Origin of the sequence: Endobacterium panacihumi, assembly GCF_050847465.1 — a bacterium.
Classification (GTDB): Bacteria; Pseudomonadota; Alphaproteobacteria; order Rhizobiales; family Rhizobiaceae; genus Neorhizobium; species Neorhizobium panacihumi.
The window spans coordinates 1-55,711 of sequence record NZ_JBOZRA010000008.1 but is presented as its reverse complement, the minus strand read 5'-3'; the positions used below and the strand labels follow the sequence as shown (position 1 = coordinate 55,711).

Annotated in this window: 59 protein-coding genes and 1 tRNA gene (1 of these 60 cut by a window edge); 26 read left to right on the top strand and 34 right to left on the bottom strand. The window is 60.2% G+C overall.

All coding sequences use genetic code 11. The features are described from left to right. The 5 genes from ACRQ1B_RS25105 to ACRQ1B_RS25085 form a co-directional block, all read left to right on the top strand. Positions 1-1,391: the 3' portion of a DUF2339 domain-containing protein gene (locus tag ACRQ1B_RS25105; RefSeq protein ID WP_432297044.1), read on the top strand. It extends 1,399 nt beyond the left edge of the window; 1,391 of the gene's 2,790 nt are visible here — the last part of the coding sequence; its start codon lies beyond the left edge, outside the window; the stop codon is at positions 1,389-1,391. Next, on the top strand, positions 1,388-2,044 hold the full coding sequence (locus ACRQ1B_RS25100; RefSeq protein WP_432296861.1) for an HD domain-containing protein: 657 nt from the start codon (positions 1,388-1,390) through the stop codon (positions 2,042-2,044). The genes ACRQ1B_RS25105 and ACRQ1B_RS25100 overlap by 4 nt, the downstream gene beginning before the upstream one ends. 3 nt (positions 2,045-2,047) lie before the next feature. Further along, entirely contained in the window at positions 2,048-2,905 is an 858-nt protein-coding gene (locus ACRQ1B_RS25095; RefSeq protein ID WP_432296859.1) for an MOSC domain-containing protein, read from the top strand. A gap of 209 nt (positions 2,906-3,114) precedes the next feature. Continuing rightward, on the top strand, positions 3,115-4,011 hold the full coding sequence (locus tag ACRQ1B_RS25090) for a DMT family transporter (RefSeq protein ID WP_432296858.1): 897 nt from the start codon (positions 3,115-3,117) through the stop codon (positions 4,009-4,011). 212 nt (positions 4,012-4,223) lie between these two features. Beyond that, a complete protein-coding gene (locus tag ACRQ1B_RS25085; RefSeq protein ID WP_432296857.1) occupies positions 4,224-5,201 on the top strand; it encodes a flagellin N-terminal helical domain-containing protein in 978 nt (325 codons plus the stop codon). Here ACRQ1B_RS25085 and ACRQ1B_RS25080 read toward each other — a convergent pair. After that, entirely contained in the window at positions 5,166-5,318 is a 153-nt protein-coding gene (locus tag ACRQ1B_RS25080) for a hypothetical protein (RefSeq protein ID WP_432296856.1), read from the bottom strand. The genes ACRQ1B_RS25085 and ACRQ1B_RS25080 overlap by 36 nt on opposite strands. On the opposite strand from ACRQ1B_RS25080, the gene ACRQ1B_RS25075 reads away from it, so the two are divergent. Continuing rightward, positions 5,317-6,543, top strand: coding sequence for an MFS transporter (locus ACRQ1B_RS25075; protein WP_432296855.1), 1,227 nt, complete (start codon positions 5,317-5,319; stop codon positions 6,541-6,543). The two genes, ACRQ1B_RS25080 and ACRQ1B_RS25075, sit on opposite strands and share 2 nt — an antisense overlap. Here ACRQ1B_RS25075 and recO read toward each other — a convergent pair. Further along, positions 6,531-7,292, bottom strand: coding sequence for a DNA repair protein RecO (gene recO / locus ACRQ1B_RS25070; protein ID WP_432296854.1), 762 nt, complete (start codon positions 7,290-7,292; stop codon positions 6,531-6,533). The two genes, ACRQ1B_RS25075 and recO, sit on opposite strands and share 13 nt — an antisense overlap. A 195-nt stretch (positions 7,293-7,487) precedes the next feature. Here recO and ACRQ1B_RS25065 point away from each other — a divergent pair, with 195 nt between their 5' ends. Next, entirely contained in the window at positions 7,488-7,874 is a 387-nt protein-coding gene (locus ACRQ1B_RS25065) for a hypothetical protein (RefSeq protein ID WP_432296853.1), read from the top strand. A gap of 248 nt (positions 7,875-8,122) precedes the next feature. Here the strand turns inward: ACRQ1B_RS25065 and era are convergent, their stop codons facing one another. From era to rpoZ, 8 genes are all read right to left on the bottom strand, one after another. Then, a complete protein-coding gene (era, locus tag ACRQ1B_RS25060; RefSeq protein ID WP_432296852.1) occupies positions 8,123-9,091 on the bottom strand; it encodes a GTPase Era in 969 nt (322 codons plus the stop codon). 6 nt (positions 9,092-9,097) lie between these two features. Then, positions 9,098-9,817 (bottom strand): ribonuclease III, encoded by a 720-nt coding sequence (gene rnc / locus ACRQ1B_RS25055; RefSeq protein WP_432297043.1) that lies wholly within the window; start codon positions 9,815-9,817, stop codon positions 9,098-9,100. Beyond that, positions 9,814-10,563, bottom strand: coding sequence for a signal peptidase I (gene lepB / locus ACRQ1B_RS25050; RefSeq protein WP_432296851.1), 750 nt, complete (start codon positions 10,561-10,563; stop codon positions 9,814-9,816). The genes rnc and lepB overlap by 4 nt, the downstream gene beginning before the upstream one ends. Before the next feature lie 98 nt (positions 10,564-10,661). Next, complete coding sequence (gene acpS / locus ACRQ1B_RS25045) at positions 10,662-11,066, bottom strand: holo-ACP synthase (RefSeq protein WP_432296850.1); 405 nt, start codon at positions 11,064-11,066, stop codon at positions 10,662-10,664. A gap of 30 nt (positions 11,067-11,096) precedes the next feature. Beyond that, on the bottom strand, positions 11,097-11,678 hold the full coding sequence (locus ACRQ1B_RS25040) for a DUF2062 domain-containing protein (RefSeq protein ID WP_432296849.1): 582 nt from the start codon (positions 11,676-11,678) through the stop codon (positions 11,097-11,099). 71 nt (positions 11,679-11,749) lie between these two features. Further along, the gene (locus ACRQ1B_RS25035; RefSeq protein ID WP_432296848.1) at positions 11,750-11,902 is read right to left on the bottom strand and encodes a DUF3563 family protein; all 153 of its coding nucleotides are present in this window, start codon (positions 11,900-11,902) and stop codon (positions 11,750-11,752) included. A gap of 181 nt (positions 11,903-12,083) precedes the next feature. Further along, positions 12,084-14,324, bottom strand: a complete 2,241-nt coding sequence (locus ACRQ1B_RS25030; protein WP_432296847.1) for a RelA/SpoT family protein — start codon at positions 14,322-14,324, stop codon at positions 12,084-12,086. A gap of 150 nt (positions 14,325-14,474) precedes the next feature. Further along, complete coding sequence (gene rpoZ / locus ACRQ1B_RS25025) at positions 14,475-14,873, bottom strand: DNA-directed RNA polymerase subunit omega (protein ID WP_432296846.1); 399 nt, start codon at positions 14,871-14,873, stop codon at positions 14,475-14,477. A 285-nt stretch (positions 14,874-15,158) separates the two neighbouring features. Between rpoZ and ACRQ1B_RS25020 the strand changes: the two genes are divergently transcribed. Then, positions 15,159-15,734, top strand: coding sequence for a LabA-like NYN domain-containing protein (locus tag ACRQ1B_RS25020; protein WP_432296845.1), 576 nt, complete (start codon positions 15,159-15,161; stop codon positions 15,732-15,734). A 61-nt stretch (positions 15,735-15,795) separates the two neighbouring features. On the opposite strand, the gene smpB is transcribed toward ACRQ1B_RS25020, so the two are convergent. Both smpB and dapA read right to left on the bottom strand, forming a co-directional pair. After that, positions 15,796-16,272: an SsrA-binding protein SmpB gene (smpB, locus tag ACRQ1B_RS25015; protein WP_432296844.1), complete on the bottom strand. Its 477-nt coding sequence runs from the start codon at positions 16,270-16,272 to the stop codon at positions 15,796-15,798. Between the two features lie 131 nt (positions 16,273-16,403). Continuing rightward, a complete protein-coding gene (dapA, locus tag ACRQ1B_RS25010) occupies positions 16,404-17,288 on the bottom strand; it encodes a 4-hydroxy-tetrahydrodipicolinate synthase (protein WP_432296843.1) in 885 nt (294 codons plus the stop codon). A gap of 327 nt (positions 17,289-17,615) precedes the next feature. On the opposite strand from dapA, the gene ACRQ1B_RS25005 reads away from it, so the two are divergent. After that, complete coding sequence (locus tag ACRQ1B_RS25005) at positions 17,616-19,727, top strand: lytic transglycosylase domain-containing protein (RefSeq protein WP_432296842.1); 2,112 nt, start codon at positions 17,616-17,618, stop codon at positions 19,725-19,727. 295 nt (positions 19,728-20,022) lie between these two features. On the opposite strand, the gene ACRQ1B_RS25000 is transcribed toward ACRQ1B_RS25005, so the two are convergent. From ACRQ1B_RS25000 to ACRQ1B_RS24985, 4 genes are all read right to left on the bottom strand, one after another. Continuing rightward, a complete protein-coding gene (locus ACRQ1B_RS25000) occupies positions 20,023-21,156 on the bottom strand; it encodes a porin (RefSeq protein WP_432296841.1) in 1,134 nt (377 codons plus the stop codon). A 272-nt stretch (positions 21,157-21,428) separates the two neighbouring features. Continuing rightward, positions 21,429-22,520, bottom strand: a complete 1,092-nt coding sequence (locus ACRQ1B_RS24995; RefSeq protein ID WP_432296840.1) for a porin — start codon at positions 22,518-22,520, stop codon at positions 21,429-21,431. 499 nt (positions 22,521-23,019) lie between these two features. Further along, positions 23,020-23,109: transfer RNA gene (locus tag ACRQ1B_RS24990), tRNA-Ser, on the bottom strand. Positions 23,110-23,214: 105 nt separating this feature from the next. Then, the gene (locus tag ACRQ1B_RS24985; protein ID WP_432296839.1) at positions 23,215-24,435 is read right to left on the bottom strand and encodes an NAD(P)/FAD-dependent oxidoreductase; all 1,221 of its coding nucleotides are present in this window, start codon (positions 24,433-24,435) and stop codon (positions 23,215-23,217) included. Positions 24,436-24,661: 226 nt separating this feature from the next. On the opposite strand from ACRQ1B_RS24985, the gene ACRQ1B_RS24980 reads away from it, so the two are divergent. Next, entirely contained in the window at positions 24,662-25,012 is a 351-nt protein-coding gene (locus tag ACRQ1B_RS24980) for a hypothetical protein (RefSeq protein ID WP_432296838.1), read from the top strand. A 99-nt stretch (positions 25,013-25,111) separates the two neighbouring features. Beyond that, on the top strand, positions 25,112-26,233 hold the full coding sequence (locus ACRQ1B_RS24975; protein ID WP_432296837.1) for a pyridoxal phosphate-dependent aminotransferase: 1,122 nt from the start codon (positions 25,112-25,114) through the stop codon (positions 26,231-26,233). 257 nt (positions 26,234-26,490) lie between these two features. Here the strand turns inward: ACRQ1B_RS24975 and ACRQ1B_RS24970 are convergent, their stop codons facing one another. Beyond that, the gene (locus ACRQ1B_RS24970) at positions 26,491-26,766 is read right to left on the bottom strand and encodes an SEL1-like repeat protein (RefSeq protein WP_306835670.1); all 276 of its coding nucleotides are present in this window, start codon (positions 26,764-26,766) and stop codon (positions 26,491-26,493) included. A gap of 525 nt (positions 26,767-27,291) precedes the next feature. Here ACRQ1B_RS24970 and ACRQ1B_RS24965 point away from each other — a divergent pair. Together ACRQ1B_RS24965 and ACRQ1B_RS24960 are read left to right on the top strand one after the other, a co-directional pair. Beyond that, on the top strand, positions 27,292-27,627 hold the full coding sequence (locus tag ACRQ1B_RS24965; RefSeq protein ID WP_432296836.1) for a DUF2147 domain-containing protein: 336 nt from the start codon (positions 27,292-27,294) through the stop codon (positions 27,625-27,627). Between the two features lie 139 nt (positions 27,628-27,766). Then, entirely contained in the window at positions 27,767-27,928 is a 162-nt protein-coding gene (locus tag ACRQ1B_RS24960; protein WP_432296835.1) for a hypothetical protein, read from the top strand. Positions 27,929-27,933: 5 nt separating this feature from the next. On the opposite strand, the gene ACRQ1B_RS24955 is transcribed toward ACRQ1B_RS24960, so the two are convergent. Next, positions 27,934-28,248 carry a hypothetical protein gene (locus ACRQ1B_RS24955; protein WP_432296834.1) on the bottom strand — a complete coding sequence of 105 codons (315 nt, stop codon included), beginning with the start codon at positions 28,246-28,248 and terminating at the stop codon, positions 27,934-27,936. A gap of 223 nt (positions 28,249-28,471) precedes the next feature. On the opposite strand from ACRQ1B_RS24955, the gene amn reads away from it, so the two are divergent. From amn to ACRQ1B_RS24930, 5 genes are read left to right on the top strand one after another with little or no spacing between them, the layout of a single operon-like run. Then, the gene (gene amn, locus ACRQ1B_RS24950) at positions 28,472-29,971 is read left to right on the top strand and encodes an AMP nucleosidase (protein ID WP_432296833.1); all 1,500 of its coding nucleotides are present in this window, start codon (positions 28,472-28,474) and stop codon (positions 29,969-29,971) included. 46 nt (positions 29,972-30,017) lie between these two features. Further along, positions 30,018-30,296: a type II toxin-antitoxin system VapB family antitoxin gene (locus tag ACRQ1B_RS24945; protein WP_432296832.1), complete on the top strand. Its 279-nt coding sequence runs from the start codon at positions 30,018-30,020 to the stop codon at positions 30,294-30,296. Beyond that, the gene (locus tag ACRQ1B_RS24940; RefSeq protein ID WP_432296831.1) at positions 30,293-30,745 is read left to right on the top strand and encodes a type II toxin-antitoxin system VapC family toxin; all 453 of its coding nucleotides are present in this window, start codon (positions 30,293-30,295) and stop codon (positions 30,743-30,745) included. Before ACRQ1B_RS24945 ends, ACRQ1B_RS24940 begins: the two co-directional genes overlap by 4 nt. A gap of 42 nt (positions 30,746-30,787) precedes the next feature. Beyond that, positions 30,788-31,537 (top strand): DUF3667 domain-containing protein, encoded by a 750-nt coding sequence (locus ACRQ1B_RS24935; protein ID WP_432296830.1) that lies wholly within the window; start codon positions 30,788-30,790, stop codon positions 31,535-31,537. Between the two features lie 38 nt (positions 31,538-31,575). Continuing rightward, positions 31,576-33,489, top strand: a complete 1,914-nt coding sequence (locus ACRQ1B_RS24930; RefSeq protein ID WP_432296829.1) for a TPM domain-containing protein — start codon at positions 31,576-31,578, stop codon at positions 33,487-33,489. Here ACRQ1B_RS24930 and ACRQ1B_RS24925 read toward each other — a convergent pair. Continuing rightward, entirely contained in the window at positions 33,467-34,471 is a 1,005-nt protein-coding gene (locus ACRQ1B_RS24925; RefSeq protein ID WP_432296828.1) for a lysylphosphatidylglycerol synthase domain-containing protein, read from the bottom strand. The genes ACRQ1B_RS24930 and ACRQ1B_RS24925 overlap by 23 nt on opposite strands. Positions 34,472-34,551: 80 nt before the next feature. On the opposite strand from ACRQ1B_RS24925, the gene ACRQ1B_RS24920 reads away from it, so the two are divergent. Both ACRQ1B_RS24920 and ACRQ1B_RS24915 read left to right on the top strand, forming a co-directional pair. Then, complete coding sequence (locus ACRQ1B_RS24920) at positions 34,552-35,571, top strand: glycosyltransferase family 2 protein (RefSeq protein ID WP_432296827.1); 1,020 nt, start codon at positions 34,552-34,554, stop codon at positions 35,569-35,571. Continuing rightward, complete coding sequence (locus ACRQ1B_RS24915; RefSeq protein WP_432296826.1) at positions 35,546-37,078, top strand: ArnT family glycosyltransferase; 1,533 nt, start codon at positions 35,546-35,548, stop codon at positions 37,076-37,078. Before ACRQ1B_RS24920 ends, ACRQ1B_RS24915 begins: the two co-directional genes overlap by 26 nt. A 73-nt stretch (positions 37,079-37,151) precedes the next feature. On the opposite strand, the gene ACRQ1B_RS24910 is transcribed toward ACRQ1B_RS24915, so the two are convergent. After that, entirely contained in the window at positions 37,152-38,507 is a 1,356-nt protein-coding gene (locus ACRQ1B_RS24910) for an aspartate aminotransferase family protein (protein WP_432296825.1), read from the bottom strand. An 82-nt stretch (positions 38,508-38,589) separates the two neighbouring features. Between ACRQ1B_RS24910 and ACRQ1B_RS24905 the strand changes: the two genes are divergently transcribed. Beyond that, on the top strand, positions 38,590-39,924 hold the full coding sequence (locus ACRQ1B_RS24905) for a glutamine synthetase family protein (protein WP_432296824.1): 1,335 nt from the start codon (positions 38,590-38,592) through the stop codon (positions 39,922-39,924). A 17-nt stretch (positions 39,925-39,941) separates the two neighbouring features. Continuing rightward, positions 39,942-40,517 (top strand): YdcF family protein, encoded by a 576-nt coding sequence (locus ACRQ1B_RS24900; RefSeq protein ID WP_432296823.1) that lies wholly within the window; start codon positions 39,942-39,944, stop codon positions 40,515-40,517. Positions 40,518-40,524: 7 nt separating this feature from the next. On the opposite strand, the gene ACRQ1B_RS24895 is transcribed toward ACRQ1B_RS24900, so the two are convergent. The 4 genes from ACRQ1B_RS24895 to ACRQ1B_RS24880 all read right to left on the bottom strand — a co-directional run bounded on the left by ACRQ1B_RS24895 (position 40,525) and on the right by ACRQ1B_RS24880 (position 43,465). Beyond that, a complete protein-coding gene (locus ACRQ1B_RS24895; RefSeq protein WP_432296822.1) occupies positions 40,525-40,962 on the bottom strand; it encodes a hypothetical protein in 438 nt (145 codons plus the stop codon). A gap of 74 nt (positions 40,963-41,036) precedes the next feature. Then, on the bottom strand, positions 41,037-41,741 hold the full coding sequence (locus ACRQ1B_RS24890; protein ID WP_432296821.1) for a DUF3592 domain-containing protein: 705 nt from the start codon (positions 41,739-41,741) through the stop codon (positions 41,037-41,039). A gap of 177 nt (positions 41,742-41,918) precedes the next feature. After that, complete coding sequence (locus ACRQ1B_RS24885; protein ID WP_432296820.1) at positions 41,919-42,404, bottom strand: hypothetical protein; 486 nt, start codon at positions 42,402-42,404, stop codon at positions 41,919-41,921. 155 nt (positions 42,405-42,559) lie between these two features. After that, complete coding sequence (locus ACRQ1B_RS24880) at positions 42,560-43,465, bottom strand: diacylglycerol/lipid kinase family protein (protein ID WP_432296819.1); 906 nt, start codon at positions 43,463-43,465, stop codon at positions 42,560-42,562. Between the two features lie 309 nt (positions 43,466-43,774). On the opposite strand from ACRQ1B_RS24880, the gene ACRQ1B_RS24875 reads away from it, so the two are divergent. The 3 genes from ACRQ1B_RS24875 to ACRQ1B_RS24865 all read left to right on the top strand — a co-directional run bounded on the left by ACRQ1B_RS24875 (position 43,775) and on the right by ACRQ1B_RS24865 (position 46,614). Further along, positions 43,775-44,983 (top strand): MFS transporter, encoded by a 1,209-nt coding sequence (locus ACRQ1B_RS24875; protein WP_432296818.1) that lies wholly within the window; start codon positions 43,775-43,777, stop codon positions 44,981-44,983. Positions 44,984-45,084: 101 nt separating this feature from the next. Continuing rightward, positions 45,085-46,101 carry a zinc-binding alcohol dehydrogenase family protein gene (locus ACRQ1B_RS24870; RefSeq protein WP_432296817.1) on the top strand — a complete coding sequence of 339 codons (1,017 nt, stop codon included), beginning with the start codon at positions 45,085-45,087 and terminating at the stop codon, positions 46,099-46,101. 96 nt (positions 46,102-46,197) lie between these two features. Next, the gene (locus ACRQ1B_RS24865; RefSeq protein ID WP_432296816.1) at positions 46,198-46,614 is read left to right on the top strand and encodes a DoxX family protein; all 417 of its coding nucleotides are present in this window, start codon (positions 46,198-46,200) and stop codon (positions 46,612-46,614) included. Positions 46,615-46,672: 58 nt separating this feature from the next. Here the strand turns inward: ACRQ1B_RS24865 and ACRQ1B_RS24860 are convergent, their stop codons facing one another. From ACRQ1B_RS24860 to ACRQ1B_RS24820, 9 genes are all read right to left on the bottom strand, one after another. After that, complete coding sequence (locus ACRQ1B_RS24860; protein WP_432296815.1) at positions 46,673-47,293, bottom strand: L,D-transpeptidase; 621 nt, start codon at positions 47,291-47,293, stop codon at positions 46,673-46,675. A gap of 81 nt (positions 47,294-47,374) precedes the next feature. After that, positions 47,375-48,763 carry a hypothetical protein gene (locus ACRQ1B_RS24855; protein WP_432296814.1) on the bottom strand — a complete coding sequence of 463 codons (1,389 nt, stop codon included), beginning with the start codon at positions 48,761-48,763 and terminating at the stop codon, positions 47,375-47,377. Between the two features lie 39 nt (positions 48,764-48,802). Then, positions 48,803-49,831, bottom strand: coding sequence for a hypothetical protein (locus tag ACRQ1B_RS24850; RefSeq protein WP_432296813.1), 1,029 nt, complete (start codon positions 49,829-49,831; stop codon positions 48,803-48,805). 176 nt (positions 49,832-50,007) lie between these two features. Beyond that, positions 50,008-51,117: a pyrroloquinoline quinone biosynthesis protein PqqE gene (gene pqqE, locus ACRQ1B_RS24845; protein WP_432296812.1), complete on the bottom strand. Its 1,110-nt coding sequence runs from the start codon at positions 51,115-51,117 to the stop codon at positions 50,008-50,010. Beyond that, positions 51,114-51,467 (bottom strand): pyrroloquinoline quinone biosynthesis peptide chaperone PqqD, encoded by a 354-nt coding sequence (gene pqqD / locus ACRQ1B_RS24840; RefSeq protein ID WP_432296811.1) that lies wholly within the window; start codon positions 51,465-51,467, stop codon positions 51,114-51,116. The genes pqqE and pqqD overlap by 4 nt, the downstream gene beginning before the upstream one ends. Continuing rightward, positions 51,464-52,246, bottom strand: a complete 783-nt coding sequence (gene pqqC, locus ACRQ1B_RS24835) for a pyrroloquinoline-quinone synthase PqqC (protein WP_432296810.1) — start codon at positions 52,244-52,246, stop codon at positions 51,464-51,466. The genes pqqD and pqqC overlap by 4 nt, the downstream gene beginning before the upstream one ends. Further along, positions 52,227-53,150: a pyrroloquinoline quinone biosynthesis protein PqqB gene (pqqB, locus tag ACRQ1B_RS24830; protein WP_432296809.1), complete on the bottom strand. Its 924-nt coding sequence runs from the start codon at positions 53,148-53,150 to the stop codon at positions 52,227-52,229. The genes pqqC and pqqB overlap by 20 nt, the downstream gene beginning before the upstream one ends. Before the next feature lie 15 nt (positions 53,151-53,165). After that, the gene (gene pqqA, locus ACRQ1B_RS24825; RefSeq protein WP_132272978.1) at positions 53,166-53,261 is read right to left on the bottom strand and encodes a pyrroloquinoline quinone precursor peptide PqqA; all 96 of its coding nucleotides are present in this window, start codon (positions 53,259-53,261) and stop codon (positions 53,166-53,168) included. Between the two features lie 453 nt (positions 53,262-53,714). Continuing rightward, complete coding sequence (locus tag ACRQ1B_RS24820; RefSeq protein WP_432296808.1) at positions 53,715-54,545, bottom strand: oxidoreductase; 831 nt, start codon at positions 54,543-54,545, stop codon at positions 53,715-53,717. Positions 54,546-54,658: 113 nt separating this feature from the next. On the opposite strand from ACRQ1B_RS24820, the gene ACRQ1B_RS24815 reads away from it, so the two are divergent. Next, positions 54,659-55,543, top strand: coding sequence for a LysR family transcriptional regulator (locus ACRQ1B_RS24815; protein ID WP_432296807.1), 885 nt, complete (start codon positions 54,659-54,661; stop codon positions 55,541-55,543). 39 nt (positions 55,544-55,582) lie between these two features. Here ACRQ1B_RS24815 and ACRQ1B_RS24810 read toward each other — a convergent pair. After that, the coding region (locus tag ACRQ1B_RS24810; RefSeq protein WP_432295780.1) for a 4Fe-4S dicluster domain-containing protein at positions 55,583-55,711 on the bottom strand (129 nt) is incomplete at its 5' end.

Here is a 55,711-nt window from a genome sequence, read left to right as displayed (position 1 = left end):
TCCCGGCTTGCGGCTTTGGTTTCCTTGCCCGTTTCCGCCTGAGCGAGCCTGACTTCTCCAAAATCTGGGCGTTCCTGATGCCGGCTGTACCGGTGACCATTGCCACGATCAGCTTCTTCAATTTCGGCAATCTCACCCGCGACTGGACGCACGGCCTTTACGGCATCGTACTTGGTCTTGCCCTGCTCGCCGGTGCCGACTGGCTGTTCCGCCGCACAGAGAAAACGGAAGAAGGCAGGATCGACTGGCCGGCCAATCTTCTGGTCACCGGTTCATTTGCTGGTTTCACGCTGGCGCTGCACACACTGACAAACGGTATCACCACCACGATTGCGCTGTCTGTCCTCGGCTTCCTTTATGTGCTTGGCATGCGGATCCGCACATGGCCATCTCTACCGTGGATGATGGCGGCCGCCACAATGATCGTTTTTGGCCGTATCGCCTGGGAACCGACCGTGATTGGCGCCAACAGCCTCGGCACCACGCCGTTCTTCAACGCGCTGCTGCCGGGTTACGGCATCCCCACCCTGCTTGCCATCGCTTCCGCATGGATGCTGCGCAACTCGGACGATATCCGCATCCGCAACATCATGCAGGCGCTCGCCTCACTGTCGGCGCTGATCACCATCTCCGTTCTCGTGCGCCACGCCATGAATGGCGGCACGCTGGAAACCACCGTGCCGACGCTTGGCGAACAGTCGATCTATACGCTGATCACCGTCGGATTCTCCGGCATCCTGATGATGCTGGACCTGAAATCGCCAAGCTCGGTCTTCCGCTATGGCTCCATGATCGCGGGCGTGCTTGCCACTGCCAATGTTCTGTCACTGCACCTCATCGGCCTCAATCCCTATATAACAGGCGAAGGCACCGGCCCCTGGCCGTTCTTCAACCTTCTGCTTCTGGGTTACCTGATGCCGGCCCTGGCCTACGCTCTCGTCGCATATCTTGCCCGTGAACGCCGGCCGATGCCTTACGTGCTGATGCTGGCCATCTCCGGCGGTGTGCTCGGTTTTGCCTGGGCCACGCTGTCGGTTCGTCGTTTCTGGCAGGGCGAAAACATCGCCGACTGGAAAGGCTTCATGGCCAGCGAGACCTATACCTATTCGGAGGTCTGGCTGTTGATCGGCATCGTTCTTCTCATTCTCGGTTCGCGTTTCAACCAGCGTTCGCTGCGGCTTGCCTCGGCGGCACTGGTTCTCATTGCGGTGCTGAAAGTGTTCCTGATCGACATGTCGAACCTTGAAGGCATTTTGCGCGCACTCTCCTTCATGGGGCTTGGTGCCGTGCTGATCGGCATCGGGCTTTTCTACCAGCGCATTCTGGTGAAGAAGGACGGCAACAAACGACCCGCCGATTCTGTCGGCGCACCGGAAGGAACCGTTACGTGACCCTCTCTCTGGCGGCTGCCTTTGCGCCGCATGAGGCGCTTGTCGCCCAGCTGATCCCGCATGCGACCGAAGGCGACGATGGTTCGCACGATATCGCCCATATCCTGCGCGTGTTCAAAAACGCCATGCGCATCCAAGCCAAGGAAGGCGGCAATGGCCGCGTTCTGGCCGCAGCCGTGCTGCTGCATGATTGCGTGGCGGTGGAAAAGAACTCGCCACTCAGGGCACAGGCTTCACGGCTTGCGGCGGAAAAGGCGTCAAGAATTCTGGCCGAACTCGGCTGGAGTGGTGATGAGATCGAAGCCGTCGCTCATGCCGTCACCACCCACAGCTTTTCCGCAAATCTCTCTCCGGAGACACTGGAAGCAAAGATCCTGCAGGATGCCGACCGGCTGGACGCGATCGGCATGGTGGGGGCTGCCCGCTGTTTCTATATCGCCGGCCGCATGGCATCCGGGCTTTATGATCCGGTCGATCCGCTGGCGCGCGAGCGCGCGCTCGACGACAAGCTCTATGCAATCGATCATTTCGAGATAAAACTGTTCAAGCTCGCCGATGGTTTTCAGACCGCTGCGGGACGCGAACTGGCAGCAGAACGTCATGAACGGCTGATCAAGATCCGCGACATGTTCATGGATGAAATCGAGGGGTAAGACATGCGTATCACCGAACTCCACCATTACCCCCTGAAAAGCGGCCGGGGCATCGCGCTGACGCAAGCCGAGATCACCGCTACCGGCATTCCCGGCGACCGCGTGATGATGCTGACCGGCCCCGATGGACATTTTTTTACGCAGCGCGAGTTGCAGGCACTGGCACAGGTGAAGGCGGCTCCTGTCGACGCTTCCGGAACGACACGGCTCGCCATGGAAGGCAAGGGCGAGCTCGATATCGTGTTCGACACCACAGATCGCCGCCTTGATGTCGTCGTGTGGAAATCGAATGTTTCGGCGCAACTGGCCGCGGATACCGTCAATGCCACGCTTTCCGAGTGGCTGGAGCGCGACGTACGCCTCGTCTTCTTTGATGATCGCGCCAGCCGCACCGCCACTGCCGAATGGGCAGGCGACAATTCACCCGTCACCTTTGCCGACGGTTACCAGGTTCTCGTCACCACCACCGGGTCGCTTGCCGCCCTCAACGCCAACATGGCGGACAATGGCGAGCAACCGGTCGGCATGGAGCGTTTTCGCCCCAACATCGTCATAGATCATGACGAGCCATGGGCAGAGGACAACTGGGCCGCAATCGAAATCGGCGGCATCCGTTTCGATCTCGTCAAACCCTGCGCCCGCTGCATCATGACCACGCAGGATCAGCAGACCGGTTCGCGCGATGTCCCAAGCCCGATGTCGGCCATGGGCCGCATCCGCATGTCCGGCGACCGCCGTGTGCCCGGCCCGCTGTTCGGCTGGAATGCCGTGCCGCGCAGCACCGGCAAGGTCAACCTCGGCGATACGGTCAAAATCCTCGAGACCCGCGAGGAAGGCTGGGCGATCAAGCGCCGCGCCTGACGCCTGCCCGAAGCGGCAAAACCGCGCAATGTCACAATTTCTGCGCAAAGCCGTACCGTTCTCGGTGCGGCGCCCTTGACCTGTTGCTGCCATTCCTCAAGAACAGCAGCTGCCAGGCGGCTTGATCAACCGGCTGGCGCGGGAGGGACTGATCTTCGCCCTGCCCGCATGCCGGACAAAAAACGTCCCAAGCCAGAGATTTTCGTTTCATGACACCTCGTTCCACCGGCCTGCTTTTCGCCCTTCTGGCGGTCAGCATCTTTGCTGTTCAGGACGGCATTTCGAAACATCTTGGCACGGCCTATCCGCCGATCTTCATCACCATGATCCGCTACTGGGCCTTTGCCGGTTTTGCCCTCTTTCTGGCAAGCCGCGCCACCGGCGGCCTGAAACAGACGACGGTCGCGAACCGCCCTCTCCTGCAGATCACCCGTGGCGTGCTTCTCGTCTCGCAGATCGTCATCTCGGTTTTTGCCTTCTCGCGGGTTGGCCTCGCGCAGAGCCACACGATTTTTGCCGCCGCCCCGCTTGTTGTCGCCTGCCTGTCCGTGCCGATCCTCGGCGAAAAGGTCGGCTGGCGACGCTGGTCGGCCATCGGTGTCGGTTTCATCGGCATTCTTCTCATCATCAATCCGCTGCACGCGAATTTCGATCTGAAGATCGTCGTCCCGATGATCAGCACCACCATGTTCGCACTCTACTCGGTGCTGACGCGGCTTGGCAGCCGGTCGGACACATCCGAGACCGCTTTCTTCTACACCGGTGTTGCCGGTGCCGTGGCGATCACCTTCATCGGCCCGTTCTACTGGACCAACATCACGCTCGGTGACTGGTTCTGGATGATCATCCTCTGCATTACCGGCATGAGCGGCCATTACCTGCTGATCCGCGCCTATTCCATGCTCGACGCAGTGGCTGTGCAGCCGATCTTCTATGTCCAGACGGTGCTCGTGTGCCTGATAGGCGTTTTCATCTTCAATGAAGTCATGACGCTGAACATGATTGCCGGCAGCATGATCGTCATCGGTGCCGGCGGCTTCACGCTCTGGCGCGAAAGCCGGCTCGGCAAGAAGCAGGCCGAAGTCACCCCTCCCGGCACGCCCTAAGCAACGAAGCATTAACCACAAGCAATAATCGAAATTTACATATGGTTACCATGCATTCATCTGCATTAACCATAAGGTTTACTTACGCACTTAAGCGCACGTTAAGGTTAGCGCTCTATAAATCGGATCGTCGGATGCGTTTCTGCCGGTAACCATGTTCGGTCGGCAGATGAACCCGCCGGCGTGATTATCAGTTCCGTGTAGAGCGTAGTATGTACAGTATAATCACCAATTCAGCGGCCATGTCGGCCCTTGGCACCTTGCGTACGATCAGCCAGGATCTGAATCAGACGCAATCCCGTGTCACCACAGGTTACCGCGTCGGCCACGCCTCGGACGATGCCGCCTACTGGTCGATCGCGCGGACGATGAAATCCGACGACAAGGCCTTGTCTGCCGTTCAGGACGCCTTGAACCTTGGCGCCGCGACCATCGACGTTGCCTATACCGGTTTGAGCGCGTCCATCGATGTGGTGGACGAGATCAAGGCCAAGCTCGTCGCCGCCAGCGAGCCGGGTGTCGACAAGGACAAGGTCAACAAGGAGATCACCCAGCTGAAGGATCAGTTGCAGGCGATCGCCAAGTCATCCACCTTCAATGACGTCAACTGGCTGAACATCGGCGACACCACCGATTCCAGCGTGGCAGTGGTGGGTTCGTTCACGCGCGACACCGATCGCATCGTTTCCATGCAGACGATCGATTTCGATATCTATGGCGGCGCCGCTACCGGCAACGTGCTGGGTCTGATCGATGACAGAAGCACCGCCACCGGCGGCGGGGCCGGCATCCTGACCAGCACCTATTATGCGCAGGAAGCTGCCGCCACCAGCAACTGGGTTCTGCATGTCAACGACAGCAACTCAGCCACGGCCGTCGAGATCGAGCTTTCCGACGCAACGACAACGGATGACCTCGACGACATGATCTCCGTCGTCGACAAGATGTTGCTGCAATTGACCAATGCCGGTGCCGATTACGGCGCCCTCAAGATGCGCGTGGACATGCAGACGGAATTCGTCGGTGCTCTTCGTGACTGGACGACCAAGGGCGTCAGCGGGCTGATCGATGCCGATATGGACGAAGAAGCCACACGGTTGAAAGCCTTGCAGGCACGCGAGCAGTTGACGACCCAGGCGCTGTCGATCGCCAACTCAACACCGAGCGCGCTGCTGCAACTCTTCCAGTAAGGTTCCCGCAAAGGACAACGCATCATCAATCACGGTGATGCGTTGCGTCAGCAAAACTTGCTTTTGCAAAATTTCGCGCGGGTTTATGGTCACCTCCTCATCCGGAGGATTTTTCATGGCGCCCGTCGCCCGCCCGCACCTGCCCTATCTCATCATCCTGGCCGGCTCGCTGATTGCCGTGCTGACCTTTGGCCCGCGCTCGGCCATGGGCTTCTTCCAGCTTCCCATGCTGACCGATACCGGCTGGGACCGCACGACCTTCGGCCTTGCCATGGCGCTGCAGAACCTCGCCTGGGGTCTCAGCCAGCCGTTCTTCGGCGCGGCCGCCGATAAATACGGCACCGGCCGCGTGCTGATCCTCTCCGGCCTGCTGTATGCCGCAGGTCTTTTGATGATGTCGCATGCCGCTTCCCCACTCTGGCTGCATGTCGGTGGCGGCGTGCTGGTCGGGCTTGGTGTCGGCGCCGGTTCGTTCGGCACAATCCTGTCCGCCTTTGCCCGCAACGTCACGCCGCAGCAGCGCTCCATGGCCTTCGGCATCGGCACAGCGGCAGGGTCCGCCGGTATGTTCCTGTTTGCGCCACTCAGCCAGGCGCTGATCACCAATTATGGCTGGTCGGACAGTCTCGTCATCATGGCCGCCATGATGCTACTGGTACCGCTGCTCGCCTATCCGCTGCGCGGCAACTCGTCCTCCGGCACCCAGTCACAGACGCAGTTCCAGCAGAGCGCCGGCGAGGCGCTACGCGAAGCCTTTGGCCACAGGAGCTATCTGCTTCTCACCTCCGGCTTTTTCGTCTGCGGTTTTCAGGTGGCCTTCATCACGGCGCATTTTCCGGCCTATCTCGGCGATATCGGCATCGATGCGAGATATGCGGTCATCGCCATGGCGCTGATCGGCTTCTTCAACGTCATCGGCTCGCTCGCCGCCGGCGTCATCGGCCAGCGATATTCGAAGCCGTATTTCCTCGCCTACATCTATATCGGCCGCTCGATTGCCGTGACGGCGTTTCTGCTCCTGCCGCAATCACCGACCTCGGTCATCATCTTCGCGATCGTCATGGGGCTTCTGTGGCTCTCCACCGTGCCGCCGACCAACGGCCTCGTCGCCATCATGTTCGGCACCCGCCATCTCGGCATGCTGGGCGGCATCGTTTTCCTGTCGCACCAGGTCGGCTCGTTCCTCGGCGTGTGGATGGGCGGAGCGCTCTACGACCGCTTTGGCTCCTACGACATCGTCTGGTGGCTGGGCGTGGTGATGGGCCTCGCTGCCGCCGTCGTGCATTGGCCGATCCGCGAAAAGCCGGTGGATCGCCCAAGCGTGGCCGCTCAGCCGGCCTGACGTTCAGCCTCGTCCCGCGCTTTGGCAATTGCCTTCAACGCCGCCTGCACGAAACCGTCGCGGGCGGCGTTTTCCGTTAGCCCTCGCGGCTCATAGACATGGCGGTGCAGGAAGAAGCCGGTCAGGCGAAAAGCATCTGCCATCGTCTCGCGATTGGCGGACTTCTGTACCCCCTGCCCCAGAAAACCCGGCAGCGCCAGCATGCGGTCGGCATAGGGCGCACCGGCGTCGCGAGATACCGCCTTGCCGCTTTTCGGCGACACATAGACCAGTTCGTCACGCCGGCCGGTAGCGGCACATTCTGACAGGTCGAGGCCGTAACCGAGATCGTTCAGCACGGCCAGTTCAAAGCGGACAAAAAGCTCCCCGGCATCGGCCGGGTCGTCCATATGCTCGAGGATAACATCGAGCGCCTCATAGAGATGCGGATGCGGATCGCGTTCCGGCAAGAGACGCAAAAGCGCACCCATGGCCTGAACGCCATAAACGGCAGTGGCCGTTTCCATCAGGCGGGCGGCGCGCAGGCGCACCGGCTCAACCTTGAACTCGCCGAGATGTTCATCCAGCCGCGCCCGCCAGACGACCTCGACGCGATTGCCCGGTTGTAACACCGGCTGCATGGTTCGCGAACGTCCTCCGCGCACCATGCCGAGATGGCGGCCACGGTCGCGCGTCATCACCTCGACGAGCACGCTCGATTCACCGTGCCGCCGCACACCCAGAATGATCGCTTCGCTCTGCCACTGCATGGATTTTTGTAACTTGGTTCCTGATAAGCCGAGTCTATTTTAAGCGATAAGTGCCCCGGAAAGAACTGTTTTCGGCCATCCGGTGTGGCGGTCCTGCCGCACCCCAAAAGTTCTGAGCATCTGACGGAACCAATTGGCCTGCTTGCGTGTTCCAGCGGAAACAGAAATCCCGAATAAAATCTCAAGGGAGATTTCATGAAATACGCTCTCGCCGCCGCCCTCATGCTCGTTCCTTCGGTCACGCTGGTGTCCACACCGGCGGCGGCACAATCGAAGGAACTGGAAAACGCCTGCGTCAACGTCGCCAAGAATTTTCTGATGACGCCGGTTCTGGCCACCGGCACCGTCCAGTCCTTCCCGGAACTCGACCCGCCGGGTGCTCGCCTCACCTATTCGACACGCGACAATCCCAAGCCGAACGATTTCACCAACACGATCGACTGCCAGTTCGACAAGGCGACCGCGCCCTTCGGGCTGACCAAATTCTGCATCTCGACCACGTGTTATTCGGCGGACGAGCAGGACCCGGACAATCGCCGCCGTTATCTGGAAATCAAGGCGTTGATGGACCGGAAGAAATAAATATTGGTGGAGTGGCAGGCCTATATCCTGCGTCATCCCTGTGCTCGTCACAGGGATCCAGTCAGCCCAAGTCCTTGGGCTGAGAAGACTCTTTTGCCGCGCAGACGCGCGTCAGCTGGATTCCTGTGACAAGCACAGGAATGACGTGTATTTGTGATCGGCACCCACCGGCCCGTCGCTTCGGCTCCGGGCGTTCGAAGCTAAAATCGATCCACTGGATCGATTTTCCGGACTTCGTCCGTCGCTTCTCACCCTCTCGGGAATTCCAACCCCATCTCGCGGAACCGTTCCGGGTCATCGCCCCAGTTCTCGCGCACCTTCACGAACAGGAAGAGATGCACCGGCTGTTCGAGGATTTCCGACAGTTCCCGGCGGGAGGCGGTGGAAATCGCCTTGATGGCCTCGCCGTTCTTGCCGAGCGCGATCTTCTTCTGGCTCTCGCGTTCCACATAGATGACCTGTTCGATGCGAACCGAACCGTCCTTCTTTTCTTCCCACTTCTCCGTCTCGACGTGGGAAGCGTAGGGCAGTTCCTGATGCAGGCGCAGGAAGAGCTTTTCGCGGGTGATTTCGGCCGCCAACTGGCGCATCGGCAGGTCGGAAATCTGATCTTCCGGGTAATACCACGGACCTTCCGGCAGCCGCTTGGCGAGGAAATCCATAAGGTCGTCGCAGCCGGAACCGGTCGTTGCCGAGACCATGAAAGTCTGCTCGAAAGCGACGGTTTCGTTGGCCTGTGCCGCGAGCTTCAAAAGATCTTCCGGGCGCACGCGGTCGATCTTGTTCAGCACGAGGATTTTTGGCTGCTGGACATCCTTCAGGCCTTCGAGAATGGCTTCCGCATCACCACGAATGCCGCGCTCGCTATCGACGAGAAGCAGGATCAGGTCGGCATCCTTGGCGCCGCCCCAGGCGGACGTTACCATGGCGCGGTCGAGACGACGACGCGGTTTGAAAATGCCGGGCGTGTCCATGAAGACGATCTGGGCGTTGTCGTGGATGGCGATGCCGCGCACGATGGCGCGCGTCGTCTGCACCTTGTGGCTGACGATCGATACCTTGGCGCCGACAAGACGATTGAGCAGCGTCGACTTGCCGGCATTGGTGGCGCCGATCAGCGCGACAAAGCCGGAATGGGTCGGGCTAGCCTGCACGTCCTCGGAATGCGTTTCGGCTGCCGGCTCATGGCCAGCGGTGTTGTCTTCGTGTTCGGTCATCGGTCCTCAGCCTTCGGCAGGGGTTTTCTGCCAGACGCCTTCGCGTTCGAGCATTTTTGTGGCTGCCACCTGTTCGGCAGCGCGTTTGGAACGGTCTACGCCAGTTTCGGGCGCAACGCCATTCACTTCGACCGTCACGGTGAAGCGCGGGTCATGATCGGGGCCGGAGCGGTCGTCGATCCGGTAGGACGGGGTCAGCGCAAATTTCGCATGCGCCCATTCCTGCAATTCGGTCTTGGCGTCACGGCGTGCGGCATCGGCGCGGGCCGCGCGCTCACCCCAATGACGCTCGATGAATTTACGCGCCGCTTCCAGCCCGCCATCGAGATAAAGGGCGGCGATCAGGCTTTCCACCACATCGGCGCGCACGTTCATCATGCGCTTGCCGGTGAGTTTCTTCACATCGGCGCCGGTGCGCACAAAACGGTGCAGATCAAGCTCGTCGGCCACGGCGGCGCAGCTGTCGGCACTGACCAGCTGGTTCAGTCGCACGGAAAGCTCGCCTTCGGTGGCGGTCTTGAAGGTGCGGAACAGAAGCTCGGCCACACAAAGACCAAGCACGCGATCGCCCAGAAATTCCAGACGCTCGTAATTGGCCGTCTTCGCGCTGCCGGTGCTGGCATGGGTCAGCGCCCTGTCCAGCCACTGTTTTTCGGAAAAGACATGGCCGACGATGCTTTCGAGCTTCGCCTTTTCATCCCCCGAAAGTGTTGCCGGCTTCATCAGTTGACGACCTTGAACAGACGGTCCCAACGCATGTTGGCCGGCCATTTCCAGAATTCGCGGAACGACGTGTCATTGCCGAGAGAGAAGAAGATCACGCTGGCACGGCCGACGAGGTTTTCGGCCGGCACGTAACCGACGTCGAAACGGCTGTCGAGCGAGTTGTCGCGATTGTCGCCCATGAAGAAGTAATGGCCTTCCGGCACCACGAATTCGCGGGTGTTGTCGCCGCGCGAAACGGGTGACTGGTCGAGCGTGTCGAAGGTCACGCCGTTATCGAAGGTTTCGCGGAAGACCGGAACGTCGGAACCCGGATCGAGGCGATAGTCGGAGGTGAACGTACCGTCCTGCGCCTTCGGCACCGGTTGACCGTTGATCTGCAACACGCCGTTCAGCACCTGGACGCGGTCACCCGGCAGGCCGACGAGACGCTTGATGTAGTCGATCTCGGGCTGCTGCGGCAGGCGGAAGACGATGACGTCACCGCGCTTCGGTTCGTTGAACTCGAGAATACGACCGTCGAACAGGTCCGGCGAGAACGGCAGCGAATATTTCGAATAACCGTAGGCGAACTTGTTGACAAAGATATAGTCGCCGACCAGCAGCGTCGGCATCATCGAGCCGGACGGAATGGTAAAAGGCTGGAACAGGACGGTCCGGATGACCATGGCGAGCAACAGGGCCTGAATAATGACCTTGATGTTTTCCCAAAGAGCATTCTGCGGCTTTGCTTCGGCGGTGTTCGACACTGAGGACGTCTTTCTTTTATGGCTTTCCGGCGCGCCCATAAGGCGTAGCCGCTTTCTCTAAACCCTTCGCCAATCGGCGGCAATGGCTCAAATCGGGTTCAATCGGCTGTCGGCAAGGCCTCGATGATCACGAAGGCCTGCGCGTAAGGGTATTCGTCGGTGATGGTGATGTGGATGACGGGCTTGTGACCGGCCGGGACCATGGACGCCAGACGCTCCCCTGCCCCATTGGTGAGCTTCATCGTCGGCTTGCCGCCGGGCATGTTGATCACACCCATATCCCGCCAGAACACGCCATAGGCGATGCCGGTGCCGAGCGCCTTGGAACAGGCCTCCTTGGCGGCAAAACGTTTGGCATAGGAGGCGGCGCGGTTCTTGCGGCCATCGGATTTCGCGCGCTCGACCTCGGTGAACACCCGATGGGTGAAACGCTCGCCGAAACGCTCGATCGATTTTTCCACGCGCCTGATGTCGATGAGGTCGCTGCCCATGCCGATGATCATGCTGCTGGTCTCCTGCTCAAATGCCTGCCCTCAAATTCCGGCTTTGGCCATGGCGTGCAATCGTGCCGCCATGCGCTCGCGCCTGCGGGCGCGAAAGCCTCTCACACCCATATAGGTCGCGACGTAAACGACAACCCCACAGAAAAGTGCGGGCGGAATACAGCCGATCAGCATCGGCTTCAGAACCGGCTGCCAAAGCTCAGAAAAACGAAGGGTGCGAACAAGCTCGGCCAGATCCAGCTGTTTGCCGGCAACCTGCCCTGCGGCACCGCTGGGATGGCCGAGCATGAAATGCCCGATTTCCCAGCTGGCCGACCAGATAAGCGGAAATGTCAGGGGATTGGCGACAAGCGTGCCGAGAGCGGCGGCAACGAGGCTGCCGCGCAGCACATAGGCAAGCGCGATGGCGAGCGGGATGTGGAAGCCGAGAAGCGGGGTCCAGCCGATCATGACGCCGGAGGCGATGCCGGCGGCAACCGCATAGGGCGAGGCGCTGATGCGTGCCGCGCGCAATCCGTAATAACGGAGATTTCTGGTCACTCCCTTGCGGGGCCAGACGGCATTGCGGATCTTTTCAGCCCATCCGGCAGGGCTTCGGCGACGAAACGGCATGACCAGCATCTAGGACGATAGCTGACAAAAGCCAAGAGCGGCGCGGTGACGCGCCGCCACGATCACATCAATCAGAGGCCCTTGCGGAACATGCCGCGGTCAACCTGACGCATGCGGTATTCCAGCTCGATAGCATCGGTGGACTCGTTGAGGTATGCCATTTCACGCTCCTGTACCGACGGGGCGCGAAGGGCGCGGGCAAACTGGCGAAGTGGCTTGAACATCTCTTTAGTTCCTTGGTTTGGATGTCCATTAGATACGGCTTTTCAATCGATTTGACCAACGCTAAGCCGCGGCGTCAGCCATGCGTAAAACGCATAACGACTTAAAGAGACGTTTCAACCTGCGCATGAAATGGGCAAAAACGAGCAGAAGATGCAGGCGGCCGCACCGCCTGCCGAAATCTCAGTCGTAAATGCGCCTTACGCTCGACACAACATCAAGATCCTTCACCTGCGTCAGCAGCTGGTTGAGCTGACGCACGTCCCAGACCTCGACCTCCATCTCGATCTCGGAGAAATCGGCGGCGCGGCTGCTGCCCATTTTCAGAGTGCGGATGTTGATATCGAGATTGGCCACCGCCTGCGCGACAGTTGCGAGCGTGCCCGGCTCGTTGATCGTGTTGAAGAACACACGGGCAAGGAAACGCGACTTGTTGGCCTCGTCGATATCCCAGCGCACATCGATCCAGCTTTCCGGGTGATCGTCGAACCGCTGCAATGCAGAGGCCTGGATCGGGTAGATGGTGATCCCCTTACCCTTTTCCATGATGCCAACGATGCGGTCACCCGGAACCGCACCAGCGGGCGCGAACTGCACCGGTAGATTGCCCGACAGGCCGCGGATCGGCAGAGGCTCCGGCCCGGTTCCGTCCTGCACGCTTGCGGCTGCCGCCTGTTCGGCGGTGCGCGGCGCATTGGGCAGCTTGAACATCATGCCCTGCGCGCTCTGCATGTTGAACCAGCCCTGATCGGCGGACGGTTTTACCGTCGTCCGCTCGTCCTTGTAATCCGGGAAAACCGCCTTCAGCACGTCGAGCGAGGAAAGCTCACCGCGGCCAACCGAGGCGACCGCATCCTCGACATCCTTGTGGCCGAGACGGAACAAAGCGGGCTTCAGCGCATCCTTGGAGAAGGTTTTTCCAGCGCGTTCAAACGTGCGCTCTAGGATGCGGTGGCCGAGACCGGAATATTGCTTGCGGATAGCCATGCGGGTGGCGCGGCGGATGGCGGCACGCGCCTTGCCGGTGACCACGATCTCTTCCCAGGCGGCCGGCGGCACCTGCACACCGGAACGGATCACCTCGACTTCATCCCCGTTCGACAGACGGGTAACGAGCGGCATGATGCGACCGTTGATCTTGGCGCCGACCGTGGTGTCGCCGATATCGGTATGCACCGCATAGGCAAAGTCGATCGGGGTGGCGCCGCGCGGCAGCGCGATCAGCTTACCTTTTGGCGTGAAGCAGAACACCTGATCCTGAAACAGTTCGAGCTTGGTGTGCTCGAGAAATTCTTCCGGATTGTCGCCTTCCGCCAGTTGCTCGATGGTGCGGCGGAGCCAGGAATAGGCGTTGCTTTCCTTGGACAGAAGCTCGCCTTCGCTGCTGACGCCATCCTTGTAGAGCGCATGCGCGGCAATACCGAATTCAGCGATCTCATGCATGCGGCGCGTGCGGATCTGCAGCTCGATACGCTGGCGCGACGGACCGACGATAGTGGTGTGCAGCGAGCGGTAATCGTTCTGCTTCGGCGTCGAGATATAATCCTTGAAGCGGCCGGGCACGACACGCCAGCGCGTATGGACGATGCCGAGCGCGCGATAACAATCCGGCAATTCGGACACGAACACGCGAAAACCGTAGACATCCGAAAGCTGCTCGAAGGACAGCGACTTGGACTGCATCTTGCGGAAGACGGAATAAGGCTTCTTCTGCCGGCCCTTGACCGTAGCATCTGTCAGACCTTGCGCGACCAGAAGCTCGCGCAGCTCGTCCTCGATCTTGGTCACAAGACCTTCGTTGCGTGACGACAGTTCGGCCAGCCGCTTGGTGACCGTTTCATACGCTTCCGGATTGATATGCCGGAAGGACAGATCCTCCAGCTCCTCACGCATGTCCTGCATGCCCATGCGACCGGCGAGCGGCGCATAGATATCCATCGTCTCTTCGGAAATGCGGGCACGCTTGTCGGCCGCCATATGGTCGAGCGTGCGCATGTTGTGCAGGCGGTCGGCGAGCTTCACCAGCAGAACACGCACGTCGTCGGAAATGGCCAGCAGCAGCTTGCGCAGGTTTTCGGCCTGCTTGGCCTTTTTGGTGACGAGGTCGAGCCGCTTGAGCTTGGTCAGGCCCTCGACCAGACGCCCGATATCCTCGCCGAACAGTTCATCGATCTCGGCGCGGGTGGCCGTCGTGTCCTCGATCGTGTCGTGCAAAAGTGCGACCGCGATGGTCGACTCGTCGAGATGCATGTCGGTGAGGATGGCGGCAACTTCGAGCGGATGCGAGATATAGGGATCGCCGCTGGCGCGCTTCTGCAGGCCATGCTTCTGCATGGCATAAACATAAGCCTTGTTGAGAAGAGCTTCGTTCGCATCGGGCTTGTATCGCTGGACCCGCTCAACGAGCTCGTATTGCCGCATCATCCTGAAACTGGCCCTCGATATGCCCCATTAACAACGGGAGGGGGAAACGAAAAATGGCGCGCCGATCGGGTGACCGGCGCAGCCATCAAAGAGAAGATATTCAGATTGGGGCAAGACAATGAACAGTCTTTGTCCCTGATCCGATCAATCTTAGTAATCGTCGCTCTTTTCCGGCGGCACGAGGCCTTCGATACCGGCCAGCAGTTCTTCTTCCGACATCTGGTCGAAGTTGACGGCTTCCGGAGCGTCTTCTTCCTCGATGCCATCGGCAGCAGCATTGGCCGAGATGAGGCTCGACGGATCGGGCTCCGGCTCGTCCACTTCCACATGCTTCTGCAGCGAGTGGATCAGGTCTTCCTTGAGGTCGTCCGGCGACAGCGTTTCGTCGGCGATTTCGCGCAGCGCCACGACCGGGTTCTTGTCGTTGTCGCGATCGATGGTGATCGAGGCGCCCTGCGAGATCTGGCGAGCGCGGTGGCTGGCGAGCAGGACGAGCTCGAAGCGGTTGTCAACTTTGTCGATGCAATCTTCTACGGTGACGCGGGCCATTGCCTGTCCTTCTTGATTGGTCTTTCAGGGATTGACACGCCCGATACAGGCATTGCCGGCAAAATTCAAGTTTTTGTTGACAGCGACCATACGCCAGGCCGCCACAACTCACGACAATTATCTTAAGACCATAAAAGGTGCTTGGATTCCGCGATCCGCTATCATAAATGACTTTTATATCAAAATAACGTAATGTAACGGTTATTCTTGGCGCTCCAGCTACAAATTGCGTAGCCCGGCTGTTTGGTTGGCACGCCTGCGTATTTTTAAGGGAGTGGAGGATTAATGTTCGACCCTAGGGAGAAGATTGCGCTTTTTATCGATGGCGCAAATCTTTACGCAGCTTCCAAAAGCCTCGGTTTCGATATTGACTATCGCAAGCTGCTGAAGGCTTTTCAGAAGCGCGGCTATCTCCTGCGCGCCTATTATTACACAGCTCTGATAGAAGATCAGGAATACTCGTCCATCCGCCCGTTGATCGATTGGCTCGACTACAACGGCTACAAGGTCATCACCAAACCGGCCAAGGAATTCACGGATTCCATGGGCCGCCGCAAGGTGAAGGGCAATATGGACATAGAGCTGGCAATCGACGCCATGGAGCAATCGGAGACTGCTGACCATCTGGTCATCTTTTCCGGTGACGGTGATTTCACGACGCTGGTGGAAGCCCTTCAGCGCAAGGGCCGCAAGGTGTCCGTCGTTTCGACGATGGCAACCCAGCCGCCGATGATCGCCGACGACCTGCGCCGCCAGGCCGACCACTTCATCGACCTCTCGTCGCTGAAGGCCGAAATCGGACGCGACCCGTCCGAGCGGCCGCCGCGCCCGGTCGAACCGGTGGAGAGCGCCGAACTCTAAAAATAAAGGCCGCGTTCTGTGCAGACGCGGCCTTTCTCATTTCCTTGCGGCAAGAACGCAATCACCCCGTCTTCAGCAACCGCGATTTCTGGCGGTTCCAGTCGCGTTCCTTCTCGGTCTCGCGCTTGTCGTGCAGCTTCTTGCCCTTGGCGAGCGCCAGTTCCAGCTTGGCCCGGCCCTTCTCGTTGAAATAGATTTTCAGGGGCACCAGCGTCATGCCGTCGCGGTTGATGCCGGAGCGCAGGCGGCTGATCTCGCGCTTGGACAGAAGCAATTTTCTGCGGCGGCGGGGCTCGTGGTTAAAACGGTTGGCCTGCAGATATTCCGGCAGGTGGCTGTTGATCAGCCAGATCTCGTCACCCTCGTCCGATGCGTAGGATTCGGCGATATTGGCCTTGCCTTCGCGCAGCGATTTCACCTCGGTGCCGGTCAGCACCAGGCCCGCTTCATAAGTATCGACGATCTCGTAGTTGAACCGCGCCTTGCGGTTTTCGGCCACGATCTTGTTGACTGTGCGCTGGCTGCCTCTGGGTGCCATGGGGATTCTTCCGTGTCGCCTTTTTTGAAATAAGTGTCCCCGGCCTCGGGCGCGGACCGGGGTTCTGTCAGTCATATCTAGTGTCTGGCATCTTAAAAGTGAAGCGCTGCCGGGGTGGAAGCGCCAGACGCTCAGTTCAACAGGCCGGCATGTCGCAACGCCGCATCGATCGCTGCTTCCGTTGCCGGCTCCAGCGTCGACATCAAAGGCGAGCGCACGGTGCGGTTCATGCCGCGCGTCTTATGCAGACCATATTTGGCGCCGCACAGGCCCGGCTCCATGAAGATTGCCTTGTGCAGCGGCATCAGGCGATCCTGGTAATCCAGCGCCGTCTTGTAATCACCGGCGGCCAGCGCCGCCTGGAATTCGGCGCACAGGCGTGGCGCGACGTTTGCCGTCACCGAAATGCAGCCGACACCGCCATGGGCGTTGAAACCGAGTGCGGTCGCATCCTCGCCCGACAACTGGATGAAATCCTTGCCGCAGGCGATGCGCTGTTCCGAGACGCGCTCGATCTTGCCGGTCGCATCCTTGACGCCGACGATGTTCTTGTGCGCCTTGGCGAGCGCGCCCATCGTTTCCGGGCTCATGTCGATGACCGAGCGCGGCGGAATGTTGTAGATGATGATCGGCAGCTTGGTCGCTTCGGCAATCGCCGAAAAATGCGCGAACAGGCCCTTCTGGGTGGGCTTGTTGTAATAGGGCGTGACAACGAGCACCGCATCCGCACCGGCCTTTTCGGCATGGACGGCAAGCTCGATTGCTTCACGCGTATTGTTGGAACCGGCACCGGCGATGACGGGCGCGCGCTTTGCGGCGATTTCGATACAGAGTTCGACCACACGGCGATGTTCGGCATGCGACAATGTCGGCGATTCGCCGGTGGTGCCGACCGGTACGAGACCCGAACTTCCTTCTGTCAGCTGCCACTCCACATGAGCCGCAAAGGCCTGCTCATCGACCGCGCCCTCCGTCGTAAACGGGGTAACAAGAGCGGGCATCGATCCCTTGAACATGCAAAAACTCTCCTCAGCGGCTCCGAATCTCTGGCGATCCATGCTTCAGCCGCAATCCATTCCTATAGGTCTGACCCTATTCGGCGGGCACCATAGATCGCTGTCGATCCGCCGACAAGCGCAGCCATGACGCTTTCGTGACGCAACCACGCGGTAAAAGAGCGTATTTGCTGAAATGCGGTAAGGTTTCGTTAATCGGCGTGGCCGCTAATCGATGGTATATGGTCACATTCGACAGCATGTGGCTTTGAGAGGGAATGAGGATTTGCCGAGACCATGGACGGGGCGTCCATAAAGGGTTCAGGCGAAGAATGTCGTGGACGGTGAATGAGAAAGAATGTTCTGATCCTCGCAGGCCTTGGCCTCGGATTGACCGCAGGCCTTTTCGACCTGCGCATGAGCATGGCCGCGCCCCTGCCGGAAGGCCCGGTGCCGCTGCCCTTCGTCAAACCGAATGCACCCTTGTCGAGAGCGCCTGCACCAGAGCCCATGACGGCGCCCGACATTACCGGTTCGATCCCCTCACCTTCGCTGCCGCAGCGCGGGGGGCGCCTCGGCGTCGTCAGCCAGTTGAAGACAGGCCTCGACGCGCTCACGGCCCGTGATGCCGGCACGGCCATCGCCACGCGCAACGCCCTTCCTGCCGGCTCGCTCGACCGCCAGATTCTCACATGGGCGATCGCCACCTCGGGCCAGAACGGCGTGCCCTCGCACGAGATCGCGAGCGCCCAGCGCGAACTGCGCGGCTGGCCGGGCCTGACCCGTCTGCGCGCCAATTCCGAGCGCGCGCTTTATCGCGAAAACCCGGCCCCCGCCGCGGTGCTGGCCGCCTTCGGCAACAGTGCTGCCGAAACGCCGGAAGGAACGATGATCCTTGCCCGTGCCCTGGTGGCCTCCGGTGACAAAGGGCGCGCCGCCACGGTGCTGCGCGCGACCTGGATCGGTGACGCGCTGGACAAGGCCACAGAGGACAAGATCCTCAAGGAATTTTCCGGCCTGCTGACCACGGCGGACCACAAGGCCCGCATGGATTACCTGATGTATCGCAACCGCGCCGATCAGGCGCAGCGATTCGGTGATCTCGGTCGCGCGCAATCGCTTTACAAGGCCTGGGCAGCCGTCGCCGGCAAAGCGAAAAATGCCGACCAGCTTCTGCAGGCCGCTGCTGCCAACTGGAGCAAGGATCCGGCCTACCTGTTCGCGACGATCGAGAACCTGCGCCATCAGGACCGTTACCGCGAGGCAGCCGCGCTGCTGGACAAGGCGCCGCGCGAGGCAACCCGGCTCGTCAATGGCGGAGAATGGTGGAATGAGCGCCGCATCATTGCCCGCGGCCTGGCCGATCAGGGCGATTACGCCGAAGCCTACCGCGTTGCCGCACGCCACACGGCAACGGCTGCGACGGACATCGTCGATGCGGAATTCCACGCCGGCTGGTATGCGCTGCGCGCCTTGAAAAACCCCACGGTGGCGGAAAAACATTTTCGCGCCATCCTGAATGCCTCGACGCGACCGCTTTCGGCCTCGCGCGCACTTTATTGGCTTGGCCGGTCCGCAGAAGCCGGCGGCCCCGGCAAGTCGGCCGATTTCTATCGGCAGGCGGCGCAATATTCCGGCACGTTTTATGGCCAGCTGGCGGCCTCGAAACTCGGCACCAAGGTGCTGAATGTCTCCTACCCGTCACCGAGTGACACCGACCGCCGCAATTTCGAGAACCGCGAAGTGGTGCGGGCCATCGACCGGCTGGATGCCGCCGGCCACGACAGCCGCGCAAATGCGCTGTACCGCGCACTCGCCGATGAGATCACCAGCCCGGGCGAACTCGCCATCCTCACCGCACGCGCCGAAAAGAACGGCGACCATGCGCTGTCATTGCAGATCGGCAAATCCGCTTTTGCCCGCGGCATAGAGGTGGCAGCGCTCGCCTACCCGACCGGCGTCATCCCCTCTTCCGCCAACATTGCCGGCTCCGGCAAGGCGCTGGCCTATGCCATTGCGCGCCAGGAAAGCGCCTTTAATCCATCCGCCATTTCGCCGGCAGATGCACGCGGCCTGCTGCAGATCCTGCCCGGCACCGCCAAGGGCGTCGCCGGCCGTCATGGTATCACTTACACGGCCGCGAAACTGACGACCGATGCCGGTTACAACGCCACGCTCGGCGCGCATTACCTCGGCGAACAGATCGACAGTTTTGGCGGCTCCTACATCCTCACTTTCATCGCCTACAATGCCGGCCCGCGCCGCGTGCCGGACTGGATCGCCCGTTACGGTGATCCGCGCGGCAAATCTCTGGATGAGGTGATCGACTGGATCGAGCGTATCCCCTTCCCCGAAACCCGCAATTACGTGCAGCGGGTGATGGAGAATTATCAGGTCTACAAGACCCGGCTCGGCCAGACGGCGGATATCGAGGATGATTTGAGGTTTGGACGGCGGTAAGTGCCGGTCAAGCACCTGCGATCAGCATGCGACACCCTTAAATTATCGAGGCGGGTTCGCTCGGCATAACCTTCAGGCAGCTGGAATAGGCGCTGCAGCGATTCGACCGTACAGCCGTCGGTGTTTTGTGCAGACCATCTTCGCCTTGTCGGCATGTTCAAGCACCCGCGATATGGCGATGCCCTTTTCACTCCTGTGTACAGGACTCAGGCACCCCATAACGCCGAGACATGTACCGATACAAAAAAGCCCGCGGAGATGATCCACGGGCTGATTTTTGTTTTGGTCGTCAGGCTTAGAACGAGCGCTGCAGACGCAGGAAGCCGTCCCAACGATCGCCGTCGCCGATACCGTTCAGATCGTAGTCTGCACTGGTGTAGTTGACGGTTGCCTTGGCCTTCAGGTTGGTGGTGATTTCGTAATCGGCCGTTACACCAACACGCCATGCGTCACCACCAGCATAGTCGCTGGAGCTGTAAACCGGCACGATGTTAGACCAGTACTGTGCACCCGGAGCGATCGAGAACTTGTCCGTAACCTTGATCGCATATTCGGCACCGATGCTCCATTCGGCGAAGTCCCAGTAACGCGACGGGCCGAAAGAGTAGACGCCGAAGACGCCGAGGGTACCGGGGCCGATTTCAGCAGCGAGCGTGGACGCGATAACGCCGTCATCGAAATCGAAGTCGTAGGCACCGAACAGATCGATGGCAACGCCACCGAACTTGCCGGCGATCATAGCGTTGACGCCGATTTCGTCACGGCCGCGATCGGAAACGAGATCACCGGTGACCGGGTCGAACACGAGAACGTTATCCTTCCAGCCGTCCTGCGAGTCGAAGAAGTCAGCCTGGATATAGGCCTGGAAAGCGCCGCCGTCGAAGGTGTAGCGGATGGAGTTGTTCAGCGTGTCACCGCCGATGTAACCGAATGCGCTGCCCAGCGGACCACCGTCGGAAAGAACGGTTTCGCCCGGAAGGCCGTTATCGAAGTAGTTGTAGAAGTAACCGACCTGCAGGCCGCCAAGCTGGATGATGGCTTCATCCACGAAAAAATCCTGGCTGCCGCCGTTGGTGTCTGCTTCGAGGCTGATGGACGAACCGAGCGTGCCGAGTTCCGTATCGGACTTGGCAGCGATGGTCAGGTAACCGCGGGTATTGGTGCGGTAGCCGCCTTCCTGAGCGACACCACCGGCCGGGCCGTCAAAATCGAAATCGCTACGGCCATCGACCTGAACGCGAACATAACCACCGATCTTGAGGCAGGTTTCAGTGCCCGGGATGTAGAAGTAGCCGGTGCCGAACGCGTCGCAGACGCGTACGTATTCCATGGGTTCCGGTTCGGCAGCGACGATAGCGTCGGCCGCCTGGGCGCCGGATACGGCTGCGAGCGCAGCAGCGGAGCCGAGAAGAAGGCTTTTGATGTTCATTGGTCATTCCCCGATTGGCGATTCATTCTTACGGAGCCAACGTACATGTGCATAATTTGCTTTCAAGCAAATCAATCGACCAAGGATACTCTCGCCATATAGTTGCGCGTGTTGCGTCACTTTTATGTCACAACTTATTGCGGTGCACACAGACCATCCACAGCCTGGCGAGTCTTTCATCTTCGATCGAATCGACACCAAAGCCGACGACAATTCAAAACAGAAAAGCCCGGCCAGAGGCCGGGCTTCCCGATCAAACCTGAAAGGTCAGATTAGAACGAACGCTGCAGACGGAAGAAGCCGTCCCAACGGTCAGCAGAGTCTACGCCGTTGTCAACGTCGGTGTAGTTGACAGTTGCCTTGGCAGTCAGGCCCTGGGTGATCTTGTAGTCAGCCGTTACGCCAACGCGCCATGCATCACCACCAACGTAGTCGCCGGTAACGTAGTTACGGGTAACGTTATCCCAGTACTGAGCGCCCGGGGTGATCGAGAACTTGTCGGTAACAGCGATAGCGTATTCTGCACCGATGCTCCACTCGGAGAAGTCCCAGTAAGCGGACGGGCCGGTCGAGTATACGCCGAAGACGCCGAGCTTGCCCGGGCCGATTTCAGCCGACAGGGTCGAAGCGATAACGCCGTCTTCCCAATCGAAGTCGTAGGCGCCGAACAGGTCAACCGATACGCCGCCGAACTTGCCAGCGATCATAGCGTTAACGCCGAGTTCGTCACGGTTGTCAGCGCGGAAACCAACAGTACCAGGAACGCCGACGTCGTCGGTCTTCCAGCCAGCTTCCGAGTTGAAAGCGTCAGCCTGGATGTAGGCCTGGAAAGCGCCGCCATCGAAGGTGTAACGGATGGAGTTGTTCAGCGTGTCGCCAGCGATGTAGCCGGAACCGAACGGACCGCCGTCCGAAAGAACGGTTTCGCCCGGAAGGCCGTTATCGAAGTAGTTGTAGAACTGACCAACGCGAAGACCACCGATTTCGAGGTAGGTTTCTTCGAGGTAGAAGTCCGAGTCGCTGTTGGTGTTGGCGCGCAGCGTGATCTTCGAAGCGAGCGTGCCGAGTTCGGTGTCCGACTTGGCGTCAAACTGGAGCTGGGCGCGGGTGTTGGTGCGGTAACCGCCCTGCTGACCGGTCAGGTCGAAGTCCGAACGACCGTCAACCTGAACGCGGACGTAACCACCGATCTTGAGGCAGGTTTCGGTGCCCGGGATGTAGAAGTAGCCGGTGCCGAAAGCGTCGCAGACGCGAACGTATTCCATGGGCTCAGGTTCAGCAGCAACGATAGCGTCGGCAGCCTGTGCGCCAGATACAGCAGCGAGAGCTGCTGCGGAGCCGAGAAGAAGGCTCTTGATGTTCATGTTTGACCTCCAGTCAAAGTTACATAAGGGTCTGGGTTCTTATAGCTGAAGGACAGCATTCCCTGCCCCATCCCCGTCGGTATTCGAAAACGTGCGATCCACCGCCGCGCTTCCGAGAGTGAAAATACAAGACCGCGCCCCGCACGCAATCTTGAAACGGGAGAATTGCGCTTCATCACCCCTGCTTACGATTACGCTGTTGCGGAAAGGACACAAAACGGCTGTTGAGGATCGTTCAATTTTTACAAATCCTTAACAATTGCCTTGAGGAGCAGCCACTTAGCCGCCGAAAGACCGGCTCTGCCCCTGTGGAGAAGCCGGAGAATCGCCCGCAGGCGCGCCTGCGCCGCACGATTCTTGCTGCGTGGCACACCGTATATATTGAGGGGTTATGAAGATTGCCCGGCGCGGCGAACGATCGCGCGGGCGTCGACAAAGCCTGCCGGCCAACACTGGCAAACATACAGTCAAAACGGCGATGTCAGGAAAACTTGTTTGATGGCGGAGAGGATGGGATTCGAACCCACGATACCCTCTCGGGTATACTCCCTTAGCAGGGGAGCGCCTTCGACCACTCGGCCACCTCTCCGGTGCCGTGGTGATTATGCGGGAAGAATCGCGATTGCAAGGTCTTTTCGCAGCCGCGGCGACATTTCCTTATAATAGGGGCGTTTTTCCACGCCCCTATTGGGCCTCAGCCGAGCAGAAGCTTCAGGTCAGCGGCCGAATCGGCCAGCACGTCGCGGTCAGGTTCGCGGCCCTGATCAAGCAACCGCTTGCCGGTGGCATAAGCCTTGGCGTCATTGATGGCATCCACCGCCACAAAACGGCCCTCACGAAAATACCAGACGGAAACGCTGCCCGGCCGCACGCCTTCACGGACCACCGTCTCGTCGAAACCGAGATTGAAGCCGGCGATCTGCAGTTTCACATCATACTGATCCGACCAGAACCACGGTTTTGCGTCATAGGCGATGTCTTCACCTGTCATCACCAAAGCCGCGGCCTCCGCCTGATCGATGGCGTTCTGTACCGATTCTAACCGCACGCGTTCGCCACGCCAGGGCAGGCTGGTGCAGTCACCGACCGCGTAGATGGCGGAATCGGAGGTGCGGGCGAATTCATCGACGATGATTCCATTGCCGACATCGAGCCCGCAATCGCTCGCCAGCTGATCATTGGCGGAAACGCCGATACCGACGATGACTGCGTCTACATCGATGACAGTGCCATCGGAGAGCTCGGCTGCCGCCACGCGCCCCTCCTTGCCGATCAGTCGCTTCAGGCCGGTGTTTTCCAGAATGGTAACGCCATGCTCTTTATGGATGTCGCGCATGATGGCGGCCGTCTCGGCGGAGGCCACCCGCTTGAGGATCCGGTCAGCCATTTCGATCAGCGTCACTTCGAGGCCGAATTTCTTCGCGACCGCCGCCGCTTCCAGCCCGATATAACCGCCGCCGATCACCAGCAGGCGGCGACCTTCCTTCATCTCCTTTTCCAGAAGATCGGCGTCGCGCTTGGCGCGCATCACATAAACGCCATCGAGATCGCCGCCGATTTCTGCCGGCAGAGTGCGCGGTGTCGCGCCGGTCGCCAGCACCAGCGCTTCATAAGAAACGGTCGAACCGTCCTGCAGCTTCACTTCCTTCGTCTCGCGGTCGATCTCTTCCACGAAGGCGGACAGGCGCAAATCGATTTCGTTCTCGGCAAACCATTCCGGCACGCGCAGAAGCAAGCGGTCGAATTCCATCTCGCCGGCAAGATACTTTTTCGAAAGCGGCGGCCGCTGGTAGGGCGCAACATCCTCGGCACCGAGCATGGTGATCGGCCGCTCATCCTTCAGTGCCCTCAGCTTGGCGGCAAGCGCCAGTCCAGCCTGCCCTGCCCCGACGATTACCAGCCTGCCTGCAGTCACGTCATGCCCTCTTTATAATAGGTGCCCGCCGATACGGGCGCGAGACAGGGGTAAAGCCGCACTGTCGAGCCGTCAACAGAAGAGCACAGCCGTCAGCGTTCCGGCCCGGTCGCGTGCATCTGAACGGGAATTCGCGTCACTCATTCAAATTTTACCGATGCGTTTCAATATGCATCAGCGGAAACACCGTAGACTGACTGCATTAAAAGGACCCAGGGAGGGTCTGATGCCGACGATTGCGCCCGATATGACCAATATTCCGCGTGACAAGATTTACGAGCAGTTCGATATCGACCGGCCCGGCAAGATCATTTTCGTAGAGCGGCACCTTTCGACCAAACAGAACCTGCGCTGCCTGATCAGGAAAATATCGATCTATGGCGCCGAGCTGGAAGTCAGCCCCTATCTGCAGGTGCCCAGTCACTTCTTTCTGGAAATCCTCGGCATCCGCGATGAAATCGGCTGCACGCTGATCCGCCGCGAGGAGGAAAAACTGACGATTGGCTTCAACATGTTGATCGATCCCGAATTTCTCCACCATGTCATCCGTCTAGGCTTTGACGCCGACCACTGGTGATTCTCCTCACCGCACCTGCCCGCTCGACGGGTGAATGCGCTTGCGCATAAACGAATTGGACCTATTGTGTGCCGGTTTTTGCCCAACCGGAATGCGCATATGTCTGATCACTCGTCCTTTTCCCGTTTTACGCCGCTTGTCCAAAGCCTGCCTGCCACCGTTCCCTTCGTCGGGCCGGAAGCGATCGAGCGCAATCGCGGACTGATGGTGAAGGCAAGGATCGGCGCCAACGAAAACGGTTTTGGCCCCTCGCCCGCCGTCATTGCGGCGATTGCGGAAGCGGCGACCGATACCTGGAAATACAATGACCCGGAAAACTTCGAGCTGAAGGCTGCGCTGGCGGCGCATCTCGGCATCCAGCCGGAAAACATTGCCATCGGCGAAGGCATCGACGACCTGCTTGGCCTGATCGTGCGCATGGTGATCGAACCCGGCTTTCCGGTCGTCACATCTTTTGGTGCCTACCCCACCTTCAATTTCCATGTCGCCGGTTTTGGCGGACGGTTGGTGACGACACCTTATGTCGACGACCGCGAGGACCTGAACGGTCTTCTGGATCTCGTGCGCCGCGAAAACGCACCGCTGGTCTATTTCGCCAATCCGGACAATCCGATGGGCAGCTGGCACAAGGCGGACGATATCGTCGCCTTTGCAAAGGCCCTGCCGGAAACCTGCCTGATGATTCTGGACGAGGCCTATTGCGAAACCGGCCCGGCTGATGCCACGCCCGCCATGGCCGCCCTGATCGACATGCCCAACATTCTTCGCACCCGCACCTTCTCTAAGGCCTACGGTCTCGCCGGCGCGCGTATCGGTTACGCCATATCGACGCCCGGCACCGCAAACGCCTTCGACAAGATCCGCAACCATTTTGGCATGGCACGCATCAGTACGGCGGCGGCCCTGGCGGCCTTGAAGGATCAGACCTATCTGACCAAGGTGATTGGCGATATTTCCGCCTCGCGCGACCGCATCGCAAAAATCGCCCGCGACAATGGTTTGTTGCCGCTTGCGTCGGCCACCAATTTCGTCGCTGTCGATTGCGGTCGGGACGGTGTTTACGCCCGCGCCATCGTCGATGGGCTGATGGAACACGGCGTGTTCATCCGGATGCCGGGTGTCGCACCGCTCAACCGCTGCATCCGCATCAGCGCCGGCACGGAAAAGGACATGGCGTTGCTGGAGGAAGCTTTGCCGCAGGTCTTGAAAACGCTGGCCTGATTCCAAAACAGAAAGACCGTGCCGGCCTTGTTCCTGCCGGTCACGGTCCTCAATGATTGACGTCAATCCGGCTCTTGGGTGGCCGCTTCGTGACGTCGACTTTTGTTATTCTGCGTCGTTGAGAGCGAAATGCCGTGGCCTGCGGCGTCCTTGTGCGTCCGTCGTGGCGCGCAAGGACGCCGCAGCATTTTGGGTCAGGCAAATCGTATCGCTCGAAAACCGGTCATGGTTTTCGGCTTACCGCACCGACACATGCATCAATGCATGGTCATCCAGTCGCGGGCAGCGCGCAGGGCAAGAGCGATTTCGGTCTTGCTCATCTGGTGCGAGAGATCGGCGCGCAATTCGGCCGCGCGATCAGAGCCCTTTATGGCGGCGATGTTCAGCCACTTGTGGGCGGAAACGAGATCCACCGGGCAACCACGACCGGTCGCATACATCAAGCCCATGTCGCAAAAGGTTTCAGCGCGGTCGGCTCCGCCCATCTGGGCGGCGCCGGCCAGTTCGGTTTCGTGCATTTCAAAACGTGCCATCTGACTTAATCCCTGTTCAAGTCGTTGTCGTTGCAGTCCCTGTTTTCATCTGCCCTCATGGGGCCCCGACGATCACCGTTCGAGCGGCTTTTCGATCTCTCGGGCGGCAGGTTTTCCCTGCTCGTTTGATGACCCCAATATGCCCCACGGATTTCAAAATTCGCCTAAAATGCATGATTAATTCGATGCAAACAAAGTCCAAACGCTTGGTAAACTTGGTTTTTTGTTAAACATCGCATTCCCTGCCAGACAGGCGATCTGCATAAAAATTTACGGAAATTTCACGCGGCAAAATTGACTCTTCGTTCACCAAGGATTCCGTTGCGAAAGCGGGCTCATGTGGAAAGGTGCCGAAATCAGCGGCGTTCCCAAGGTCATTTCAACTCCGAAAACCCGTCGATCCTCGCAGTTTACCTTTACGTGCGCGTAAGCTAAATTGACTTGGCTTGCGGTTCATCAATCGCCGGCAGGGAGGAACATGCCGCTTGCTGCTTTGGCGCGGGCGGCCTTGAGGAGGAGATTTCAATGAAACGTTTCGTGGTTTTCGCCGGGCTGATGCTCGGCGCATCCGGCGCAATGGCTGCCGAACCGATCGAAGGCAACTGGAAGACGGCCAGCGGCGAGACCGCACAGATCGCCAAATGCGGCGGCGCCTTCTGCGTGACACTCAAGACCGGCAAACATGCCGGCAAGCAGATCGGCAAGATGGACGGCAAGGGCGACGCCTATAGTGGCGAGATTACCGATCCTGCCAATGACAAGACCTATAGCGGCTCCGGCGCCGTCACCGGCAATTCGCTGAAAATGAAGGGCTGCGTGATGAAGATTCTCTGCAAGACGCAGACCTGGACACGTATCTGATCGCTTGCGCCAAGGCGGGCGCTGTGGAGGCGGTGCCCGTCTGTTAATCCTTCTGAATGCCGGATGAACCCCTGTCTCAGAGACCATTCAGCCTGATGGCGACACTATGGCCCCAATCCGTCAAACAAGGGGTGACAAGATGACCATCATCGCAAGACGCATGACGATCCTGGCTCTGGTCATGACCGTATTCGCCCTGTCGTTTTCAGCTCTGGTCGCGCATCACGGCAAGGGGTCATTGTCCCGCCTCAACGCGCAAACCCTCTGCACGCAGCAATATGGCTGCACGGTCTCGCTGTAATCGGATCAGCCGACATAAACGATGTGACCACCGTCATCGGCATGATCGACGGCGATCACGCTCTCAATGTTGATGTCGCGGTTGTTCAACGCGGCGACGAGATCGGCATCGCCAATAATCGTCTTCTGCGCCTTCGCAATGTCCTCCGGTGTCTGATCCGGAAAACGCGGCAGTTGCGGATCGGCGTTCGACGACAGTGCCACATGCACGACTGTCACGCCGTCGCCGCCGGATGCTGACCCCAGCGGCGTGATTGCTTCGGCGCTGGATGGCGCTCTGGGCGCGAGTGCTGCCATGGATACCGAGGATACGAATTTCATGGATCTGTTCCTTCCCGATTGAACGGATGATTGCCGCAAACCTTTGCAGATCGAACGAAGGAAGATGCATGCTGTTCCACGCGTTTAAGCGTGTTTTCGTTTACTGACGCAGACTTGATGTTCCATCACGCAGGCGTCAGGTCCCCCGGCGTATCCGGCTGGCTGTCACAAACCATCGATGAGGTGTCTTCCGCTTGTGACGCTGAGCGTATTATAGTGCTGCATGAACAAACGGATAAAGACGCTTCCCCCCATGACCTGCATCTCCCCCGCTGCCGCAGAACGGCAGGTTTTCGATGATGCCGAACAGGCCGTCGATGCCCTCATCGCCCTTTACGAACGCAACACCGCCTTCCTGATCGACGCCTTTCAGGCGCTGGCCAAGGGCGCACCGGTGGAGGGCCGTTACCGCGCCTTCTATCCGCAGGTCAGCATCGAAACGACCAGTTTCGGCCATATCGATTCGCGCCTCTCCTATGGCCACGTCTCGGCGCCGGGCATCTACACGACCACGGTCACGCGTCCAAAACTGTTCCGGCGTTATCTGGTCGAGCAGCTCGAACTGTTGATGCGCAATCACCATGTGCCGGTCATCGTGTCTGAATCGACGACGCCGATCCCGCTGCATTTCGCCTTCGGCGAAGGCGCGCATGTGGAAGCCTCCGGCTCGAGTTCGCTCGCCGACTACCCGCTGCGCGACTTGTTTGACACGCCGGACCTCAACAATACCGACGACCTGATCGCCAATGGTGAATACGAAGCGCTGCCAGGCGAACCGGCGCCGCTTGCGCCCTTCACGGCACAGCGCATCGATTATTCGCTCGCCCGTCTTGCCCATTACACGGCAACCGGAGCCGACCATTTCCAGAACTTTGTGCTGTTCACCAACTACCAGTTCTATATCGACGAGTTCACCAATTGGGCGCGCCAGCTGATGGCTGACGGCGGCGAAGGCTACACGGCCTTTGTCGAGCCGGGCAATATCGTCACGCCGGCCGGCGCGGCGTCCGCGCCTGAAGCCGTCGGCCGCCTGCCGCAGATGCCGGCCTATCACCTCAAGAAGGACGACCATTGCGGCATCACGCTGGTCAACATCGGCGTCGGCCCCTCCAACGCCAAGACGATCACCGACCATATCGCCGTGCTGCGTCCGCATGCCTGGCTGATGGTCGGCCACTGCGCCGGCCTGCGCAACAGCCAGCGTCTGGGCGATTACGTGCTCGCACATGCCTACATGCGCGAGGACCACGTCCTCGACGACGACCTGCCGGTCTGGGTGCCGATCCCGGCGCTGGCCGAAGTGCAGCAGGCGCTGGAAGATGCGGTTGAAGAGATCACCGGCTTTGAAGGTTTTGAACTTAAGCGGATCATGCGCACCGGCACGGTCGCCACGATCGACAACCGCAACTGGGAACTGCGCGACATGGCTGGCCCGGTCAAACGCCTGAGCCAGGCCCGCGCCATCGCGCTCGATATGGAATCCGCGACCATCGCCGCCAACGGTTTCCGTTTCCGTGTGCCCTATGGCACCCTGCTTTGCGTGTCCGACAAGCCGCTGCATGGCGAATTGAAACTGCCGGGCATGGCAACGGCCTTCTACAAGACGCAGGTCAGCCAGCACCTGAAGATCGGCATCCGCGCCGTACAGAAACTGGCGGAAATGCCGACGGAAACGCTGCATTCGCGCAAGCTGAGAAGCTTTTACGAGACGGCATTCCAGTGACATTGTAGCGATTGCGGCGTATCATCTGGGCTCGTGGAGGTTCCAGATGACCCGATCCGTAAATCTTGACGATGACTTGGTGAGAAATGCCGAGGACATCACCGGCCTTTCAGACACCGCAGCCGTGGAAGAAGCGCTGCGCATTCTGGTCAAGAACCATGAACGCATGCAGGCATTTGAAGAAATGCGCGGCATGGGCTGGCATGGCCGGCATCACAACAGCCCGACATTCGAAACATTGGCAGAAGAATTCAGGGCGCTGACGGCCGGACGCAACCACACCCCTTCCGAAGTTCTGATGCGAGAGGGACGCGATGAGCGATGACGCCATTCGTCGTGGACGCCAGCGTCGCCATCAAATGGGTCGTTGAAGAGGCGGGCACGGACAAGGCCTTGGCCCTTCGCCAGAACACTCGGCTCATGGCACCGGAATTGATGCTTGCGGAATGTGCCAATATTTTATGGAAGAAGGTCCGTCGCGCCGAACTCACCGCCAGCGAAGGCCGGTTTGCGGCCATGCTCATCGAAAGCACTGGCATGGAGTTCGTGGAAATGAGGTCTCTGGTCGTTGAAGCAGCGGAGCTTGCTTTCTCGCTGGATCACCCAGCCTATGACTGCATGTATCTTGCTCTGGCCCGTCAGGACAAATGCCAGTTGATCACCGCCGACGATCGTCTGGTTCGCAAGCTTCGGCAAAATGCCGACGTCGACCTCCGTAACATCGCGGTTCTCCTTGAAGAGTGGACAACCCCACCCCCATTAGAACATCCTTGAAAACCACGGCCCGCGCCACATCTCCTCCTGACGATGAGCGTGTTGTTCGACGAAGCCGTCTGCCGCAATTGTGGTGAGGCGCTGGCCAGCAAATTTTGCCAGTCCTGCGGGCAGAAGAAGGCGGAGCGATTCGGTGCCGGCCACCTGCGCGACGAGGCTTGGGAAAAGATCCGCTGGTTCGAGACGGACATGCTCAAAGCCGCCTTCAACGTGGCGCTGAGGCCCGGTCGGGTGGCGCGCGAATATGTCGAAGGCAAGCGCAAGAGCCACGTCAACCCTTTGAAACTGCTGCTCGCCGCCATCGTCATCCTGCTCGTGGTGATCGCCCAGACCGGTTATCTCACCTCCAGCAACCAGACGCTCACCAAGGCGATCACACTCGTCCAGTCCTATTCGAAATGGTCGTTTTCGCTCGGCATACTGGCCGTGCTGATCGCGTCCAATATCGTCTTCTTCCGGCGTGGCGGCTTCAATGTCGTCGAGCACCTCGTGCTCGCCACCTATACCCATTTCGTCATCATCACCGCCAATATCATCAACCTGTCGCCGCTTCTGGTCTTCGGCGCCACGCCGGAACGGGTTGCCGCCCACCGCATTTACAGCGGGTATTATATGGACTGGATCGAGGGCGGCATCGTGTTTCTCGCCTTCGGCCAGTTCTTCGCCGTCGACTGGCGTCGGCGATGGTGGTGGCCGGCGATCGGCGCGATCGTCTTCCATCTGGTGAAGGAAGGGCTGCTTTATCTGTATGCCCGCGCCGTCATCCGCATCGTCATTGCCCAGCTGACGTGATGCGGGAAGGCGGAATTGTCTTTGGGAAGGGAGGTCTCATGAGAACCGCATTTTTGACTGTCGCCGTCACGGCCCTGTTACCCGCCTCACAGGCTTTGGCAGAAGCAAGGACCGGCTCATCGTTCTTCACCGGCCGGGATGCTGAAATCTGCGATCCGATCTTTTCCAAACTGCAGGACAGTGAACGGCGCCAGACACTGATGGCGCAGGCGACCCCGCCCCAGCAGCCGCAAAACGCGCCCACCGAGAAAGCCAGTGATATCGACGAGGACGAACTGGCCACGCAGTTGAAGGACATGCTGCAGGCCTGCTCCTATGACGGCAAGGCCTTGGCTGTGGATGCAAAATCGCTGTCCGTCCCTCCCGGAACCGATGGCGCGCAAGCCGTCAACAGGGTGATGCGCTATACCGGCCTGCCCCAGAACTTTCGCATCATGGAAGCCGACGTGCCGAATGCTGCCGCCATCATCGTGCTTGGGCCGGACGGCATTCCGCAGCGGGTGATCGCCTATAACAGGACATTCATGCAGCAGGTCGCCAAAGCGACAGACAACAATGATTGGTCGTCGCTGTCGATCATGGCGCATGAGATCGGCCATCATCTGTCCGGCCACACGCTGGTGCCGGGCGGCAGCCAGCCGCCGATTGAACTGGAGGCCGACAAGTTTTCCGGTTACGTGCTCTACAAGATGGGCGCAAAACTCGATGACGCCCAGAAGGCCATCGCCACGCTGATCCCGGAGGCCGCGAGCGCCACCCATCCGGGCCGGACGATGCGACTTTCCGCCATCAAGTCCGGCTGGCTGGAATCCTGCGGGCAGCAGCAGGACGGTTGCGGCGAAACCACGGTCGCAGCCGTTCAGCCCTCCCCGCCCGCAGCGGACGAAACGCAGGCCGAACAGCAGAAGACCGCGCGTACAGCGCAACAGGCTCCGCCGGCCGCAGCCCCCATAGCCCCCGCTGCTCCCGCAGACCAGCAGGTCGCCGTCAACGGCGTGCCGCGCGCGCCGATGCCCAAAATTCCGGGCGCGGCGGAAATCGTCATGCCATCGATCGGCAAGGATGGCGGCAGCAACCGCCCGGCATTAGTCGCCGCCGCCCTCGACCGCATTCCCCAACTCGATCAGGCGACAACACCCTCGAAATTCGACAGATTCGTCTATGACGCCGTCGGCGTGTTCGACACCGAAACCAAGGAAAAGCTGTCAACGCTGGCCTATCAATATGCCGCCGCCACCGATGTCGAGATCGTCACCATCGTGACCAACGACCTGCAGGGCCGCAGCGCCGATCAATATGCGCTGGACGTGATGCGGCAGATGCGGGTCGGCAAGATGGACGTCGGCAATGGCGCCGTGCTCGTGGTCGCACCGGATGCCAAAGAGAGCGGCGTTGCGCTTGGGCCGGGACTGCTTGTGCAATACGACACGGTCGAGCCGCTGCGCAGTTACCTGAAAAGTTTTCTCACTCTCAACGATACGCCGCGCAAATCACTGACATCGGGCCGGCTGATCGCCGATGCCAGCTACCGCGTGATGCGCGATACTCAGGCGCTGGAATGGCAGGTCCGGTTCAACAGCCTGCAACAGATGCTTTCGACCGCCGAAAACGCCCGCGAAGAGCTGAAGCGGACCAACACGCCCTACAATCCGAACACCGACCCGACATGGCGCAAGCTTCTGCGCATCGATGCCACCGTCGTTTCGACGAAGCCCGACATGGCCGACCCGGCGCTCGATATCAACGAGCCGAAAACCCGGCATGTCGGCCCGGCTTTGCATGTCCGCACCGCAGACGGTCAGGATGCCGTTCTTTACGTGAACCAGACCGTGCCAACGCTGATGCCGGTGGCGTTAGAGGATGGCAAACGTTATGCCTTCATCGCCCGCGACAGTTTTCTCGCTGCTGACGCCCCGCAATTCGACCTGATCAGTTACGATCGGCTGGATTAGCTTTTGGCGCACGGGCAAACAGCAGCGACAGTGCCGTACCGACCAGCGAGGAGATCACCACCAGAAGGTGGGCATTCACCGCCGCCTGCCCCAACACCTCCAGCGCAGACGTTTTGGTCGATGCTCCGAAAGCGATGGCGCCGGCGGTGATGCCGGCCGGATAGGTGCCGACACCGGCCGGCGCATGCACCGGCAGGACGGAGGACAGCTCGCCACCCAATCCGCCCCCGAAGGCAGCGCCGAGATCGAGATCGCAAAGCAAAACGAGAACCCAGGCGAGAACCGCGATCTTGACGAACCAGTTGACCAGCGTCGCCCCCCAGGCGCGGGCAAAGGCAGCCTTGTCGGCTGGCAGCCCAGCCGCCGCCTCTTCCACCAATCGTTCCAGCCTGGCGCCCTTGCCACTCGCCGGCAATATCCTTTTCGCCATGTCGACAGCCCGACCGCTCTGCGCAAAGGCGATGGCCGGCAGAACCAGAAAGCCCAGCCACAGCAGCCAGATCCAGCCGCCATAGCCCTCGCCGCGCAGATCGATCACCTTGCCGAAAGCAGCAGCCGCCAGCAGTGCATGCAGATCGAACAGCCGCATCACCAGCAGTGCCGAAGTGGAACGGGCCAGCGGCACATCGAATTCGCGCCGCATCAGCAGCGGAAAGCTCGCCTCGCCGGTGCGCAGCGGCATCATGATGTTGAGCAGATTATGCACCTGCACCAGCCGCAGCAGCACGCCGAAACGCCCCTTGGTCTCGGCCGGAAAATAATCGTAGATCCGCCAGGTGCGCAGCACGTAGGTCATCAGCAGCAGTGCGATGGCAATAACGGCCGCCCCCCAGCCGGCCTGCTGCCAGCGCTCGACGATCACCGCCCAGCCCCAAAACCATTCGATGAAACCCGCATAGGCGATGACGATCACCACCGTACCAAGCCACATGGCGTTGCGGATTATCCACGGGCCTTGGCTGGCAACCGGATCGTTCTTCATATAGAGGATGCCTCATCTTTCGGCTATTACGACGTCTTTTGCACGCCTGCCCGAAGGCCGAGCTTTAGGAGAAAGACATCGTGGCGACAACAGTAGAATCGATCCAGAGCCGGTTGACCTCGGTTGAACCGATCGAACTGTCGCTGGTGGTACCGATCTTCAATGAAGAGGAAAGCGTCGGTCCGCTGATTGCCCGCGTGCGAGAGGCGATGGTGCACTATCCGGCGACATGGGAACTCATCCTCGTCGATGACGGCTCCACGGATGCGACGCTTGCGAACGCGCGACTCTCCGTCGGCGAACCCGGCCTCGACCTGAAGATCGTCGCCCTGCAGCGCAATTTCGGCCAGACCGCCGCCATGCAGGCCGGCATCCATCAGGCCGAGGGCCGGCTGATCGCCACGCTCGACGGCGACCTGCAGAACGACCCGAAAGACATTCCGCAGATGGTGGCGGAACTGGAGCGTCGCGAACTCGACCTGCTGGTCGGCTGGCGCAAGAACCGCCAGGATGGCCTCGTTCTTCGCAAGATCCCGTCATGGATCGCCAACCGGCTGATCGGCCGCATCACCGGTGTGCGCCTGCACGACTACGGCTGTTCGTTGAAAATCTATCGGGGCTCGATCATCAAGCAGGTCCAGCTGATGGGCGAAATGCACCGCTTCATTCCGGCCTGGGTCGCCGGCGTGGTGCCCAGCTCGCGAATCGGCGAAATGCCGGTCACGCATCACGCGCGCGAACACGGCGCTTCGAAATACGGAATTTCGCGCACTTTCCGGGTCATCCTCGACCTGCTGTCAGTGATGTTCTTCATGCGCTTCAAGGCGCGGCCGGGGCACTTTTTCGGTTCGCTCGGGCTTGGACTCGGCGCAATCTCCGCACTCATCCTCGTCTATCTCGGCTTCGACAAGTTCATCCTCGGAAACGATATCGGCACGCGCCCGCTGTTTCTCATCGGCGTCATGCTGTTCCTGTCATCCGTGCAGATGATCACCACCGGCATCCTCGCCGAGATGATGGCGCGCGTTTATTATCGCGACGACAGCACGCTCAGCTATATCGTCAGGGAAGTTTATGGCAGCGACCAGCGCAACGCATAAAACCGCGTCCTTCCTCGAAAGACCACAGACCATCCTGTGGCTGATCCTCTGTTATTTCGCGCTCTGCGTGATCCTGCGCCTCATGCGCTCGGATGCCCTGCAGCCGGATGAAGCCGAACAGATCTTTCAGTCGCAATATCTGCTGATGGGATATGGCCGCCAGCCGCCTTTCTACAACTGGATTCAGATCGGCGTTTTTGAACTTCTCGGCCCGTCCATTCTCGGCCTGTCGCTGCTTAAAAACCTGCTGCTCGCCCTCACTTGCATCATTTTCGGCCTTGCCGCCCGCGTGGTGGTGAAGGATCGCGACATGGCAACGGTTGCCATGCTCGGCGTCCTCACCATGCCCGCGATCATCGTGATGGTGCAGCGTGACCTGACCCATGCCGTCGCGCTTTTCTGCTTCGTCGCACTGTTCCTGCTGACCTTTTTCCGCACGCTGACGCGGCCGAGCCTGTTTGCCTATCTGGCGACCGGCGTGGTCGTTGGCCTCGGTATCATCACCAAATACAATTTCGTCATTTTGCCGGCGGCCGCCGTCATCGCGGCGCTGGCCGATCCGGACCTGCGCAAACGCGTGCTCGACTGGCGTCTCGTTCCGGCTTTGGCGCTTGCCGGACTGATCTGTCTTCCGCACATGATCTGGGTACTCCACAATTTCGAAACGGCCACATCCGGCACGATCGCCGCCATGCGTGAAGACGGCAACGGCAATGCCCTGTTCGACCGCGTCGAGGGCCTGCTGTCGATCATCACTTCTGCGCTGCAGGGCACGGTGCCGACGCTGATCTTTTTCGCCATCGCCTTTCCAGGCCAGATCAGCCGCGCATGGCAGGCGGAAAACCGCTGGACCCGGCTGAGCGGCATCACCCTTCTGGTGTGTCTCGCCATCGTTGCGGTCATCGCGCTCGGCTTCGGCGCCAGCAGCATCCGCCAGAAATGGCTTGCCCCGTTCCTGATACTGTTCCCGCTTTATCTCTGTCTGAAACTCGATGCTGCCGGCATCAAGGCACAATCAGGTCTTAAGCGTCTGACGATCGCGGTACTGAGCGTCGCCGTGCTGTTCATTCTCTACCTGTTCGGCGCCAATGCGCTCGGACCACGCTTTGGCAAGCAAGGCAAGGAGACTGTGCCCTATTACGCCTTTGTCGAGCGCATCATGGCGGAAAACGGCAGCGATGCCCCGACAGCGATCTTCACCGAAAATACGGCTCTCGGCGGCGCCGCCCGTATCCTCGCACCACAGGCGCTGCTGCGCGTCACCGAGGACGAACCGTTCAGGAAAAATGCGCCCGTCCCGGCAGCGGGCAGCACATTGGTGATCTGGACAGAACAAGATCCCGATGCGGCCGCATACTCGCCACCCTTGAGCGTGCTGGACATGCTTCACGAAAGCGGCATGCGCACGGACGGCGCAGCCCCGAAGACGATTTCCGTGCCCTACCAGTTTTCCGGCGGCGCACAGACCATGAATTTCGGCTATATGTGGCTGCCGGCGCGGCCATGAGACCGGACCAGACGGGGATGCATCGATATCGGATAATCGGTGCGATACCGATGCTCTGCCGCCCTCGCCGCCCTCACACCATCCGTGCTTCGCGCAGATGGTCGAGGCCACCGCGCAGCTTTCCGATCATCTCGTCCACTTCGGCATGGCTGATGACCAGCGGTGGCGAGGCCAGCATGCGGTCGGATGTGGCGCGCATCACAAGCCCGTTTTCGAGGCAATGGTTTCGCACCAGAACACCGGCATCATCCGGCTTGGCGTAACGGGCACGAACGGTCTTGTCGGGCGAAAGCTGCAGCCCGCCCATCAGGCCCACCACCTGCGCCTCGCCCACCACCTCGTGATCCTCGAGACTTTTCCAGGCCTTTGCGAAATACGGGCCGATATCGTCGCGCACCCTGTCGACCAAACCCTCGTTTTCGAGAATGGCAAGATTGGCGAGCGCGGCAGACGCCGCCACCGGATGGCCGGAATAGGTGTAACCGTGATGGATTTCCTCCTGCGCCAGAACATCGGCCACACGGTCGCTGATCAGCACGCCGCCAATCGGCAGATAACCGGATGACAGCCCCTTGGCGATCGGCGCCATGTCCGGCTCCACGCCAAAATACTGGTGCCCGAACCATTCTCCCAGTCGCCCGAAACCGCAGATCACCTCGTCGACGATCAGCAAAATGTTGCGCGCCTTGCAGATGCGGGCGATTTCCGGCCAGTAGGTGGAAGGCGGCACGATGACGCCGCCGGCGCCCTGCACCGGCTCGGCGACGAAGGCCGCCACCTTGTCCTCGCCAAGCTCGTCGATCTTGGCCTCCAGCTCACGCGCCATCTTCAGCCCGAACGCGTCCGGGGAAAGATCACCGCCCTCGGCAAACCAGTAGGGCTGACCGATATGGTGGATGCCCTCGATTGGCAGGTTGCCCTGTTCGTGCATCAGCTTCATGCCGCCGAGCGAGGCACCGGCGACGGTCGAGCCGTGATAACCGTTGCGGCGCGCAATCACCTGCGTCTTTTCGGTTTTGCCCTGCGCCTTCCAATAAACGCGCGCCAACCGGAACCATGTATCGGTCGCCTCGGAGCCGGAATTGGTGAAGAACACCCGATTGATCTTTTCGCCCGCATGTTCGGTCACCTTCTGGGCGAGCAGCGTCGCCGGTTCGGTCGTGGTGCCGAAAAACGTGTTGTAATAGGGCAGTTCCTGCATCTGCCGGGAAACAGCCTCGGTGATTTCGGTACGGCCATACCCGACATTGACGCACCACAGGCCCGCAAACGCATCGAGATATTTTTTGCCCGCCCCGTCAAAAATGTAGACGCCTTCACCGCGCGCGATCAGTCTTGCGCCCTTTTCGTTCAGCTCCGTCATCCTGTTGAACGGATGCATGTGATGGGCGGCGTCGATGGCGGCGAGATTGGACAGTTTGGCGGTCACGGCGGGCTCCGGCTTCTGATTGTGCGCAAGAGTCTTAATTGCTACCAACGGGTCTTCGCAACAGTTGACTGACGGCTTTCGCATGGCTTCCGACACCCAAAATTCCCGCATCGAGATTCTCATCGTCGGCATGAACGGCGATCTGCGCGGAAAACGCATTCCAAGTGATGCAGCCGAAAAAGTCTGGGCAGGCGCCATCCGGTTGCCGACCTCGACGCAATCGCTGGACATCTGGGGCGACGACAATGACGACATCACGCAGCTGTCGCTGGCGCTGGGCGATCCAGACGGCACCTGCATTCCCGATCAACGCAGCCATGTCGCCATGCCATGGGCGCCGGAAGGATCGAGCCAGGTGCTCGCGACCATGCACGAACTTTCGGGCGAGCCGAGTTTCATGGACCCCCGCGCCATCCTTGCCTCGGTCGTTGCCAAATACGAAGCGCGTGGCCTGAAACCGGTCGTTGCCACCGAGCTGGAATTTTACATCGTCGAGGACAATTGGCGCGAGACCGGCAGACCGCAGCCACCAAAGAGCCTGCAATATCGCGATGAGCCGAACGGCTACCAGTTGTACGATATGCGTGCCACCGACGCGCTCGACGATTACCTGCAAACCGTGCGTTCGTGGCTCGACGCCATGAACCTGCCGGGTGATGCGACGACCGCCGAATTTGGCCCCGGCCAGTTCGAGATCAACCTGAAACATCGCGCCGATGCGCTGGCTGCCGCCGATGACTGCCTCTACCTGAAGCGCGTGGCCGAACAGGCCGCGAATAGGCACGGCCTGAAATCGACCTGCATGGCAAAACCGTACAGCGACCACGCCGGTTCCGGCCTGCACGTGCATGCCAGCATTTTGGACGCGCATGGCCAAAACATTCTGGATGCCAAGGGCGGCGACCCGACATTGCTGAAATCCATCACCGCCGGCATGCTTTCCACGATGCGTGATGCCCAGCTGATCTTTGCGCCCTTTGCCAATTCATACCGCCGTTTTCAGCCCGGTTCGTTCGCGCCGGTCGATATCGATTGGGGCATAGGCCATCGCGGCACGGCGATCCGCCTGCCCGAAACCGACGGACCGGGTGCGCGCATCGAACATCGCGTCGCCGGTGCCGATGCCAATCCGTATCTTCTTCTCGCAGCCATTCTGGGCGGCATGCTGCTGGGCCTCGACAACACGCTCGATCCCGGCCTGATGACCGAACCGGGCAAGAATGTGCCGCCGGGCACGAAAAAACTGACCCATGATTTTCTCACGGCCGTCGAGGATTTTTCTGCCTCGCCGTTCATCCGCGATGTGTTTGGGGAGCGGTATCAAAAACTTTACGGCGATACCAAGCGCAAGGAGGCGATCGCCTATCTCCGCACCGTCAGCGATTTCGATTACCGGACATATCTGCCGCGGATTTGAGAATTTTAGACATACGCATGAATGTATTGATGAAACGCATGGCCATCGCCGCCGTGATCATGGTGGTAGCCGTGATCGCGGCCGCGACAGTCATCAGCGTCGACGGACTGAACGACCGCACCGAACCCGCCGATGTCGCGATCGTGCTCGGCTCCAAGGTCATGCCCGACGGCACGCCCTCTCCCCGCCTCAAAGCCCGGCTTGATCGCAGCATCGAACTTTACCGGCATAAACACGTGGTCTTCGTGCTGGTCAGCGGCGGCACCGGCAAGGAAGGGTTTAGCGAAGGCCTTGTGATGCGCGATTACGCGGTGGCTCAAGGTGTGCCGCAGGATCGCGTCATCATGGACGAGTTCGGCAATACCACGCGCGCCACGGCGGAAAACGCCGCCCGGATGATGCAGGCGCGCGGCCTGACATCAGCCATCGCTGTCTCGCAATATTTTCACATCACCCGCACACGCATGGCTCTGAGCGATGCCGGCATAAGACCGACAGGATCGGCGCATGCACGGATTTACGAACTGCGCGACCTTTATTCGATCGCCCGCGAAATTCCTGGCATCATTACATATTGGCTAGGCAGTCGTTAGAACCCGTTCACGTCGGATTTACGCGATTTCGCATGTTGCTGAACACGGAGAAAATGAAATCCCCGCGTCGTCTGTCGGTTGAGGCGGAGACCAAAGTCATCGGGCAAATCTGCACAATTTGACCCTTGAGGTTCTTTAATTGCGGCAGGCCGTAAAAGGCGTTCTTTTTGTCCGAATAATCGATGAACCAGCGGCCGCCTAGGTGTTTGCGGAAAACCTCACCGACATATCTCGACATTCCATCGATCATTTTGGCTTCACCGGATTGCTTGATTGTTTCGACGTCGGGATAGATTTCCAAAACAAAGCTCTCGAGTATCTTGAGAGACTCGTCCGAAAAATCCAGCCGGGATGCCAGTTCCGCGGGAATCGAGCGCCGAAAATTCTCGATCGCATCATCCATATCCATCAGCCAGAATTCGAACTGATCTTGTTCTTCCGTCATCAGCAATGTCCACTCGGCCCGATTAACTTACAGGTCGGAAGGGTGGGGCTTCATCGCACCCAAGCGATCGCCACTCACGCCATCTCAGGCAAAAAACCCGTATCCACCCAATGCCGTTTCGGGTTTTTCGGGTCGATGCGCACGTTGATCTGTTTCTGGGTGACGTACTCCGTCGGGTCGAACCAGACATTATCGCTGGCGAAGACATGCACCTTGCGGGTTGCCGGGTCCTGCCACTGGCACATGATGCGCCAGGGATGGCTGCCATTGATTTCGACCGAGCCGTTGCGCTCGACGCCCTTGAAATCCGCCAGGATCAGCTGGCCGGTCATCTGCAGATTGCGTTTGCGGCGGCTCGACAACAGACCGTAAGCGATGATCCCGCCGCCGATCAGGAAGAAGACCGAACCGAGGCCGCCGGCAATCACGGCGCCGCCCCAGAGGCTGAAAAAGCCTTCGATCCGGGCCTCTTCCGGCCTGTCGGCCGGGTAAAGAACCTGCACGGTATCACCGCGCGAATAAGCCGGCGGGTTGCTGCTCCAGCCCGTGACAAAGGTCCGCTCCACCCCATCGGCGGCCGTAAAGCGTACGACCGGTTTGTAGGTCGTGGAATCGGAAGAGCGCGACCGCTCCAGATCGATCACCACACCCTCACCACGCGCCGCCGACGACACGAAACTGCTGGTCGTCAGATAGAACCAGAGTGCGGTGACAAGCGCGACGGCGCCAACCACCGTGAAACTGATCTTGATGAATTTCAAAACGAATCCTGGCGACATGGATGAGCATCTTTCAAAACAGGCAATTCACACAGCAATCCCGGCCGGCATTGCAGCCAGACCAGGTTATCGACAGCCGAAATGCGGAAAAAGCTCCCCGGCCGCCACCGACATAGCGCGGTGGGCAACAGGTTCAATTATCAGGGTATTCTTACCCGGACGCCGAAGCGTCCTGCCCTATTTCAACCCGAACAACAGCGCCGAGACGATCTGCCCATGCGCCCGCGTGTGGCATGCATCCGTCCGTGCCTCGCGCACCGCCAGCCGTTCGGCCGTTTCCGCAGGCGTTTCCAGAAGCTCGGCCAGCATGCGCTTGGCGCGCAGCTTTTCGGCGGATGCCATCGTGTCGATGGCGATCGCTCCGTCACCGAGATCGGTCTGCAGAACAAATTCCTGCGGCGGAAAATCCTCGCGGCATTCGGTGATAAAATCGATCAGCGCGATATGCGCCGCCTGGCCTTTCGGCATGCGCGGATTACGGCGTTTGAGATCGCGGATTTTAGAATCCAGGCGACGACAATAATCCGGGCGCGATGCAAAAACCGCGGCAATGCCCGCCTTGGCCTCCTCGCAACTGGCCGCAAAATCGGCAAGCTCGAAGACGAAATCGGGCTCGGCTGCCACCGCACCCGTCGAAAACATCGGATTATACGCGATACCCATAAATCTGGCCCGTTACATTCGGACAGGAAAAAGAGGCGCTCATGCCCCCTGCCTGATAAAAAGCCCCGAAGGGATATCCGAACGCTAGGCCTGTCGGCTTAAAGCGATCTTAAAGCCGACAACTATTTTTCATCTGGCGACAGGCGGCAGGGTGATCACGCCACCTGCGGCGCCACCAGAACCTTCAGTTCACCGGCATGGATTTTCAGATGCACGTCGCGCGGCATCGGCAGAAGTTCGCCATCGATCACACAGCGCACGTCATGCCGGCTTTTGGGAAAATGCAGTTCGATCGAGGTCGCGGTCATCGCCGTCACGGCCGGGTTTTCCTTCAGGCGTCCGCGCAAGATGTCGAGCAACAGTTTCATCGCGGTCGGCGGCGTCAGTGGTTCGGCAATGTAGAAGCCAAGCTTCCCGCCGGTCAGGTCGTCGGCATACATCAGCGCATCGCGGCCGAATTCATTGTTGGAGACGGAAATGGCGGAGACCTTGTGTCTCCCCTCGTCATCGCCGGTGCGGAACTCCACCTCGAAGACGGGCGGGTTAAAAACGACACCCAGGGCAGCCCGGGTGCTTGCCCTTATCTTGCCGAGCCGCGAGGCGAAATTCATGCTGTCGCGATAGCGCACCATGCGGGAATGCATGCCGGCGGAAAACTGGTGGACGAACGTATGCTCGTTGGCGCTGGCGATGTCGATATCGAGCACCTCGCCATTTGCCAGCACGTCGAGAACCTGAAAAATGTCGAGCGGCAGCTTCAGCGAACGGGCAAACAGGTTCATCGTACCGGCAGGCACCACACCGAGCACCAATCCATGACGCCAGGCAATCGCGGCGGCTGCGGAAATCGTGCCGTCGCCGCCACCGGCGATCAGCCCTTCGACGCCGTGTTCATCGGCCGCCTTCTCCATCGCCTCCACCACCTGCTTGCCGGCCACGACACGGCAATCGATCTGATGACCGGCATCGCGAAAAATCTTTTCCGCACGCTCGGCATAGGCCACCATGTCGGTGGTGCGAAATGTGCCGCCATCGCGGTTGAAGATTGCTACGAGATTCATCGGTCTCTTTCAGGTGGCTGGCGGAACTTTTCACCGGTGGCGGGCCGCCGCATCAACGCGGAAACAGGAAATTGGTTGCAAGGCATGCACTTAGCAAGATCCATACTGACAATTCGCTGACTTGCAAAAGCGCCACACTTTTGCGTGATCGCAAAAACTCGATTCGTTCTGCACTACCGCGACGCGAAATCCTATGTTAGCTTTGCGTCAAGATCATTTATTGATCTACACCTCCAGCGCGGGCAGGCCTCACGGCTTCGCCCGTTCTTTTTGCGCTTCGCAACCATCAAAATTATGACCGATATTTCCATGCATAAAACCGCATCTGTTCGCGGCGAGGCTTTGGCCTTGTCTCCGCTTGCCATCATTCTCATCGAAATTGCCCTTGCCGTGGGAGGGTTCGGCATCGGTACCGGTGAGTTTGTCATCATGGGTCTGCTGCCCGACGTGGCGGAAACCTACGGCGTCAGCATTCCGATGTCCGGCCATGTCATCAGCGCCTATGCGCTCGGCGTCGTCGTCGGCGCACCTATTATCGCCGTGCTCGCGGCGAAGATGACACGGCGTGTCTTGCTTCTGTCGTTGATGAGCGTTTTTGCCATCGGCAACATTTTGAGCGCCATGGCACCGGATTTCTATACATTTACTGTCCTGCGTTTCATCACCGGCCTGCCGCATGGCGCCTATTTCGGCGTGGCCGCACTGGTGGCCGCCTCCATGGTACCGCCGAACAAACGCGCGCGTGCCGTCGGCCGCGTCATGCTGGGCCTCACCATCGCGACGCTGGTCGGCACACCGATCGCCAACCTGCTTGGCCAGTGGCTGAACTGGCGCGCCGCCTTTTATCTGGTCGGCGGCATCGGCGCCTTGACCGTTGCGCTCCTCTGGTATTTCCAGCCACGCGATCAGGTGGCGGAAGGCGCCAGCATCAAGCGCGAACTTTCGGCCTTTGCCCGTGGCCAAGTATGGCTGACGCTCGGCATCGCCGCCGTCGGCTTCGGAGGCATGTTTTCGGTGTTCAGCTACATTGCCCACACGACCACGCAAACCGCCGGCATGCCGGTCGCCATGGTCTCGGTCGTGCTCGCTCTGTTCGGCATCGGCATGAATGTCGGCAATATCGTCGGCTCGCGGCTGGCGGATGTCTCGCTCACCGGCACGATCGGCGGCACGATGATTTTCAACGTCGTCGTCATGACGGTGTTCGGGTTCGCCGCGCAATATCCGGCCGTGCTGTGCCTCTGCGTTTTCCTGATCGGCTGCGGTTTTGCCGCAGGCCCTGCCCTGCAGACACGGCTGATGGATGTCGCCGCCGATGCGCAGACGCTGGCTGCCGCCTCCAACCACTCCGCCTTCAACATCGCCAACGCGCTCGGCGCATGGCTCGGTGGTCTGGTGATCGCCATGGGCTGGGGTTTTGCCGCCACCGGTTATGTCGGTGCTTTCCTGTCGGTCTGCGGTTTTCTGGTTTTCCTCGCCTCCATGGCGCTGGAAAAGAAAACGGCAGCTACAGCCTGAGATGAAAAGCCGCGTCCGGCGGAACCGATAGGTCTGCCGGATGCCTTGCTTGCCTGCCACCCACGCGCCATCTTCTCTGCAAACAGATCGTGGAGAAACATATGCGCGCCGTCGGCTTCAACCAGAATCAGCCCATCACATCGGACACCGCCCTTCTCGACATCGACCTGCCGATGCCGGAAGCCACAGGTCGCGACCTGCTGGTCGAGATCAGGGCGATTTCCGTCAATCCGGTCGACACCAAGACGCGCAAGAATGCCGTGGTCGAGCCCGGCCAGTACAAGGTTCTGGGTTATGATGCAGCCGGTGTGGTGAAGGCGGTCGGTCCGGGGGTCAAACTGTTCCAGCCCGGCGACGAGGTCTATTATGCCGGTGCGATCAACCGGCAGGGCACCAATGCCGAATATCATCTGGTCGATGAACGCATCGTCGGCGCAAAGCCGAAAACGCTGAGTTTCGAGGAAGCCGCCGCTCTGCCGCTGACGGCCATCACCGCCTACGAGGCGCTGTTCCACCGCATGAAGGTGCAGGACAAGGTGGCCGGCGCCTGGAATGCCGTGCTTCTGACCGGCGGCGCCGGTGGGGTCGGCTCGATCGCCATCCAGCTTCTGCGCGAACTGTCGGATGTCACCGTCATCGCCACCGCCTCACGGCCGGAAACGCAGGCCTGGGTGCGCGAGCTCGGTGCGCATCACGTCATCGACCATTCGAAACCGCTCGCCCCCCAGATTGCCGAAATGGCGATCGGCCAGCCGGGTTTCGTGTTTTCGATCACCCAGACAGACAAACATCTGCCCGACATTCTGGAGCTGATCGCCCCGCAGGGCCATGTCACGCTGATCGACGATTCCGCCGAGGTGATCGACCTGCGCCCGTTCAAGCGCAAATGCCTGTCGGTGCATTGGGAAATGATGTTCGCCCGCCCGGTTTTCCAGACCGCCGACATGATCGAACAGCACAAGCTGCTCACCCAGGTTTCCGAACTGGTGGATGCCGGAAAAATCCGCACGACGCTGTCGGATGTGCTCGGGCCGATCAATGCGACGAACCTGAAAAAGGCGCACGCGCTGATCGAAAGCGGTGGCACGCGCGGGAAACTGGTTTTGTCGGGCTTCTGACCGAAGCACGCGATATAGGTGCATCGTTCAAAATTGCACTTTATCAGAATGCGCGCAAAAGGTAATATTCCCCGTCACTGTCTGAGGGGGAATATCATGGCAACGACACAAACCAACAATTTCGGCAATCCGATCGATGCGCTGACCGGCGCGACGTGGTTCGGTTATCTGGCACGCACGCTGCTCACCTTTGCCTTCTGGGGCAGCGGGCTTGCCAAGCTGATCGATTTTCCCGCCGGCGTGGCGGAGATGGCGCATTTCGGGCTGGAACCGGCAGTCGCCTTCAACATCGCCACCATCATCGTCCAGCTCGGCGGCTCTGCTCTGGTCATCCTCAACCGCTGGACATGGCTGGGTGCCGGCGCGCTCGGCGTGTTCACGGCACTGACCATCCCGCTCGTCCACCATTTCTGGACGATGCAGGAGCCGATGCGCACCATCGAATTCCATTTCGTGGCAGAGCACATCACCGTCATCGGCGGGTTGATGGTGGTCGCCTGGAAATCGCGCTGACGCAAAAAAAGCCCGCCGGATGACCGGCGGGCTCTTGGGAAAATCAGATCGGGGAAAATCAGGCCACGGCCTGAATGACGACGACGCGCGCGCCGGTCTGGACGCGGTTGTAGAGGTCGATGACGTCGTGGTTCATCATGCGGATACAGCCGCTCGACATGGCATGGCCGATCGACGACGGCTGGTTGGTGCCGTGGATGCGGAAATGTGTGTCGTTGCCGCCGCGGTAGAGATAGATGGCGCGCGCACCGAGCGGGTTGTTGGGGCCACCCGGCATGCCGCCGGCGAGCTTGCGATAACGCTCCTCGCGGCGCTGCATGTTGGCGGTCGGCGTCCAGGACGGCCATTCGGCCTTGCGGCCCACATAGGCGCTGCCGGCCAAAGCCAGACCGGCTTTGCCGACACCCACGCCGTAGCGCATGGCGCGACCACCACCGAGAATGAAATAGGCGCGGCGGGCCGGCGTATCGACAACGATCGTGCCGGGCGCATAGGTCGTTGCATAGGCGACTTCCTGACGGCGCAGATCCGGATCGATCTTGTCAATCGGCACCTGCTTCATCGGGAACTGCTCGTTGGGCAGCGCGGCATAGTTGGTCTGGTGATTGACTGTCGTGGCACTGCATCCGGCGAGGAACAACGGCAGGCCGAACATCAGGCCGCGGCGGGAAATCGACATGAATTGTGTCCTTGGTGAGTCGAGAAGATGGCCAAGGATTAGGAATTCATGGTTAATGAACCGATAAGGAAAACTACCCTGTCAGTGGTTTGTTAAGGTGTGGGGCGAACAAAAGCCTGTTGGGCGCTGCAGCGGTTCGAAAGGCTCATTGAAACGCTTGAAGGGCAGCTTCTCGATCTCGACAGGGAAAGCCGGACCGTCTTTCAGCTTCTCCAGGCAGGCGACGCGATCGGCACGGACATCGGGGTAGATATGCAGCAACCAGTCGTGGATGGCGGCAATCTCCTCCTCCGGACGCTCGCCGCGATCCCAGCGACGGCAGGCGAGAGCAAACAACATGTCCACCTCGTTGGCGAAATAACCCAGCGCATTGCGGCGTTGCTTGCGCTTTTTGGCCATCACGGCAAAGCCCTCCTCATCGAGACGGGCCGCCAGCGACGGTTTGCTGTAAAAGTCGACAAATTTTCTGGTGCTTGCCCAATGGCCCATGATCGTATCTAGCCGCTCGGCCAACAGCTTGGCCGGCTGCCCGAGACCCCAGTTCCAGCCGAGGCCGGTAAAGCCGTCATCGGCCTTCAGCTTGGCCGGCGGGATAAATGTGCCAAGGCTTTCACGGAAATGCATGGTGCGGTCGTCGGCGGCAAAGCTGCGGCCCTGCCAGCGCTGGATCATGCCTGAACGCACACCGATGCGCGGATAGAGGATCCGCGCCACCTCGTGATGTTCCATCAGCAGATAAAAACGCAGGCCGTCGGGATCGGCGGGCGGATCGCCGATTTCGAAGATGAAGATTTCGTCGCCCCAATGGCTCTGCTGGCCGAGATAGCGGAAATCGCCTCTCGCCGAGACCATTTCGGGAATCTGCGCCAGAACGGCGGCGCGCTTTTTTGCCTTCTCGTGCTCCTTCTCGAAGCCCGTGACAATCGCCTCGACACTGGCCTTGTGATCCAGCAGAAAACGCAGAATGCTGCGCCGATCGCCGACTTTCGGATCGACCTTGTTGTAGCTGCGGTTCATCTCGCTCCATCGCGGCAGCTCGATATATCCATCCCAGAAACCGGACGCCCTCTGACGGATGGCCGCCTCACGAATGGCGATCGCTTCCGGCGTCTGCCGGAATGCGATAAAACTTCGCGGCACCATGCCTTCGTCCAATTCCAGTTCGCGAAGGGTGCGCACCAGCACGGCCAGCCAGTGGTGCACCATCTGCCGGTTCCCGGCCGCGTCGGCCAATCCCATAATCGCTGCAACGATGACGAGGAGCGGGCGTCCGGTTTCATTGCCCTCCCCCCGATAATCGATTGTCGCCAGTTCGGCTTCGACCCTGCCCAGCGTATCGGACGTATCGAACATCGCCTGGAACGCGAACAGATCGGCAATCAATGCGCGCTTGTCCCCGTCCGGCATAGGCCCCTGCAGAACCAGTCTGACACTTTCCTCGACGAGATCCTCGATACGATGGTCGGACATGCGTGGCCTTTCTGATCGTCGGGTTGGTGCGGACAGCCCTCAGGCTTCGGCCGGTTCGCGGTTCCGGGCAAATAGGGGGAAGGTCTTGGCGAGGCCCAAAATGGTCAGCGTGATCGCGAGGATGCCCGTTCCGCCGACGGACATGAAACCCCAGTTCCAGGCCATGAGCTCCGGCAGGGTCAACACTGCGATCTGCACCAGCGCGATGGCGATGCCGATCAATGCGACGGGGGCATCAGGGCGGATCACGCTTCTGTTGTGTCGGATATAGGCGCAGACCAGGAACGGGATGAAGAGCGCCGACAGGACTATTTGAATTGCGTTAGAGTAACCAAGGTTCAACTCGGCGATGAAGATCCAGAGACCGGTCAACTCCCAGCCGATCGGGTCGCTCAGCGCGGGCAAAATGTTGAACATGGCAAACACAAGCACACTTTTCGCCAACGGCGCCAGCAGCGTCGCCAGAAACACGGGCCAAATCAGAATTTCGAGCGGCACGCCAATAGAGGCATTCCTGGTTTCAACGCTCGGGATGCAGGCGGACCGCCAGAGCGCCGCGATGACGATCACAGCAACAATAAAAACCACATGGGCTCCGCAAAAGATCAGCCAGTGGTTCGCAGCCGCCGCTCCCGTCCGGAACAAATCAAACTGCCAGCCGATCTGCTCCGGAATGCCTGCAAGCAGCGGCACCGACCACAACAGCCAGAACGCATTGCGAAACCCGGGCATACGGATCTGGAAACACAGGATCACCGTCAGCGCCATCATGCCGACAAAGGTGATTGTCGTCAGCCACAGGAAACGGTCGCCATCAGCCGCAACCAGACGCCCGTTCCTCAAGCCATCGGCGATATTCTGGGCATCCAGAACGGTCATGACGATGGCGATCAGCCCGACCGCAATCGTCTCCACTGCTCCGACCGGCTGTCCCGGCCGCGGCCTCCCCGTCACCAGACGAAAGATCTCGACCAGCACCAGAGCCGTGAGCAGCGGCATCACCCAGATTGCGAAAATCGAAAAACGTCCCATACCGCCGCTGGTTGTCTGATCGGCGACAGCCGCCATATCGAGACCCGGCAACGGAATATTCGAGGCAAGGGTCAGCACCAATCCCACAAGGGCCGCCGTTATCACCCGCCATCTGTCCATTTCGCATCCTTCATCGACAAGACCGTCCCGTCCGTCGGACTTATCTCTGCCGGCATCCGCCAAATTCAATGAAGGGAAAAATACCGACAACCTCAGCCGCGATAGACGAATTCGGTCTCGTCGCTTGCGGCATCCCGTCCGGCCTGCTCCGCCAGTGCCGCATGATGCGGCGAGAACACGCAGACCGGATCGGTCGCGGCCGCATCACCTGCCAGCGCCATCGCCTGACAGCGACAGCCGCCATGGTCGATATGTTTGCGCGCACAGCTGCGGCAGGGTTCCTGCATCCAGTCATCGCCGCGATAGGCGTTGAAGGCCGAACTGTCGTACCAGATCTGCGACAGCGACGCGTCGCGCACCGTCTGGAATTTTAGCGAAGGAATGCTTTCCGCCGCATGGCAAGGCAAAACCCGGCCGGAGGGCGTCACGTTGAGGCCACTCGAACCCCACCCGCCCATGCAGGCCTTCGGATAACGCGCATGGTGGTCGGCGGCGACATAATCGATGACGAGCACGCCTTCCAGCCGTTTGCGCGCCTCCTCCACCAGCGCCGTTGTCCGCTCCACCTGCTCGCGGGTCGGCATCAGCGCCGCGCGGTTTTTCTCCGCCCAGCCATGAAACTGCACGGTCGCCACCTCGATGCGGCGCGCGCCGAGCTGGACCGCCAGATCGAGCATGTCGCCGATCTCATCCATGTTCTGCTTATGGCAGACGGCGTTGACGGTGAGCGGAATGCCGGTGGCCGCCACCCAGCCCGCCACCGCCATCTTGCGGGCATAACCGCCGCGATAATTGCCGACACGATCGGCCATGACCTCGGTCGAGCCCTGGATCGACAATTGTACATGATCGAGCCCGGCTTCGGCCAGTTCGTTCATGCGCTTTTCGGTGAGCCCGATGCCCGATGTAATGAGATTGGTGTAAAGCCCGAGGTCTGCCGCAGCCTTCGTCAGTTCGGTGAGGTCGCGCCGCGCCGCCGGTTCGCCGCCGGAAAGATGCAGGTGCAGAATACCGAGTTCGGCCGCCTGCCGGAACGTCTCGATCCATTCCTGCGTCGACAGTTCGTCTGCGCCCTTCGTCAGTTCCAGCGGGTTGGAACAGTAAGGACAACCGAGTGGACAGCGATGCGTCAGCTCCGCCAGCATGGCGATGGGCGGCGATGGGCGCACGCGCGTCTCCGGTGCTTTCACAGCTATGTTCATCGCGAAATCTCCAGCATGCGGCGATTGGAGAACTCGCGGATGAAGGCGATCATATCGACCAGAATCTCGTCCTTCGGCGCGCCAAAAAGGTCGGAAAACTCGGCGGCGATGATGTCGAGCGTCTTGACGCCATCCAGTGCCTTGACGATGGCGACGGCAATCTCGTCCAGCGCCAGCGCCCGTTCAGGTGCGAGCAACACGGTCTGGCCCCGCACCGGATCTTCACGCAGTTTGACGCCACGGGCGAGTTTTGCGATCGTGCCGCCGTCGATGACGATCGCGTTTGCCGAACCCGGCTCATCCGCCCCGTTGGCATTCCGGCCAGAATCGATTGCGCTGTCTTCGCTCATTCGCCTGCCCTCAATCTTTGCGGTTCGGCATCGAGATCGCCGGTCACGCCCTCGCGTCCGTTCCAGCCGCCGGGCGGAAGCAGTGCCGGGCTGACATAGGCGTGTGAAAGCGCATCCAGCTGCGACCACAGGACATCGGTCTTGAAGGTCAGCGCCGCCGCCGCCGCATCCTGCTTTTCCAGCGTGTCGGCATGGTCGAGCACATATTTCAGCCCGAACTCGACATCTTTTGGCGCTTCGTTGAGACGCTGGCGGAAATAGGCCAGCGCCCGGTCATCGGCAAAGGTGTAATGTTCCAGAAGCCCGGCAATGCGGTTGGCATGAATGGCCGGTGCGAACAGTTCGGTCAGCGACGAGGCCACCGCATCCAGCATCGGCATGTCCCGTACGAAACGCACATAGGCATCGACAGCAAAGCGCGTGCCCGCCAGCACGCCACGCGTGGAAGCGACATAATCGGGATCGAGGCCGACGGCCTCGGCAAGCTTCAGCCAGCGGCGAATGCCACCACCGTCGTCCACACCGCCATCGTGATCCTCGATACGGCTGCGCCAGGCGCGGCGCAGGTCCGGGCTTTCGCAGCGCGACATGAAGGCGGCATCCTTCAATGGGATGCGGCTCTGGTAATAATAGCGGTTGATCACCCAGGCGCGCACCTGAACCATGCTCGCACCGCCGCCATGCAGCAGGTGATGGAACGGGTGCTTGTCATGGTAACGGGCCTCGCCGATGGCGCGCAGGCGGGCCTCGAAACTGGTTCTATCGGCGGCGTTCTGCAAGGCTGATCTCCATCTCGTCATGGCCCACTTCAAAGCCTTTCGCTTCCAGTGCGGCCCGTTCCGGTCCGGCGCGCCAGATCGGATTGGTGTTGTTGATATGCACAAAAACTCGTCGCCGGATCGACAGCGCCGACAACGCCTCCAGGCTGCCGCCCTCGCCGCTGATCGGCACATGACCCATGCGCCGGCCGGTCTTGATGCCGACGCCCAGCCGGATCATCTCGTCGTCATGCCAGACCGTGCCGTCGAACAGCAGCAGGTCGGCGCCGTCGATGCGTTGAGCCAGCGCCGCCGTCACGTCCCCGCAACCGGGAATGTAATAGGCGCGCAACGCGCCGACGCGAAATTCCACGCCGATTGTCTGCTCGCCTTCGGTGCCCAGTTGCGGCTCGCCCTTTTCCAGATAGAGCGGCACTTTTCCGGGCACGGCGAACAATCTGGTTTCCAACTGCGGCAACGGGAAAAACGGCGCATCGAGCGCGATCTTCCGCTGGGTTACGCAGGCCGGATCGAGCACGTTGAAAATCGGGTTGTCCGACAGCGTCTGCAACAGCGCCGAGGTGGCGTAGAGCGAAAATTCCTGCTTTTCCCGCAATGTCAGCAGGCCGGCAACGTGATCGATATCACCATTGGTCGGCAGCACGGCGGCGATCGGACTGCCGCGCAGACCGGCCGGCCAAAGCGCCGGGTTCCGCTCCAGTTGCGCGCGGATATCCGGCGAAGCGTTCAGAACCAGCCAGGACTGGCCATCGACGCTGACGGCAAGCGACGACTGTGTCTGCGGTGTCAGTTTGCCCTGACGTGCCGCCGCGCAGTTGGGACACCCACAGTTCCACTGCGGCAACCCTCCTCCCGCGGCAGCACCGAGAACGAGGAATCGCAGAGATGCCTTTTCCCCGCTCAAACCTGCGTCCTGCAATTAGAACAGGACCGGTTCTTCGCCATCCGGCTGCGCATAGCGGTTGATTTCCATGCCGCAGGTGACTTCCTTAAATTTAGGAGCATGCCACTTCATGATGTCTACCTCTTCTGATGATCCGAAAGGGCAACGCCATCGGACGGTTTTTGATACACCTGAGTGTTGCCGGTGTTGGAAACAACGCTCGAAAACGCCGCTTCCGGAACGCTGATTTCGTCGTGCAGTATCATCGATAGTTAAGGCTGGAAGTTTGAAAATGAAGCGCGCGGGTGATGAAATTAAAGTGAAGCTTCTCCGCTTCACCGGCCGGAACGGCAGGGCAACAACCCAGGGACGCAGCCCAAGACGCTGCGGGACGGGATGTTAACAGGGACCAAAGACATCCTCCCAGTGTCTCCGTCCGTTCAACACGCGACGACCACAGATTGCACCCGAACACAGCAAGAGTAAAGACGTCTCCCACTCACATTCGCAAGGGTGGCACGGACATGCCTGCGCCACGGACCGCGGCGATTACCGATGCCCGTGGCGCGAGAACTGTGTGCCGTTTCAGTCGCGAAAATCTGTCGAAACGGAAACCTTCCGCCACGCAGCCAGAATGGCGGCATCGGAGACATGCTTTTCCTCGATCGCCCGCACCGTATCGCTGCCAAGCGGCAGGCGCACCGGCGGGTTTTGCGCATCGGCGAAGTCGATCAGCACGTCGGCAAGCTTTTGCGGGTCACCCGGCTGGTTATGGCTGACCTTGGCCGCCAGCCGGCGCATGGCACCTGCGGTCTCGTCGTAATCGGCAATGATGCCGTCGCTGACCGAAAGCGATGCCGCATCGAGGAAATCGGTGCGGAAATAACCGGGCTCGACAGCGGTGACATGGATGCCGAGCGGCGCGAGTTCGGCGCTCAGCGATTCCGTCAGGCCTTCGACGGCGAATTTTGCCGAGGAATAGACACCGAAACCGGGACCGGCGCGATACCCACCGATCGAGGACAGGTTGAGGATGCGGCCCGAGCGCTGGCGACGCATGTAAGGCAGCACGGCGCGGGTGACGGAGAGAAGGCCAAACACGTTGGTGCGGTAGATCGCCTCCACTTCCGATGCCGTGGCTTCCTCGACAGCGCCAAGAAGTCCGAAACCGGCATTGTTGAGAAGCACGTCGATGCGACCAAAACGTTCGACCGCTACCTTGGCGGCGGTGATCGCCTGCGCCTCGTCGGTGACATCCAGCGCCACCGCCAGCAGGTTGGCATGATCGCCGAAACGGTCGATAACCGTTTGCGGATTGCGGGCCGTTGCGACGACATTGTCGCCCTTGGCAAGAGCCCGTTCGGTGATGAGAGCGCCAAAGCCGCGCGAGGCGCCGGTGATGAACCAGGTTTTCATGACGATGTCCCTTTCGAAGGATGGTTGTTGCGTTTGCAGGGACAGAATTAGGCCTTTTCTATTAGGGCGATTAGCGGCATAGTTTTCGTGATAATCATGAACTTGGCTCAGCAATGCGCGCAACCGATCTTTCCGAACTGGCGGCCTTCGAAGCCGTTGCCCGTCACCGCAGCTTTCGCAAGGCAAGCGAGGAGCGCGGAGTAACCGCCTCGGCCATCAGCCATGCGGTCAGCAATCTGGAGGCGCGGGTTGGTATCCGGCTTCTCAACCGCACCACCCGCAGCGTCTCGCTCACCGATGCCGGCGCCATGCTGCTTGCCCAGCTTTCGCCGGCCTTCGGCGAAATCGGCTCCGCGCTCGATGCGCTGAACCAGTATCGCGACACGCCGTTCGGCAAGGTGCGCATCAACGCCCCCAGTTCCATCGCGCCCTTCGTGCTCGGGCCGGTCATGGCAAGGCTGATTCGCGAAAACCCCAACCTGCAGCTGGAAATCGTCGCCACCGACCGGCTGGAGGATATCGTCGAGGGCGGTTTTGATGCCGGCATCCGGCTGGGGGAAAGCCTGCGCGACGGCATGACAGCGGTCAGGATCAATCCGCGCCTGCGTTTTGCGGTGGTCGGTTCGCCGGACTATTTCGAAAGGCACTCACTGCCGCAAACGCCCTCAGGCTTGAAGGACCATATCTGCATCCGCAATGTCTATCCGAGCGGCACGCCTTATGCGTGGTCGTTCGGCCGCGATACGGAAACCGTCGATTTCGAGCCAACCGGGCCGCTAACCCTGCATGACCATGAGCTGATGATCGAGGCCGCTTTGGCCGGTATCGCGCTCGCCTATGTCTGGGAAAACCGCGCCGAACCATTTTTGCGTGATGGCAGACTGGTTCGCTGCCTTGAACCATGGTGTCCGCCGGAAGACTGGCTCTATCTCTATTATCCGACCCGCAAATACATGTCGGCGGGCTTACGCGCCGTGATCGACGCCATGCGCGTGTGATGAAGAAGGCGGCCCGGATGCCGGACCGCCTCACCCGCATTACATGTTCTGATACACCGGGCCTTCCGCACCCTGCGGCGGCACCCAGTTGATGTTCTGGTTGGGGTCCTTGATGTCGCAGGTCTTGCAATGAACACAGTTCTGCGCGTTGATGACGTAGACCGGGCT

Excerpts from the sequence above, each read along its gene's own strand:
- ACRQ1B_RS25080 (WP_432296856.1), bottom strand. The coding sequence starts at position 5,318 with ATGAAAAATCCTCCGGATGAGGAGGTGACCATAAACCCGCGCGAAATT.
- ACRQ1B_RS24875 (WP_432296818.1), top strand. The coding sequence starts at position 43,775 with ATGCATAAAACCGCATCTGTTCGCGGCGAGGCTTTGGCCTTGTCTCCG.
- ACRQ1B_RS24940 (WP_432296831.1), top strand. The coding sequence starts at position 30,293 with ATGACGCCATTCGTCGTGGACGCCAGCGTCGCCATCAAATGGGTCGTT.
- acpS (WP_432296850.1), bottom strand. The coding sequence starts at position 11,066 with ATGATCATCGGCATGGGCAGCGACCTCATCGACATCAGGCGCGTGGAA.
- ACRQ1B_RS24820 (WP_432296808.1), bottom strand. The coding sequence starts at position 54,545 with ATGAAAACCTGGTTCATCACCGGCGCCTCGCGCGGCTTTGGCGCTCTC.
- ACRQ1B_RS24870 (WP_432296817.1), top strand. The coding sequence starts at position 45,085 with ATGCGCGCCGTCGGCTTCAACCAGAATCAGCCCATCACATCGGACACC.
- ACRQ1B_RS24855 (WP_432296814.1), bottom strand. The coding sequence starts at position 48,763 with ATGTCCGACCATCGTATCGAGGATCTCGTCGAGGAAAGTGTCAGACTG.
- ACRQ1B_RS24965 (WP_432296836.1), top strand. The coding sequence starts at position 27,292 with ATGAAACGTTTCGTGGTTTTCGCCGGGCTGATGCTCGGCGCATCCGGC.
- pqqE (WP_432296812.1), bottom strand. The coding sequence starts at position 51,117 with ATGAACATAGCTGTGAAAGCACCGGAGACGCGCGTGCGCCCATCGCCG.
- ACRQ1B_RS25040 (WP_432296849.1), bottom strand. The coding sequence starts at position 11,678 with ATGCCGTTTCGTCGCCGAAGCCCTGCCGGATGGGCTGAAAAGATCCGC.
- pqqA (WP_132272978.1), bottom strand. The coding sequence starts at position 53,261 with ATGAAGTGGCATGCTCCTAAATTTAAGGAAGTCACCTGCGGCATGGAA.
- rpoZ (WP_432296846.1), bottom strand. The coding sequence starts at position 14,873 with ATGGCCCGCGTCACCGTAGAAGATTGCATCGACAAAGTTGACAACCGC.
- ACRQ1B_RS25065 (WP_432296853.1), top strand. The coding sequence starts at position 7,488 with ATGAAATACGCTCTCGCCGCCGCCCTCATGCTCGTTCCTTCGGTCACG.
- ACRQ1B_RS24880 (WP_432296819.1), bottom strand. The coding sequence starts at position 43,465 with ATGAATCTCGTAGCAATCTTCAACCGCGATGGCGGCACATTTCGCACC.
- ACRQ1B_RS25090 (WP_432296858.1), top strand. The coding sequence starts at position 3,115 with ATGACACCTCGTTCCACCGGCCTGCTTTTCGCCCTTCTGGCGGTCAGC.
- ACRQ1B_RS24945 (WP_432296832.1), top strand. The coding sequence starts at position 30,018 with ATGACCCGATCCGTAAATCTTGACGATGACTTGGTGAGAAATGCCGAG.
- ACRQ1B_RS24970 (WP_306835670.1), bottom strand. The coding sequence starts at position 26,766 with ATGGCACGTTTTGAAATGCACGAAACCGAACTGGCCGGCGCCGCCCAG.
- smpB (WP_432296844.1), bottom strand. The coding sequence starts at position 16,272 with ATGGCACCCAGAGGCAGCCAGCGCACAGTCAACAAGATCGTGGCCGAA.
- ACRQ1B_RS24860 (WP_432296815.1), bottom strand. The coding sequence starts at position 47,293 with ATGTCGATTTCCCGCCGCGGCCTGATGTTCGGCCTGCCGTTGTTCCTC.
- dapA (WP_432296843.1), bottom strand. The coding sequence starts at position 17,288 with ATGTTCAAGGGATCGATGCCCGCTCTTGTTACCCCGTTTACGACGGAG.
- ACRQ1B_RS25035 (WP_432296848.1), bottom strand. The coding sequence starts at position 11,902 with ATGTTCAAGCCACTTCGCCAGTTTGCCCGCGCCCTTCGCGCCCCGTCG.
- ACRQ1B_RS24865 (WP_432296816.1), top strand. The coding sequence starts at position 46,198 with ATGGCAACGACACAAACCAACAATTTCGGCAATCCGATCGATGCGCTG.
- ACRQ1B_RS24895 (WP_432296822.1), bottom strand. The coding sequence starts at position 40,962 with ATGACGGAAGAACAAGATCAGTTCGAATTCTGGCTGATGGATATGGAT.
- amn (WP_432296833.1), top strand. The coding sequence starts at position 28,472 with ATGAACAAACGGATAAAGACGCTTCCCCCCATGACCTGCATCTCCCCC.
- ACRQ1B_RS25000 (WP_432296841.1), bottom strand. The coding sequence starts at position 21,156 with ATGAACATCAAAAGCCTTCTTCTCGGCTCCGCTGCTGCGCTCGCAGCC.
- ACRQ1B_RS24915 (WP_432296826.1), top strand. The coding sequence starts at position 35,546 with ATGGCAGCGACCAGCGCAACGCATAAAACCGCGTCCTTCCTCGAAAGA.
- ACRQ1B_RS24930 (WP_432296829.1), top strand. The coding sequence starts at position 31,576 with ATGAGAACCGCATTTTTGACTGTCGCCGTCACGGCCCTGTTACCCGCC.
- ACRQ1B_RS24905 (WP_432296824.1), top strand. The coding sequence starts at position 38,590 with ATGGCTTCCGACACCCAAAATTCCCGCATCGAGATTCTCATCGTCGGC.
- ACRQ1B_RS24900 (WP_432296823.1), top strand. The coding sequence starts at position 39,942 with ATGAATGTATTGATGAAACGCATGGCCATCGCCGCCGTGATCATGGTG.
- era (WP_432296852.1), bottom strand. The coding sequence starts at position 9,091 with ATGACCGAACACGAAGACAACACCGCTGGCCATGAGCCGGCAGCCGAA.
- ACRQ1B_RS24925 (WP_432296828.1), bottom strand. The coding sequence starts at position 34,471 with ATGAAGAACGATCCGGTTGCCAGCCAAGGCCCGTGGATAATCCGCAAC.
- ACRQ1B_RS24975 (WP_432296837.1), top strand. The coding sequence starts at position 25,112 with ATGTCTGATCACTCGTCCTTTTCCCGTTTTACGCCGCTTGTCCAAAGC.
- ACRQ1B_RS25075 (WP_432296855.1), top strand. The coding sequence starts at position 5,317 with ATGGCGCCCGTCGCCCGCCCGCACCTGCCCTATCTCATCATCCTGGCC.
- ACRQ1B_RS25030 (WP_432296847.1), bottom strand. The coding sequence starts at position 14,324 with ATGATGCGGCAATACGAGCTCGTTGAGCGGGTCCAGCGATACAAGCCC.
- ACRQ1B_RS25085 (WP_432296857.1), top strand. The coding sequence starts at position 4,224 with ATGTACAGTATAATCACCAATTCAGCGGCCATGTCGGCCCTTGGCACC.
- pqqD (WP_432296811.1), bottom strand. The coding sequence starts at position 51,467 with ATGAGCGAAGACAGCGCAATCGATTCTGGCCGGAATGCCAACGGGGCG.
- ACRQ1B_RS24955 (WP_432296834.1), bottom strand. The coding sequence starts at position 28,248 with ATGAAATTCGTATCCTCGGTATCCATGGCAGCACTCGCGCCCAGAGCG.
- ACRQ1B_RS24980 (WP_432296838.1), top strand. The coding sequence starts at position 24,662 with ATGCCGACGATTGCGCCCGATATGACCAATATTCCGCGTGACAAGATT.
- ACRQ1B_RS24995 (WP_432296840.1), bottom strand. The coding sequence starts at position 22,520 with ATGAACATCAAGAGCCTTCTTCTCGGCTCCGCAGCAGCTCTCGCTGCT.
- ACRQ1B_RS25020 (WP_432296845.1), top strand. The coding sequence starts at position 15,159 with ATGTTCGACCCTAGGGAGAAGATTGCGCTTTTTATCGATGGCGCAAAT.
- ACRQ1B_RS24850 (WP_432296813.1), bottom strand. The coding sequence starts at position 49,831 with ATGGCGGCTGTCGCCGATCAGACAACCAGCGGCGGTATGGGACGTTTT.
- ACRQ1B_RS24815 (WP_432296807.1), top strand. The coding sequence starts at position 54,659 with ATGCGCGCAACCGATCTTTCCGAACTGGCGGCCTTCGAAGCCGTTGCC.
- ACRQ1B_RS25095 (WP_432296859.1), top strand. The coding sequence starts at position 2,048 with ATGCGTATCACCGAACTCCACCATTACCCCCTGAAAAGCGGCCGGGGC.
- recO (WP_432296854.1), bottom strand. The coding sequence starts at position 7,292 with ATGCAGTGGCAGAGCGAAGCGATCATTCTGGGTGTGCGGCGGCACGGT.
- ACRQ1B_RS24885 (WP_432296820.1), bottom strand. The coding sequence starts at position 42,404 with ATGGGTATCGCGTATAATCCGATGTTTTCGACGGGTGCGGTGGCAGCC.
- ACRQ1B_RS24890 (WP_432296821.1), bottom strand. The coding sequence starts at position 41,741 with ATGTCGCCAGGATTCGTTTTGAAATTCATCAAGATCAGTTTCACGGTG.
- ACRQ1B_RS24960 (WP_432296835.1), top strand. The coding sequence starts at position 27,767 with ATGACCATCATCGCAAGACGCATGACGATCCTGGCTCTGGTCATGACC.
- ACRQ1B_RS25005 (WP_432296842.1), top strand. The coding sequence starts at position 17,616 with ATGAGAAAGAATGTTCTGATCCTCGCAGGCCTTGGCCTCGGATTGACC.